This is a genomic window from Geobacillus zalihae (assembly GCF_030414215.1).
In the GTDB taxonomy this organism is placed as follows: Bacteria; Bacillota; Bacilli; order Bacillales; family Anoxybacillaceae; genus Geobacillus; species Geobacillus zalihae.
This window is the reverse complement of record NZ_CP129217.1, coordinates 634,181-691,851: the sequence shown is the minus strand read 5'-3', so window position 1 is coordinate 691,851 and position 57,671 is coordinate 634,181. Positions and strand designations below refer to the sequence as shown.

The following is a 57,671-nucleotide window of genomic DNA, read 5'->3' as shown; positions in this document are numbered from 1 at the left end:
GCGTGCGCTCCTTCGATGTTTTTCGCTGTTTTCGGAATGACCATGTTGTCAAACCATAAGTTGGAGCCTTCTTTCGGCACGACATAGTCGAGCTTGTCGTTTTCGGCAATGATTTCGGCCGCGTCGCCTGACCAGACGACGCCGATGGCCGCTTCCTCGTCGGCGAGAAGCAGCTTGATTTCATCGCCGACAATCGCCTTCACGTTCGGCATAAGCCGGTCGAGCTTCCGCTTCGCTTCTTGCAAATGGGCTTTGTTCGTGTCATTCAGCGAATAGCCGAGGCTGTTCAACGCCATCCCCATCACTTCCCGCGCCCCGTCGACAAGCAAAATTTGATTGCGCAAGCTTGGATCCCATAAGTCGTTCCAGCTCGTCATTCTTTTGCCGCCAAGCATCTCGCGGTTGTAGACGATGCCGACCGTTCCCCAAAAATACGGCACTGAATACCGGTTGTGCGGGTCAAACGGCAAGTTGAGAAACCGCGGTTCGATATATTGCAAATTGGGAAGCTTTCGGTGATCAAGCGGCAGAAGCAGCTTTTCCTCGATCATTTTGCTGATGGCGTAATCGGACGGAACGGCGACATCAAACGTCGCCCCGCCTTGGGCGATTTTCGCCATCATCGCCTCGTTGGAATCGAACGTTTGGTAAATCACTTTCCACCCTGTCTCTTTTTCAAACTCTCGAATGAGCGCAGGGTCGATGTAATCGCCCCAGTTGTAAACGGTCACCGTTTTGCCTCCGCCGTACCCTTCCGCTTCGTTCAACCGGTGGGTGATGAACATGAGGACGAACGCCGCGATAAACACGGCCGCAAACCCTTGGACAAGCCGTTTCACCTACTTTCGCCCCCCTATCCCGTACATTCGGCCGCCTTTTTGGCTGAGCACATAATAACCGATGACAAGCAGCATCGTAAATAAAAATAACAGCGTCGACAGGGCGTTAATGGACAGCGAAATGCCTTGGCGCGCCCGCGAATAAATTTCCACCGACAGCGTCGAGAATCCATTTCCCGTGACAAAAAACGTCACGGCGAAGTCATCGAGCGAATACGTAAGCGCCATGAAAAAGCCCGCCCATATGCTTGGCGCCAAAAACGGCAGCACGACGCTTGACAGCACTTGCCAAGGCCCTGCTCCTAAATCTCTAGCCGCATCAATCAGCGTCGGGCTCATTTCCTCGAGTTTCGGCAGCACCATCAACACGACAATCGGCACGCTAAAAGCGATATGGGACAACAGCACAGATGTAAACCCTAGTTGAATGCCAGCGATCGTAAACAACAGCAAAAACGAAGCGCCGATGATGACGTCTGGGCTGACGATCAGCACGTTGTTGAGAGCGAGAAGAGCGTTTTTCGTTCGCTGCCGCTTGACATAGTAAATGGCGAGCGCCCCGATGACCCCAAGTATGGTCGCGACCGCCGCCGACAGCAGCGCGATGACGATTGTATTCAAAACGATGATGAGCAAGCGGTCGTCGGACAGCACGTCGCGGTACCACTTCAACGTGAACGATTGAAAATCGTGCATCGTCCCGCCGCTGTTGAACGAATAATACATCAAATACACAATCGGCGTATACATCACGGCAAACACGGCTAACAGGTACACACGTCCCCACCAATGCGTCCGTTTCATCGGCTTCCCTCTTTTCTTCCACTTCCTGTCAGGCCGACGATGACCGCCATCGCGATCATTAACACAACAGCGATCGTCGCCCCCATTCCCCAGTTTTGGGTGACAAGAAAATGCTGTTCAATGGCGGTGCCGAGCGTAATGACGCGGTTGCCAGCGACAAGGCGCGTAATCATAAACAACGACAACGACGGGATGAACACCGCTTGGCAGCCGGCCTTCACCCCACTAAGCGTGAGCGGGAAAACGACGCGGCGGAACGTCGTCCACGCTGAAGCGCCTAAATCGCGGGCGGCATCGACAAGCGATGGCGGCAGCTCCTCCAGCGCGTTGAAAATCGGCAGCACCATAAACGGAATAAAAATGTACACCGACACAAACACAAAACTGAAATCGGTAAACAACAGCTGCCGCGCTCCAATGCCAAGCGTCTGCAACAGGGCGTTGGCCAGCCCGTACGTGCCGAGCAGCCCTAAAAACGCATACACCTTCAGCAGCAAATTCACCCACATCGGCAAGATGAGCAACAACAGCCATAACTGCTTGTGCCTCGTCTTTGTCAGCCAATAGGCGGTCGGATAGCCAATCAACAGCGACACAAGAGTAATCAAAAACGCGTACCAAAACGAATACGCCATCATTTTTAAATAAATGGGCGTCAACACGTTTTCATAATTCGCCACCGTCCAATGTCCGTCTATATCCAAAAACGATTCATATAATAAAAAGACGATCGGAGCGATGACAAACAACACCAACCAAATGCCATAAGGGATTAAATACCAGTTTCGCCACGCCCGTTCCGTCATGCGCCCTCATCCTCCCTTTCGACTCGCATGACGTGAATCGCTTCCGGTTCAAAACGGAGGCCGACCGTTTCCCCGACTTCCGCCTTTTTCGTCGAATGGACAAGCCATTCGTTGCCGTTTTCGTCATAGCCGCAAATTTCATAATGGACACCGCGGAATAAGAGCGAATCGACGCGGATGACGATCTGCCCGTCTTCCGGCGCCGCGAGCTCCAAATCTTCCGGGCGGATGACGACATCGACCGGTTCGTTTGGCGCGAAGCCGCGGTCAACACACGCAAACTGTTTGCCGGCAAATTCGACGAGGAAATCGTCGATCATGCGCCCCGACAAAATGTTCGATTCCCCGATGAAATCGGCGACGAATCGGTTGATGGGCTCGTCGTAAATGTCTTTCGGCGTCCCGAACTGCTGAATTTTCCCTTTATTCAGAACAAAAATGTAATCGGACATCGCCAGCGCTTCTTCTTGGTCATGCGTGACAAAAATAAACGTAATGCCCAATCGACGTTGGAGCTCACGCAATTCATACTGCATTTCCGTGCGCAATTTCAAATCCAAGGCTGACAGCGGTTCATCCAAGAGCAACACCTCAGGTTCATTGACAATCGCCCGGGCAATGGCGACGCGCTGGCGTTGGCCGCCGGACATCTCTTGAATGCGGCGGCGCTCATAGCCTTCCAAGTTGACAAACCGGAGCGCTTCGCTCACTTTTTGGCGGATGTCCGCTTCTTTCATCTTTTTCACGCGCAAGCCAAATGCCACGTTTTCAAACACATCGAGGTGAGGAAACAACGCATAGTCTTGAAAGACAGTGTTGACTTGCCGTTTGTTCGGCGGGACGTTTTGAATCGGCTTCCCGTGGAAATAAATCGTTCCTTCCGTCGGTTCGATAAACCCGGCAATCAGCCGCAAAATCGTCGTCTTCCCGCACCCTGACGGGCCAAGCAGCGTATAAAACTTCCCGCGCTCCATCGCAAAACTGACGTCATCCAATACGACCGTTCCGTCGTATTCCTTCGTCACTCGCTCGAAGCGGATGATCTCTTCCCCGTTCACTTCCAGCCCCCCGTCTTCTTGATGTTCACTATTCCTAATTAGAACATAGGAGAGTGGAAAGTGCAACGGAAAAATATGCTTTCCGCCATGTCGGCGACTAAAAAACAAAAAGCGGCTGACTATTCCGCAGAACAGCTTCCAATTTTGCCCGCAATGCGGAAAGCCGCTGTCTCATTGATCGTTTTTTCAAATTTCCTTGCTTCACCGTATTGAATAATTTCGAAAAATACATTAAATTATATAGTAATCATCAAAACGTCACCGCACAATTGCATACCGGCATTCTTATCAAGAGAGGGGGAGGGACTGGCCCGGTGAACCCTCAGCAACCTGGCCCGCGGCCAAGGTGCTAAATCCAGACAGGCGGAAGCCTGGAAGATAAGAAGAAGCGAATGAAAAGTCTTCTTCTTATAGAAGGCTTTTTTCTTTTACTACGGAGAAACGGGGGAATCGAACGTGGGATTGCTGGATGAGTTGAAAGAGCGCATTCTCATCGCCGACGGGGCGATGGGAACGCTTTTATATTCGCACGGCATTGACCGTTGTTTTGAAGAATTGAATCTATCCAATCCAGATGAAATCGTCCATATTCATGAAGCGTATATCGCCGCGGGCGCCGACGTCATTCAGACGAATACATACGGCGCCAACTATGTGAAACTCGCCCGCTACGGCCTTGAAGATGAGGTGCCGGCCATCAACCGCGCGGCGGTGCGGCTCGCCAGGCAAGCGGCGAACGGGCGGGCGTACGTGCTCGGGACGATCGGGGGGCTTCGCACGTTAAACAAAAGCGTCGTCACGCTCGAAGAAGTGAAACGGACGTTTCGCGAGCAGCTGTTTGTCCTGCTGGCTGAAGGGGTTGATGGCGTGCTGCTCGAGACGTATTACGATTTGGAAGAGTTGGAGACGGTGCTTGCCATCGCCCGCAAAGAAACGGATTTGCCGATCATCGCCCATGTGTCGCTCCATGAAGTCGGCGTCTTGCAAGATGGCACGCCGCTCGCGGACGCCCTTGCTCGCCTAGAGGCGCTCGGGGCCGATGTCGTCGGACTGAACTGTCGTCTCGGTCCATATCATATGCTTCGGTCGCTCGAGGAAGTGCCGCTGCCGAAGCAGGCGTTTTTGTCGGCGTATCCGAACGCGAGCCTCCCGGATTACCGCGACGGCCGGCTTGTCTATGAAACGAACGCGGAATATTTTGAAGAGGCGGCCAAAGCGTTCCGCGATCAAGGGGTGCGCTTGATCGGCGGGTGCTGCGGCACGACGCCGAAACATATTGAGGCAATGGCAAAGGCGCTCGCCGACCGGACGCCGGTGACGGAAAAAACGGTGAAGCGGCGCGCGGTGCCCGTATCGGTGCAAGCCGAGCGGTCCGCCCCAACTCCGCTTCCCGAGCTCGCCCGCGCGCGCCGCTCGGTCATCGTTGAACTCGACCCGCCGAAAAAACTCGGCATTGACAAATTTCTCGCCGGAGCGAAAGCGCTCCATGACGCCGGCATCGATGCGCTGACGTTGGCCGACAACTCGCTTGCTACGCCGCGCATCAGCAACGCCGCCGTCGCCACGATCGTGAAAGAGCGGCTCGGCGTCCGCCCGCTCGTGCATATTACGTGCCGCGACCGCAACTTGATCGGCTTGCAGTCGCATTTGATGGGCTTGCATACGCTCGGCATCACTGATGTGCTCGCCATTACCGGCGATCCGTCGAAAATCGGCGATTTCCCGGGAGCGACGTCCGTATATGATGTGTCATCATTCGATCTCATCCGCCTGATCAGCCAATTCAACGAAGGATTATCGTACTCGGGCAAACCGCTCGGGCAAAAAACGAACTTCTCGATCGGTGCGGCCTTTAACCCGAACGTCCGCCATTTGGATAAAGCGGTCGAGCGGATGGAGAAAAAAATTCAATGCGGGGCTCACTATTTCTTAACCCAACCGGTTTACTCGGAAGAAAAAATCGTGCAAATATACGAAGCAACGAAGCATCTCGACACGCCGATCTACATTGGCATTATGCCGCTTGTGAGCGCGCGCAACGCCGAGTTTTTGCATCATGAAGTGCCGGGGATCACCCTGTCGGACGAGATTCGCGCCCGCATGGCCGCTTGCGGCGACGACCCGGTGCAGGCGGCGCGCGAAGGGATCGCCATCGCCAAAACGCTCATTGACGCCGCCTTTGATTTGTTCAACGGCATTTACTTGATCACGCCGTTTTTGCGCTATGACATGACGGTCGAGCTCGTCCGCTACATCCATGAAAAAGAAGCGGCCGCCAAAGAAAGGAAGGTTGTTCATGGCTAACATCACCTTAGAACAGCAGCTGCAGCGAAAAATTCTCGTCATTGACGGCGCGATGGGGACGATGATCCAAAGCGCCAACCTATCAGCCGCCGATTTTGGCGGCGAGGCGTATGAAGGGTGCAACGAATATTTGACCCTCACCGCCCCGCCTGTCATCCGCCGCATTCACGAAGCGTATTTGGAAGCGGGCGCTGACATCATCGAAACGAACACGTTCGGGGCGACGCGCATTGTGCTCGATGAATACAACCTCGGGCATTTGGCGCTCGAGTTGAACATCGAAGCGGCCAAGCTCGCCAAACAAGCGGCGGAGGCGTTCTCAACTCCCGACTGGCCGCGCTTTGTCGCCGGGTCGATGGGGCCGACGACGAAGACGTTGTCGGTGACAGGCGGCGCGACCTTTGAGGAACTCGTCGCCGCCTATGAAGAACAAGCGCGCGGGCTGCTGTTGGGCGGCGTCGATCTTCTGTTGCTGGAGACGTGCCAAGATACGCTGAATGTCAAAGCCGGTTTTCTCGGCATTTCGAAGGCGTTTGAAGCGGTCGGTCGCCGCGTGCCGCTCATGATTTCCGGCACGATCGAGCCGATGGGCACGACGCTCGCCGGCCAGGCGATCGATGCGTTTTTCATCTCGGTGCGCCATATGAAGCCGATCGCCGTCGGCTTAAACTGCGCGACAGGCCCCGAGTTTATGACCGACCATTTGCGCACGCTCGCCTCGCTCGCTGACACGGCGGTCAGCTGCTACCCGAACGCCGGTCTGCCGGATGAGGAAGGCCGCTATCATGAAACGCCGGAGATGTTGGCAGAGAAAATCCGCCGCTTTGCCGAAAAGGGATGGATCAACATCGTCGGCGGGTGTTGCGGCACGACGCCGGACCATATTCGCGCCATCGCCGAAGCGGTGCGCGGCATCCCGCCGCGGGCGATCCCGTCTTCGTTTGACGTCCACGCCGTCTCCGGCATCGAGGCGCTCATTTATGAGGAAACGATGCGCCCGCTCTTTGTCGGCGAGCGGACAAACGTCATCGGCTCGCGCAAATTCAAGCGCCTCATCGCCGAAGGGAAATACGAAGAAGCGGCGGAAATCGCCCGCGCCCAAGTGAAAAACGGCGCCCATGTCATCGACATTTGCCTCGCCGACCCAGACCGCGACGAACTCCATGACATGGAGCAGTTCGTCCGCGAAGTCGTGAAAAAAGTGAAAGTGCCGCTTGTCATCGATTCAACCGACGAGCGCGTCATCGAGCGCGCCCTCACCTACTCGCAAGGGAAAGCGATCATCAATTCGATCAACTTGGAAGACGGCGAGGAGCGGTTTGCGAAAGTCGTTCCTCTCTTGCACAAATACGGCGCCGCTGTCGTCGTCGGCACGATCGATGAACAAGGAATGGCGATTACGGCCGAACGGAAGCTGGAAATTGCCTTGCGTTCGTATGACTTGCTCGTTAACCGCTACGGGGTGCCGGCGCGCGACATCATTTTCGATCCGCTCGTCTTCCCGGTCGGCACCGGTGATGAGCAATACATCGGCGCGGCGAACGAAACGATCAAAGGCATTCGCCTCATTAAAGAGCAACTGCCGGAGTGCTTGACGATGCTCGGCATCAGCAACGTCTCGTTCGGCTTGCCGCCGGCCGGGCGCGAGGTGCTCAACTCCGTCTTTTTGTACCATTGCACGCAAGCTGGGCTCGATTATGCGATCGTCAACACTGAGAAGCTTGAGCGGTTCGCCTCGATTCCGGAAGAGGAAGTGCGGATGGCTGAGGCTCTGCTGTTTGACACAAACGATGAAACATTAAACACCTTTATCGAATTTTACCGAAGCAAAATCACCGCCGCCAAGCCGGCTGAGGAGAACTTGAGCCTTGAAGAGCGGCTCGCCCGCTACGTCATTGAAGGGTCGAAAGACGGGCTCATTCCCGATTTAGAGAAGGCGCTTGAGACCTACTCCGATCCGCTGTCGATCATCAACGGTCCGCTTATGGCCGGCATGGATGAAGTCGGGCGGCTGTTCAACAACAACCAGCTCATCGTCGCCGAAGTATTGCAAAGCGCGGAAGTGATGAAAGCGGCCGTCGCCTTTTTAGAGCCGTATATGGAAAAGAAAGAAGGAAGCACAAAAGGAAAAGTTATTCTCGCCACCGTCAAAGGCGATGTCCATGACATCGGCAAAAACTTGGTCGACATCATTTTAAGCAACAACGGCTACGAGGTGATCGACCTCGGCATTAAAGTCGCTCCGCAGCAACTCATTGAAGCGGTGCGCGAACATCAGCCGGACATCATCGGCTTGTCGGGCTTGCTTGTCAAATCGGCCCAACAGATGGTCGTCACCGCCCAAGATTTGCGGCAAGCCGGCATCTCAACGCCCATTTTAGTCGGCGGCGCCGCCTTGACGCGCAAATTTACCGAAAACAAAATCGCGCCCGAATACGACGGCGTCGTCCTGTACGCAAAAGACGCCATGGACGGGCTCGCGCTCGCCAACCAAATCCAGCAAGGAGAAATCGAATACACGAAAAAAGAAGCAGCCGAAAGCGAGCCGACGCGGCCAACAGCCGTTGCCGCAACGGTCAAATCGAACGTCTCGACCGACGTTCCCGTCTACATCCCGGCCGACCTCGAGCGCCACGTGCTGCGAAACGTGCCGCTTGACCATGTGTTGCCGTACGTCAACTGGCAAATGGTGCTCGGCCACCACCTCGGCTTGAAAGGAAAAGTGAAGCGGCTGCTTGAAGAACGGGACGAAAAAGCGTTGGCGTTAAAAGCGGTCGTCGACGAACTCGTTGCCGAAGCGAAAGAACGCGGCTGGATTCAACCCGCCGGCGTCTACCGCTTCTTCCCGGCGCAAAGCGACGGCAACCGCGTCTACATTTACGACCCCGCTGACGGCCAAACGGTGCTTGAAGTGTTCGACTTTCCGCGTCAGCCGCGGGCGCCGCACCTTTGCCTCGCCGATTACTTGAAACCGAAAGACAGCGGCGAAATGGATTACGTCGGCTTGTTCGCCGTCACGGCCGGATATGGCATTCGCGAACTCGCCCAACGGTGGAAAGACGAAGGCGAATTTTTGAAAAGCCACGCCATCCAGGCGCTGGCGCTCGAGATTGCCGAAGGATTCGCCGAACGAATCCACCAAATTATGCGCGACCGCTGGGGCTTCCCGGACGACCCGGATTTCACGATGGAAGAGCGCTTTGCCGCCAAATACCAAGGCCAGCGCTACTCGTTCGGCTACCCGGCCTGTCCGAACTTGGAAGATCAGGAGAAACTGTTCCGCCTCCTTCATCCGGAAGACATCGGCATCCGCCTCACCGACGGCTACATGATGGAGCCCGAAGCATCGGTTTCGGCGATCGTCTTCGCCCATCCGGAAGCGCGGTATTTCAATGTGTTATAAACAGCAAACGAGCTGGACTATGTGAGCCAGCTCGTTTGCTTTTTTACGCACCTTGGCGTTTCCCGTTTTGCAGCAAAAAAGACGGGGGATTGGCGCTCTGGGAAAATCGCGACGTTTGTTCACGTGCCAACCATCATTGATTCAAATGATGGATTCAGGCATATAGCATTCCCCGCCAAGCCGACGAAAATCTTTTTCGTTCCAGGTGATGATCCCTTGGATGGATGAAGTGTGCTGCGCCAGCGCCGAAAGATACGCATCAGCAAAATCCACGCCGCAGCGGGCGTAATCATCTAATGCCTTTTCAACAACTTCTTTGTCTGTCGTCTTAACACAGGAAGCCTCTATGATTTGCTTCAGCTTGCTTGCGATCTCTCCTTTCGTATACCCGTACCGTTTCGACTCAAGCACCCAGCAGCATTCCGCGACGACAAGAGGATGCAATAGGAACACAAATTCACCGTTGACCGCTTTTTCAAATACCCGATAGGCAACCGAAGATTGTTCCTCATCGTCATTGGCTAAAAAACGAATGATGATGTTCGTGTCTAAAATATACACGTTTCATCCTCTTCTCCCTATCATCTACTCCTCGTTCTTTTCCCTCTTGGACATCCGTTCCTCTTTCGCCTGTTTGCGAATATCCGCCCATGCCATCGGACGGCTGTCTCCCCTAGGCGGCATGGTGCCGAACAAAGATAGCAACGCATCTTTCTTTTTCACCTTTAACGTCACCTCTTGATTTTCCCCATAAACAAATGCGACTTGGTCTCCCGGTTCTGCCCCAAGCACTTCTCTGATCTTCATTGGAATCGTCACTTGATGTTTCGAAGAAAGCGTGGAGTAATACGTGTACGTTTCATGTGAGGATGGCTTCATCACGATTCCTCCTTCCCTCTTTGCTAATCATTTTATCTTTACTCAATCAAAAAGTAAAGATTGTCTAATCACCCAAGACTTCTATGGCAAGAAACGAAAAAACAGAAGAAAAAAACATGTTCCCCAAATTTCCGGAGCTGTTGAACAGCGCGGTCAACCGTCCGAAACAAAGCGCTTTCGGACAGGACGCTTATCCAACTCTTTGGCTGAAAGCGGCAGCATTGTACGCCAGCCTTTGCCAAAACCATCCGTTTCATAACGCCAATAAACGAACAGGATTTGTCGCCATGAAACAGTCCCTTTGGTTAAACGGTTATCGCTTTGCCGCTTCAGAAAAAGAAGCAGACGACTATACCCTGAAAGTCGTGACCGATCAACCATCGATTGAGGAAATCGCGATGTGGATGGAAACGTGGGCGGAAAAAAGATGACCAACCACTCATTCGTTGTTCATGCCCCATCCCCTCTCTGTACATATTTCCCCTCCTCCGTCCCATACTAACAATGACAATATCCGTTAAGGAGGGACCACGATGGTCACAAAGCAACAAACAACGCTGCCCCCGCAGCACCAGACGCGCCAGCCCGGCCTGCAAACGGAGATGAACCCGCAGCCGGTCACGATCAAAGATAGTTATAAAGGAAGCGGCAAGCTCAAAAACAAAACCGCCATCATCAGCGGCGGCGACAGCGGCATCGGCCGCGCGGTCGCGGTTCATTTCGCCAAAGAAGGGGCCGATGTGGCGATTCTCTATCTCAACGAACATGAAGATGCCGACGAAACGAAACGGCTCGTCGAGCAGGAAGGAAGACGGTGTCTGGCCATTGCGGGAGACATTGGCGATGAAGCGTTTTGCAAAGAGGCGGTGAAACAGACGATCGAAGCGTTCGGCAAGCTTGACATCGTCGTCAACAACGCCGCCGAGCAGCACCCGCAGCCGAATTTTCTCAACATCACTGCCGCGCAGCTGGAAAAAACGTTTCGCACGAACGTATTCGGCTGCTTTTTCCTAACGAAAGCGGCGCTCCCACACTTAAAAAGCGGAAGTGCGATTATTAACACCGCTTCGATCACCGCCTACGAAGGAAATGAGCAGCTCATCGACTACTCGGCGACAAAAGGCGCGATCGTCGCCTTCACCCGGTCGCTCGCCAAAGCGCTCGTCGGCCAAGGCATTCGCGTCAACGGCGTCGCCCCAGGCCCGATTTGGACGCCGCTCATCCCGTCGACGTTCAAAAGCGAGCAAGTCGCCACATTCGGCGCCAACACGCCGATGAAACGTCCCGGCCAACCGTGCGAAGTCGCCCCGTGCTACGTCTTTTTGGCGAGCGATGAGTCGTCGTACATGACCGGGCAAATGCTTCATGTAAATGGCGGCAAGTTCATCAGCGATTGACCGCAGCCACCGCTGTTGCCAATCATTTTTAACAAAATCGCGTTACCTTTTCTCACAAAAATATGGCGTGATTGTAAAAAAACGAGTACGATAAAGCTACGATGTTCCTCTACTTCTTTACAAGGTGCCCCTCTTCTCTCACCCCACCCCGGAATGGGGGCGGGGTTTTTTGTCACATAACAAGCAGCCAATCCGGTTCAGACAAGTACGTTTGACATTCATTTAAGGCGTGTTGAGCCATCATCCCATCAATAAGACGGTGATCGTAAGTAAGGGACAGCGGCATCACAGAAGCAATCTCAATCGAATCATCGACGACCACCGGTTTTTTCTCAACTTTCCCGATTCCTAAAAGACAAGACTGTGGATAATGAATAATCGGCGTGAACCACGAACCATTGGCCGAGCCGATGTTCGAAACCGTGCATGTCCCTCCGCTCATCTCCACCGCTTGAATCGTTCCCGCTCTCGCCTTCGCCGTCAATTCTTCAATTTCTTTCGCAATTTGGAACAACGATTTTTGATCCGCATCACGAATTACCGGGACGAGCAATCCACGGTCAGTGTCAACCGCAAACCCAATGTGAATGAATTCGTGAATAACGATTTCTTCTCGTTCCTCATCAAGCGAAGCGTTGAGCATTGGATACTTTTTCAACACCGCTGCCAGCGCTTTTACCACATAGGCTAAATAGGTCAGTTTTACCCCTTGTTGCTCGGCTAGCGGTTGGATCCGTCGGCGATGTTGAACAAGACGGGTCGCATCGGCCTCGCCAAAATGGGTGACTTGCGGAATGGTCCGCGTTGACCGCACCATCGCTTTGGCGATAGCCTTGCGGATGCCTGTCAGCGGCACTCGGCGCACTTTTTCCCGGCTTTCCTGCTTCTCTAAAATCTCAACACTGGCAGCAGCCTCATCTGTTGCTTTTTGCTGCCGAACCGACAATGCTGCTTCAATATCGCTTTTCAATATTCTTCCGTTCTTTCCGCTTGGAGTGATTTCCTCTAAAGACACGTTCTGCTCGCGGGCAAACTTTCGCACTGACGGGGCAGCCACGAATGTTTTTTGAGGAGTCCTTTGTTTTCCCGCGCTCGCCGCACGACGAATATCGTCTTCCGTGATTTTGCCATTCGCCCCCGTCGGTGTGACCGTACTCCAATCGACGCCAAGCTCCTTGGCCAGTTTTTTTACGCGTGGGGTGATCTTGATCTCTGTCTGCGGATCTCCGCCGTCCGGAGCAAACGTTTCGACGGCAATGACGGCCAGTACTTCGCCGACCTTGGCCGTATCCCCTCGTTTCTTTTTGATCTCTTTTACTGTTCCTGACTCGGGAGCGTGAATTTCTGAAACGGCCTTTTCTGTTTGCACTTCCACTAGCGTGGCTCCTTTTTCCACCGCATCTCCTTCGGAAACGTGCCAAAACGTAATGAAACTTTCATCATGGGAATCGGATAATTTGGGCAATGTCACTTCGACAACCATAAGCTGCCTCCCTTGGAACGAACTTTTCCTTATTCATTGACGAGTTGGATCGCCTCACGGAAAATTTTATCGGCATTTGGCAATACAAATTGTTCAAGCGGACGGCTATAAGGAATTGGCACATCCGGAACAGCAATCCGCTTCACCGGCGCCTCCAAATCATACAAACAATGTTCAGCGGCAATCGCGGCAATTTCCGCCGTCATCCCGTACGACAGATAGTCTTCATCAACAACAAGTAAGCGGTGTGTCTTTTTAACCGATTGAATGATCGTCTCTTTGTCCAATGGGACAAGAGAACGCAAATCGATCACTTCCGCTTGAATGCCTTGTTGTTCAAGTCTTTTGGCCGCTTCGAGCGCCTGATGCACTGTCATTTGAATACCGACAATGGTGATATCCGTTCCCTCGCGCACAATATTTGCTTTCCCAAGCGGCACAGTATACGCCTCTTCCGGTACATGCCCGATCGAAGCATCAAGCTGATCCATCCAGCCGAGCCCTTGCAAGGTTTTATGGAACATAAAGACAACAGGGTTATCATCGCGAATAGCGGAAATCATCATCCCTTTTAAATCATATGGCGTCGACGGAGCGACGACTTTCATCCCAGGAAGATGGGCAAAGGTGGCGTACAACGTTTGCGAGTGCTGGGCGGCATCGCTGTAACCGCCTCCCACCGCCGTCATCAATACCATTGGCAGTTTCACCCTGCCGCCGGACATGTACGGAATTTTCGCCATATGGTTGTAAATTTGGTCCATACAAACCCCAAAAAAGTCGACAAACATCAGCTCCACGATCGGCCGCATTCCTTCCGCAGCGGCGCCGATGGCAGCACCGATGAACGCGGTCTCAGAAATCGGCGTATCGATGACCCGTTCCGGTCCAAACTTTTGGAACAATCCCTCTGTCGCTCCAAAAATCCCACCGTATACTCCGACATCTTCTCCCATCACAAAGACGTTCGGATCTCTCTCCATCTCAAGGCGAATCGCTTCAGCCAGCGCCTTATTTCCCGTTAACAGCCGCTGTTTTGTTTGTTGCATATGGCAAAACTCCTTTCTCCTATGAAATTAGACAAACACATCTTCCAATGCCTCTTCCGGCTTGGGATAATCGCTTTCTCTCGCAAACGCGTACGCCTGATCGACCTCAGATGTCGCTTTGTTTTCCAGCTGTGCAATCGTCTCCTCTGTTACCCCACATTCATTCAATAAATAGTTGCGAAGGCGAATAATGGGGTCTTTTTGGCGAAGCAACGTCACTTCATTTTTATCCCGGTATACTTCCGGATCGCCTTGGAAATGTCCTAAATAACGGTATGTTTCAATCTCAATAATCGACGGCCCTTGTCCAGTTCGTGCACGTTCAACCGCTTCTTTCGATACGTTGTACATATCAATCGGGTCGTTGTCTTTGACATAGTATCCTTTAATGCCATAGGCGGCTGCCCGTACATCATTCGAGGGAACCGCTGTAGACGCCGTTTTCGGCACAGAAATTCCATATTGATTGTTTTCAATGACAACAATGAATGGCAGTTTCCATAATGCCGCCATATTTAACGATTCATGAAATGCCCCTTGATTGGCGGCTCCTTCGCCGATAAACGCAACCGCCACCCAATCCGTCCCCCTTTTCTTGGCCGCCAGCGCCGCGCCAAGGGCATGAGGAATCCCAGCCCCAACGATCCCTCCGCAGGAAAATTTGACGTCAGGATCAAACAAATGCATATGGCCGCCCTTTCCTTTTCCTAGTCCAGTGGCTTTTCCGAAAATCTCTGCTGTCATCCGGTTCAAATCCACCCCTTTGGCAATCGCATGGTGATGCGGACGGTGAGGGGCAGTCACCGTATCTTCCTTTTTCAAGTGAACACACATCCCAGCTGCAGCCGGTTCTTGTCCAGTGGCCAAATGCATTTCCCCTGGCACCGGCCCCGCGCCGATATTAAACACAGGAGATTTCCCTTCGGCATACGCCTCCGCCATTTTGTCTTCATAGCAGCGAATTTTGTACATCGTTTCGTACATCCAAAGAAGATGATCCTTGGAAATGGCCAACTTCCTCTCCTCCTTCACTTGATTGGTACCGCTTTCATCATTTCTATAAAGCAAAAATCGTTCCAACGCTTGTTTCCTTTTCTTCGTCCGCCAAATTGTTTATCCAAAGCCGTCTTTTTGATCCAACCTAAACAAAAACAGCGACAAAGTGTTTCATTTTGTTTCACTTTGTCGCTACACTTTGATACAAAATGGGACAGTCAATACCGAATATTCCATTTATCCATTTGCCGGTAAAATGTGCTCCTCGATATGCCTAAATAACGGGCAGCTTTGGAAATGTTGCCGTTGCACTGCTTTAACGCCTCGATGATGGATTGCTTTTTTATCTCATTTCGGGAGATGTCTACGTTCTCCCTGACTTGAGACGAGCAGGACGGCTGAAAAATTTCTTCCGGCAAATCCGCTGCTGTCAACATAGGTTTGGTGCATTGATTCAGCACCCGCTCGATTATATTTTGCAACTCGCGAATATTTCCTGGCCAATCGTATTGCATAAGCGCCTCTAAGAAATCGGACCGTATCTCAGGAAACGGTTTATTTCGTTTGTGAGCCAGTTTTTCAATAAAATGACGGACGAGAAGCGGAATATCTTCTTTTCTTTTCCGAAGCGGCGGGAGAACAATCGGCATAACATTCAACCGGAAAAACAAGTCTTCGCGAAAGCTGCCTTTTTGCACTTCCTGGCGAAGGTCTTTGTTGGTCGCTGCGATGATTCTTACATCAACAGGGATCACTTTGTGCCCGCCAATTCTCATCACTTCCTTTTCTTGAATAACGCGCAAAAGCAACACTTGCATTTCCAAGGACATTTCGCCAATCTCATCCAAAAAAAGCGTTCCCCCATTGGCAAGCTCAAACTTTCCGGCGCTTCCCCCTTTTTTCGCTCCTGTGAATGCCCCGTCCACATATCCGAACAACTCACTGCCAAGGAGATCACGCGGTATGCCTCCACAGTTAATGGCAATAAACGGTTTGTTTCTCCGCTTGCTCTCATTATGAATCGCCTGAGCCACCATCTCTTTTCCTGTTCCGCTTTCCCCTAATATTAACACGTTGGAATCTGTCGCTGCGGCGAGCCTCGCTTCGTTCATTTTCTCAATGAAACACGGGTGTTGCCCGATCATATCCGCAAACGTGATTTTCGCTTGGTTTCCCGATAGGTGGTTGACAAACTGGCGTACCTTTTCAATTTCTTTTACAATGATCATCGATCCGATTCGTTCTTTTTTCTCGTAAATTGGAATCTTGTCAACTAACACATGGTGCACCGCGTTTGAAGGCTTGACGCTTAGATGCAGCTCTTGATTTTGCAAATGAAGCGGGTGGTTCGAACAGATAGAGGGATCATTGAAAAGATCGTCGAGCTTTTTCTCTTCCAGTTGCAGTTGTGGTATATGGAACAGCTTTTTTAACTGGTTGTTCGCCTTTACGATCTTCCCATCGCGATCGATGATTAAAATGCCTTCTTTCATATTGTTCGTTGTCGCTTCCAAAAACCGTTGCATCATCACGTTTTTTTCAGCATTCTCATGTAATTTTAGTTGGTACTCAATCGCCTTTACGGCTGATACAACCATTCCTAGCGTATGAGAGTGCACTTTTTCATAGGGTCCTGACATATTCAATACACCAATGATTCGGCCGTCGGGATCATGGATGGGGGCAGCGGAACACGTCCATGACTGGCATATTTTCGTGTAATGTTCCTCAGCAAACACTTGAATCGGACGATCAATGGCGATCGATGTGCCAATGGCGTTGGTCCCCATCACTTGCTCGCTCCAGTCCGCCCCCGCGATAAATCCGATTTCTTCCGCCCTCGCTAAAGGCTCGCGATCGCCAATCGACAAAAGCAACTGTCCGTTTTCATTGCACAGGATCACCAAAAATCCAGATCCTTTGACAATCGAATACAACCCTTCCATTAACGGCAATGACCAATCGATCAAGGAGCGGTACTTTTCATTGTCGATTTCTTTAATCCACCCGTACGGCCGAAACGGATCAACCATCGCTTTTTTCGACCGAAGCCAAGAGTCTCGAATCATGGGCGGCAAATCGGGATCGAGCTCGTTATGAAATACGAACTTTTCCCACATGATTTTCACTTGCTCGCTGGTCACGGCCATCTTATGTTCACCTCCGTGGTTGCTTTTGTTTTCTGTTTTCTCTTTCTCTCGCAGATTTCCTTTCTTGTATTTCGACGAAAGTGTAAAAAATGATCTTACATTCGTCCATGAGCATTTGTTAAAAATGACCAAAACTTTCGAGACAGGAGATAGGTACTGAACAGAGCTGTTGACCATGCCGCCTCGCACCAATTAGGCAGATATGGAGGCCTTTCTTCGTGCGTGAAACCTTTTATGTGTATATACTGCAATAGAAAAGGTGTCCCGACCTTTTTGGGACACCCTCTTCCTTCATGAACAGACAAGCCTACTTTATCGCATAACATCCTTCATCGATTTAAAGATGCGATTTTATTTCAAACGCGCATCAAGAAAATCTAATACTTTTCTAATATTTTCTTCTGAATGAAATTCCGGCCCACCATGCCCCGCATTTTCAAACAGCTCGAGAATGACGTTTTCTTTTCCGATAACTGACTCCAATTTTTTAGCAAATTCAACAGATTGTAAATACGGAATGATATCATCTTTCATCCCATGCTGAATCAAAAATGGAGGACAATCTGGCGTAATATAGGTTTCTGGATTATGTTTGGCAACTAAATCTGGGATGAGAGTAATTTGTTGCCCCATCAATTTCGATTCAAATGAATCTGAGGAATTATGAATTTGACCTTCGATACCGATTTCAATAAATTGGTCATCCATAGTCAGAAAATTGATAGGCCCATACCAATCAACAACCGCTTGCACTCGGTCAGAGTATTCAACATATCCTATAGTAGGATTTTTAAACTCCGGAACATCCCCTGAAGTTCCAACTAATGCCGCTAAAGCCCCTCCTGCCGATCCGCCCCATACAGCGAATTTTTCTGAACAAAGCGAAAATTCATCAGCATGGGCACGCAAGAATCGAATCGCAGCTTTTACATCTTCAATATCGGCCGGAAACGTAGCTTCACCGCTCAAACGATAATTCACAGAAGCAATAGCATACCCTCGCTCCAATCCATGCAATGCAGCCTCGCAATCTGGGCCCTTTTTATCTCCGAAAGCAAATGCTCCTCCATGGATAGAAATAATGACTGGAAATGGCTTTTCCCCTTTCTCCGGTAAATAGATGTCTAACTTTTGTGATTCAGATAACGAAGCATATGGAATGTCAAAATACGTCTTTGTCATATTCATTCCCTCCCACAAATTGCAATAAGACTAAAAATTCTTTCCTTAGATACACCATTATTGAGCAATTGTCTTCGAAAATTCAAAATTCCTTTTGGCAGGGGCCGTTTCTTTTAACCCTAAAAATAGAATAAATGTAACAATTGTTGCTAACAACACGATCCATATAGGTGCAGCGATACCATAGCGATCAGCAAACATGCCGCCTAACGCTGGTCCTAACGTTCCCCCAATTACCTCTCCAACAAGATTCACAAGAGACATAGCCGTCGCTGCCGAAACAGGGGGAACAGATTCTCCGGGAATGGTAAAAAATGTTAAGGGAGCTAGGCATGATCCACAACTAAATGTAATAACAGCTAACACGATCATTCCGTGTATATTGTGGAAAAGCAAAAATGAGATGGGCAGCAACATTTGCACAAACATCACCGTTAACACAACAGGTTTACGACCAAAGCGATCTGAAAGCCACGGCATTAATGCTGACCAAACAAACTGGGCAATACCATAAATGCTGAAAATGGCTGCAGCTGCTGTTTGTGAAAACCCTCCTTCTTTCATTAAGTATAAAGGTCCAAAACTTGAAAACGTTAAAATTGGCCCCCCCATTTGAAAAATAGCACCTATTACGCATAGCCATACATTTCGACTTTTCAAAACTATCTTTACGTCACTCCACTTCATTTTTGAAACATGACTAACATCCTTCTCTGATTCATTAGAAAGACGCGGCTCTCGCATATAAATCCATAGAAAGATACCTAACAAAATGCCTGGTATAGACATGGAATACAGAGCATATCGCCAACCTAAGTGACCGGCAATCGCTACAATCAATGTGGGAGTTAGCCCACCTATTAAAGAAGACATAGCGATAATAAACCCCGCATTAAAACCTCTTCTAGAAGGAGTGGATTCAGCCATCATCGAAGCTTGAATCAGAGGAATAGAAGGTCCTTCCGCCAAACCAATGATGGCTCGGGCAACAAGTAACGCAATAATTGATTGAGCCAACCCTACTCCAAATGTCGCTATAGAAAACATAAAGACAAAGAAAACAAGAAAGTTTTTTCTCTTTCCAATTGAATCAGAGATAAACGCAAAAATTACACTACTAATCCCCCATGTAAAGGCAACAATGGACATTGTCAAACCCAGCTGCGCATTGGTAAGCTGTAAATCATCAGCTATATTTGGAAAAATATACGTAATACCAAGTCGATCTAAAAAAATCAACCCCCATAACAATCCAAAAGATACCATAATGATATTTTCATATCGCCACCATTTCACTGCTCCGTGATTCATCGCTTTTCTCTCCCCTTTGAAAAATTCGCTTTTTGTGACCATGGCTTCACGCCATCAGTCAACTCTCTTTTATTTTCCTTTGCTTATGATTCTTTCTTCTCTCCCCCTTGAGCATCGTCAGCAATTGATCATAACTTTTAGGCGGCTGGCCGTTCCATTGTTCACGTATTCTTTGATCGGCCAGCCATTGCAACTTTGCCTTCACCGCCTCAGACATCGTCGCATCAATGCCCAGCATGCCGAGCGTGGCCATCACTTCGCTCATTTCTGCCACCCGTCGCTCCGCATGAATAGCGGTGCGCGGCAGCAGCAAATCCGCTGTTTCTTGCAGCGGCCGTGCGGTTATCGATTCATTTAGAGAAGCCAGCACCGTCTCCTCAACCCCATATATTCGGCTTGCATGCAGCGTCTCAAGCAACAATGCCGAAACCCCTTTCATAAAAATGCTGCGAAACATTTTTATGGCTGACGAACTTCCAGGAGTTTCGCCAATGAATGTGACATTCATCCCCCATCCATTGGCTTCTTCTGCAAACCCGAGCGCCTTCGATCCGCTGACATAGATTGGCACTTTATGCTTTTTCAGAGGAACAGTGTCCATCACTGCCGCATCGATAAATGAGGCTCCTGTTTCGGCAATGCGTGCCGCCACTCGCTCCATTGTCATCGGAGAAGCCGCGTTCATATCAATGTAACAATGATCGGTATGCAAAAAGGGCTGAATGTTTTCCGCGATCATTTCCGCGACTTTCGCACTGGCCGTGCAAAAAAGATGTGTTGTGTTTTCGCAAAGTTCCTTCAAGGAAGCCGTGAGTGGGATGCCGAGCGCCGCTGCCCGCTCGCGGATCATAGCTCCATATAAAGGATGGTCGCTGTTTATGTCATAGGCGAAAATAGAGGTGATCTTCTTTTCTTCCAGCAGCCCGCTTGACATGGCAAAAGCCGCTTCTCCAAATCCAATAAATCCAATCGATGGTGCTATCATTTTCCATCTCCCCATCGTTCAAAACGTTTATGTCGCCTTGATTCCAAAAGAATGCCGTTTTTGAAACGCTTCCTCGTTCTCGTAGTACACCACATTTTCTCTTTGCAATGTTGCTCGCAAATGGTAAAAATCTAAGCTCAACTCGCCTTTTTCAATTTTCTGCTTTGTTTCCGCTTCTTTGTCAACGCGTTTTTTTGCCGCCTCCAATGATGAAGCCGCCTCATCTTTGCGAATCACTACCACTCCATCATCGTCCGCCATGATGAGATCCCCTGGGTGGACGAGCACGCCAGCGCATACGGCGGGAGCGTTCACCCAACCGCCCCTCGCTTTTGTAGTGCCTTCCGGATGAACAGCTTTCGACCAAACTGGAAAGCCGAGTTCACGAATTTGTTTTACGTCGCGAATGCCAGCATCGATAATAAGCCCTTGTACGCCCCTCTTCATTAACGCACGCACAATAAGCTCACCAATCATCCCATGAATTCCTTCGCCAATCGTTGCGACGACAAGTACGTCTCCAGGCTGACACACTTCAATGGCGGCATGGATCATTAAATTATCTCCCGCGTAGCAAACGGCGGTCACTGCTGGCCCGCATATCGATATCCCCTGTTGAATCGGCTTCAGTTTAGGAGAAAGCAGCCCTTGCTTTCCTTGCGCTTCATACACGGTTGACACATCGTAATGTTTCAGTTCCTCGATGATTGACAAAGCTGGACGTTGAATGTTGCGAATGATGTATTTTTCCATCAGATAAGCTCACCCCCTACAAGAGGGAAAAAACGGCTAAACGCTTCCGCGTATTGATATTGTTGATTGCCCGAGCACCGGCGTGCATGGTTGCCGCGCAAAGCTGCTTTAGCTGCATAATAGTCAATTAAATGTTTTTGCGCCTTGAAACAATTCATCGCTGCATATTTTTGTTCATACGTATCGGTAATATCAACGATCACTTCCGGCTTGAAATCGCTAATCTCCGATTGGTGCGGTTCAAAGCCAAACAGTTTCGGTTGCTTGATTTTCGGCAAATCGACATCGCGCACCCCAGCCGATGTCGCCAACACGGACGCTTCAAACACAAAACGGGAAACGGTTTCATGGTCGGGATTGAACGCATCACGCGGCCCATGTGTTAAAATCACATTCGGGCGAGCCTCACGAATTTTCCTTACTAATTGCAACGTCCGCTCCGGCGTGATGGTCATATGATAATCTTCGTAATCCCAAATCTCGTAATCCTTCACTCCCAAGCATTCTGCCGCGGCTTCGATTTCACTTCGGCGCACCGCTTTAACGTTTTCAAGAGTCTGTCCTTCCACCTTCCATAAGTCGTTTGATTCACCACGCGCTCCATAGCTCAAAATCACAAGCGACACATTGGCTCCAGCCTTTACATATTTCGCAATCGTCCCGCCGCCTCGCCAGACAAAATCAGCAGCATGGGCGCTGACGACTAATAAGTTTGTGTGTTGATCCATGGCTTCTCCTCCTATCGAACACTTATTCTCTTTCTATAACCGGTTGCTCTTACACTTTCGAAGCGACTTCTTCCACGAGAATTGCTGTATTGATGACAGTCATTCGTCTGACTTCGTCCGGTGTAAAGCCGCCATGCTCAATGAGTTGACGAACAAACTCCAGCAGCCCTTCATCCGGGTAGACGTTGCTCGGCTGGCCTAAGTCGGTGGATAAAATGCAATGTTTGGAACCAACATACCGAATTTCCGCAAATACCGACTCCCACGTCGTCTTTCCTGATGCCGGTGTTGTAAAGCAATGTTCCATGATCGCTCCCATCTCAGCAAGCTCTTTTTGTTCCTCTTTGGACAAAGCGATCGATGGAAAGTTTGGATGAGTGATGACGATTTTCCGCACACCGACCGCACGAGCCTCTTTCACCAGTTCATAAATTTCCTGTTTGCCCACATGTCCCGTCGCCAAAATCAAATCGTATTTTGCCATCACTTCCAAACAGTCGTACACTTCTTTTTTCAAACGATGGTTTTCATCTAAAATTCGAATGGTTGGCAACGCCTTTCCTTGCGCCTCAAATTCTAGCCGCAACTTCGCCCAATGTGGCAATTTCGCAGGAGGGCTGTTGATAAAATGTTCTTGTTCGTTCGCAGCGTCAAACGTCGGCATCCACACGATTTTCGCTCCGTCTCTTGCCGCCATTTCCACCGCAACAGCGTTTAACCCTCCAACTGTATTGTTTAGGCAGATCGCTCCAACCGCTTGAAATCCGGGAAACTGGCGATTGACCAAAGCTGCTCGTTCAGCGGTGCAGAAATAATGGGACTTAATGCCGTATCCCTTCATGCCAAGCCGTTGAAGCCGTGCCGCCATCTCAAAATCATCCAGTTTTCTCGGCAACACGTCAGGTCCGGTATGAACATGAAGATCATAAGCATCCTTCAGCAACTCTTCATACAAACAGCATCCCTCTTTCTTTAAACAATATTGTTAAACAATTTTGTTTATGATTGAATTATAAAATACTATTCTTCATCATGTCAACAAAATCATTCAAAAATTTCGTAAAAAAAGCTGGTTTCAGCTTTGTCGCTGAATAAACCAGCATGTTCCTCCACTCTTACCGGACTTCTTTAACAATCTCTATACATGCTCATTAAAAAATTAACATTTGCCTTCTCCTGCAACAAACTGCCTTCCCCCATGGCTCAGCTCGCAGATTGAGCCTACAGGATCTTTGGAGGAAGTGCTGTAACGCTCAGGGTGTGCAGGATAACGGAGAGGTTAACTCTTCATGTTGCATGTATATCGTTGGAGGCCAGACCATTTCATCGTGGTAAACTACCTACCACTTACACTTCGCTGAGAAGTGGGGCTTCAAGCGACTTGTGCGTGTTCACCGAACAGCAAGCCACGCCCAAGAACCCTTTACGCTTCCCTTCGTTCCGAAGGTGTCCGTTCTAACCATATTCTATCGTATTGGTTGGCTAAGCCAATCGAATTTCTCCTTCTTTCCCTTCGTTTCGAAGTGGGAGACTTCTTTCGGAAAGATGCTAAACTAAAAAGGCAAAGTGCTCTTCGATCGTTTTTCGGATATTGGCAATATGACGGCGAACAGCGTTTTCCGCTTCCTCAGCATTTCGCTCTTTTAACGCGCGATAAATTTGCTGATGTTCTTTCGCTGAATTTTCCTTTCGTCCTGGAATCAAAATCGTCCGCAAATGGTAGCGAAGAAGTTGGCCTTTGATCAAGTTGACCATTTCCACCGCCTGTTGATTGTCGCTCGCGCGATAAATCGTATCATGAAACCGTTTGTTAAGCTGTGAATATTCTTCAAAATCCCCCATATCTAAATATGTCTCCATCTTCTCACAAATTTCTTCCATTTGTCGAAGGTCTTCCTCCGTCAACCGTTCCACCGCACTGCGGATGATCAGTCCTTCCAATGCTTCACGGATCTCAAAATAGTTGGAAACTTCTTTGACAGTAAATGATTTCACCGTTGCCCCTTTGTTTTCTTCCATATCTACTAAATGTTCCTGCTCCAATTTAAATAACGCTTTTTTGACCGTATTTCGGCTGACGCCGATTTGCGCAGACAGCTCGCTTTCATTTAACTTTTGCGAAGGCAAAAACGTGCCGTTCATAATTCGTTCTTTAATATATTCATAAGCTACATCCATCGGTCTTTTGGCCATTGTCATCGCTCCATCTCCATTTTGTTTAACAATATGATTATACATTTATTTTCAATGATGAAATTGAATTCGTCAATGTTTCGCAAAACGTTTTTCTTTGCGCAGCATTTTGAAGCGGATGACAACTGAATATGAAAGCGCTTATTGACATAACTTTTTGCATTTTGTATAGTTAAATTGTTAAACAATAATGTTTAATTAATGCGGAGGGGAGACCATGACAACAACAAAAAAGCTCGACTTCGATATCGCCCATCTTGGTCATGTAGAACTGTTGACGCCAAAATTCGAAGAAAGTGTTCATTTTTTTACTGATATTCTCGGAATGCAAGAAGTGTATCGAAACAGCCAGTCTGCATATTTGCGTTGCTGGGGGGATTACGAAGAGTATTCCTTAAAGTTGACAAAAGCTGAACATGCTGGAATCGGCCATACGGCATTGAGAACGATAAGCCTTGAAGCCTTGGAAAGAAAAGTGCATGCCATTGAAGAAACAGGACAAGGAATCGGATGGATTGACGGCGATGAAGGACACGGCAAAGCATATCGTTTTTACAGCCCGGACGGCCATGTGATGGAATTGTACTATGAGACTAATTTTTATGAGGCGCCCGATCATCTCAAGCCTTATTGGAAAAATCAGCCGCAAAAATTCACTGGACATGGAGCCGCTGTCAAGACATTAGACCATATTAACTTTTTATCTTCCAATCCCGAAAAAGACGGGGAGTTTGCGGAAACGATCCTTGGTCTTCGTCTGACGGAACAAATCGTGATGAATGACGGCCGAAAAACAGGAATTTGGTATCGAGCCACGAACAAGTCGTATGATATTGTTTATACAAAAGATGCGACCGGATCAAGAGGACGGCTTCATCATATCGCTTTTGCTGTGGAAAGCATGGCCGATATCGTGAGAGCGGCCAATGTATTTGTAGATCACGGCGTTTACATCGAGCTTTCCCCAAGCAAGCATGCCATCAATCAAACGTATACGACATATGTGTACGAGCCCGGCGGCAATCGAATTGAAGTATGTTCCGGAGGCTATCTTGTCTTGGCTCCGGATTGGAAACCAATTACATGGACCGAAGAAGAGAGGAAACGAGGGCAGGCTTGGGGAAACAAAACAGTGGAAACATTCCATACGTACGGAACACCCAGCATTCCAAGCAACATAAAACCATAACCGCATTCAGCTCCTCTCAACGCCAATGCCATGAGCGAAAAGAGGAGCTCTTTTTCATTTCCCTTTTTCAATCTTCAGCCGACGCTGACTGTGCCGCCTGTTTCACCGCCTTCACCTCATAATGTCCGACTTCGACATTGAGGATGTACTCCGGCTTCGCTTCATTTCGTCTCTGTTTATGTCCGGCGATATGAGCGTCGCTTTTCTCCCATTTTTTCCAATGCTCCTCCGATTCCCATGTAATCAAAATGACGACTTCCTCATCGCCGCGGCGCGCTTTCTTAACCAAAATTTTCAAATCAACAAACCCCTCTTGCTGTTCGATGATTCCAGGCTTTCGAAACCGCTCAGCCACTTGGTCGGCGAATCCTTCAGCCACTGTGATTTTACGCATTTGCACGAACATAAATCCTCTCCCTTTCTCTGTTGATGATGATGCGATTATTGTTCGCTGCTGTCCTCATCGTTGCGCTGTTCATCGATAGGGGCATCTCCGTCGCGGTTTTGAACTCCCCATATACTGCTCAGCTCTTCGTCATGAATATCAAACGATTGGATGAATTCATTGATCACCATCTCGATTGCTTTCAACTCTCCTGTCAGCACGGGATGAATCGATTGAAGCTCCGGCGATTGCAGTTGCTGTTTCAATGTCTCCCGTTTGACATAAAGCCGTGCTAAAAATTCGAGCGCCCGCCCGCGACGGAACGTTTTGGCGCCGCGATGCGGCCCTTTGTGCATATGCGCGCCTTTCCATGCGGGATGGCCTTCGAATGGATGTCCATGTCCATGAAAAAAATGTCCATGCATGCCGTCATCTTTCCTCCTTCGCCGCTTTCACTCTCGCCACCGTCACACCGTCCCCAATGGGGAGAAACAAGGCATCAAGCGCTGGATGCCGAGCAACGGTCTCATTGAACTGCCTCATGATTTCCCCGCGCCGTCCCAAGGCGCGCGGAGTGCCAATGCCGCTTCCTGCCATGGTGTTGTCCGCTGCGATGATCGCGCCCGGATTGGCGAGGCGGAGGCAATAATCGAGATAATGAACATAGTTTTCTTTGTCCGCATCAATGAAGAAGAAGTCGAAGCGCGAGCCTTGGGCAACAAGCGCTTCAAGGCTTTCCAAGGCTGGTCCAACCATATACACGACTTGGCTGCCGAAACCGGCTTTTTCTAGGTTCTGTTTTGCCAAGCGGGCATAGTCCTCCACAAGCTCAAGCGACGTCAACAACCCGCCCCGCCCAAGCCCGCGCGCGAGACAAACACCGCTGTAGCCTCCAAGCGCTCCGATTTCCAACACGTTTTTGGTGCCGGAGATGGCGACAAGCATCGTCAACAGCTTTCCTGTCGCCGGCGAAACAGAAATCGGCGGAAGGCCGTTTTCCTCCATTGAGCGTCGGATGCTGGCAAGCACTTCATCTTGCGGAGCAAACTGTTCATTCATGTAACGGTTTAATTGCCGAAACAACTCCCATCCTTCATGGCGATCGTGCGGATGCTTCGGTTCCATGCTTTCCCTCCTTCTGATCCTATTCGTATACAATTGTATACAAACATAAACAGAACGTCAATGTTTAATCCCCCGACCGCTTATATTTCCATCTCGCCGCCGGGAACATCACTTGAAACCGCGTTCCTTCGCCGAGTTTGCTTTCCACCTTCACCTTGCCATGGTGTTGATCAATAATCCATTTGGCGATCGCCAATCCAAGACCGGCTCCATCCGATTGCGAGCGCGCCTTGTCGCTTTGGTAAAAGCGGTCGAAAATGCGAGGGAGATCTTCAGTTGGAATGCCGATGCCGTCATCTTCAACTTCCACCACGACCGATGAGGAAAAACGATGGCATGCAAGGCGAATGTGTCCGCCTTCCGTCGTATATTTCAAGGCATTGTCAAGCAAAATGACGATCAATTGATGGATGCGTTCACGGTCGCCCACCCACTCAATAGGGATTTGCGCTTCGACGCTCATCGTTTTCTGTTGGTACGAAGCGATCTCGCTGTACTGTTCGCCAATGTCGCGGACCAATTCATCCAGCCGAAACGCTTCTTTTTGCATTTCCAACTGATTCGAGTCTGAACGCGCCAAGGTGAGCAGTTGGGAAACGAGCCGCGACAAGCGGCGGCATTCTTTGGCGATCACAGAAATATCGACGCTTTTCTCTTCAATGGTTGCTTTCGGAGAACGAAAAAGCGCATCCGTTTTTGCCTGAATGACAGAAAGAGGCGTGCGCAATTCATGGGAGGCGTCGGAGACAAATTGCTGCTGTTTTTTCCACGCCGCTTGAATGGGAACGAGCGCCCGGCCAGCCAGAAAATAGCCTGCCGCGATGGCAAACAGAGCGCTCAGCATGCATCCTACTGCAATCATGAACATCAATTCGCCAAGCAGCTCGCGTTCAGAGTTCGTATTACGCAGCATTTGCACCGTTATCGGGCCAAACGCCGTATTCACTTCAACAGCCAACGTCCGAAAATAGAGATGGCCTACGTTCACCTCATACAGTTCATCAAGCCTTTCTGGGGGAGTGAGCGGCAGCCCGGTGAAAAAAGAAGCGTCGCGGGTCATGCCGACCATTTCTCCTTTCTCGTTCCAGATGACCACCACCAGCCGCGGGTCGCGCAACAGCGGATCATGAAAGAGCGGATCTCCTAACAGCGCATCATCCTTACGCCATGGCCCGCCCTGCCTAATCCGCTCCGCCAATCGTTCAAGCGGAACATCGGCCGCATGGTACAGACGCTCCTGCATATACACGTACAGCACGACGCCAAGCGCGCTAATCACGAAAAACACGACGAGCGAGTTGACGAATGTCAAACGCCAAAGGGTTTTGTGAAACATGGCACATTTTCACTCCTGCTCCCGCACCAGCATGTAGCCGATGCCGCGGACAGTTTGAATATCTGCATGATAGCCAAACGGCTCAAGCTTTTTCCGCAGCTGATGAACGAACACTTCGACAATGGCGATCGTCGTATCAGAGTCAAATCCCCAAATACGGTCAAAAATTTGTTCCTTCGTTAAAATGACGCCTTGGTTATGAACGAGATATTCCAAAAGCTCGTACTGTTTGCTGGTCAATTTCAGCGGTTGACCGTCAACCACGACTCCTTTTTCTTTGCCAAACAATTCGATGCCGCGGTAGCGGATCGTCTGTTTCGTCGTCAGGGCGCCGCTGCGCCGCAAAAGAGCCCGCAGACGCGCCTTCAGTTCCGGAGACTGAAACGGCTTCACCAAGTAATCGTCTCCGCCAAAATCAAGTCCCTTCACCCGATCTTCAAGCGAGTCTCTCGCCGTCAGAAACAACACCGGCGTTTCGATTCCGTCTTCACGAAGACGACGGACGATGGAAAAACCATCGATGCCGGGAAGCATAACGTCCAAGATGATGGCGTCGTAAATGTTTTGCTGCGCTAAAAACAACCCTTCATCGCCGTCACATGCCCCATCAACCTCAAACTCATCCGCCAGCATCTCGATCATAGCCTCCCGCAAGTCGTGGTGATCCTCGACAACAAGCAGCTTCAACTATCTTCCCTCCTCTTTTTTAACCTATGGCTGTAAGGAACTTCCCTTCGCAGTGAAAGGCAACAGCTAAGCACCATACATGCCGTATCGGGAAAGGAAAAACAAAGCGCCGCATGATGCGAACGCTTTGTTTTTCTTTCTTTTATTCGTAGCGCAACGCTTGAATCGGGTCAAGCTTGGCCGCTTTGTTCGCTGGAAATACGCCAAACACCACTCCGACCAACAAAGAGAACAAAAAGGCGAGCAATGACACGGAAGGGGAATAGGAGATTGTCATCCCCATCACCGACTTCAGCACTTGGCCAACACCAAATCCAAGAACGACGCCAATGGCTCCACCGCATGAGCTGAGCACCACCGCCTCAACAAGAAATTGAAGCAAAATGTGGCGGCGTTTGGCGCCGACCGCTTTGCGGATGCCAATTTCTTTCGTCCGCTCGGACACCGAGACGAGCATGATGTTCATAATCCCGATGCCGCCGACAAGCAACGAGATGCCAGCGATGCCGCCAAGCATCAGCGTCATCGTATCGGCTACGGAACTGACCGTTTCCATCAAATCCTGCTGATTAAAGACGCTGTAGCTGTCTTCATTGTTTGGGAACAAATGGGCAAGAAGCCGTTTTGCTTCCACCATCACGAAGTTGACGTCTGAAGCCTTGTCTGCCTGGATATACACGGTTTGGATGTTCATCGTCTTTGTCAGGCGCTGGGCGGTCGACAGCGGCATCAAAATGACATCGTCCCCGCTTTGTCCAAGAGAACCGCCTTTGGACGCCAAAACGCCGACAACTTTAAACGATGTCCCATCGATTTGCACGTACTGGCCAACCGGATCCCCGAATCCAAACAACGTTTGCGCTATCGTCGCGCCGAGCACGACGATTTTTTGCCTGTACTCGATATCGATGTCTGATAAAAATCGGCCGCTGCTCACATTGACATCGCGAACCGCTTCATACGAAGCTGTCGTGCCGATTAACGATACTTGCGCTGAAGCAGTCCCTTGTTTGACATTCACTCTCCCAGACACGATAGGAGCGATGTCCTTTACACCGGAAAGTTCGCGAAACTTGTTCATGTCTTCAACCGTCAGCTTTACTTCATCGCTGTTCATGACGTTGACCGTCAATAAATTCGTTCCGAGCTGATTGATTTGGCTTGTCACTTGCTCACTTGAGCCTCGACCGATGGAGACGAGCACGATGACGGACGATACGCCGATGATCATGCCCAACATCGTCAAAAAGGAGCGCAACTTGTTGCCGCGAATGCTGCGCCACGCCATTTTAATGGATGGAAGAAGCCCCAACGAACTCACCTCTTTCTTCCAACAACTCGCCATCTTGAATGCGGACGATCCGCTTCGCTTCTCTGGCGACTTCCCAATCATGGGTGATGAGTACGATCGTATGCCCTTGCTCATTGAGCTGCTTCATGATGTGCATAATCTCTTTGCTTGTTTTGCTGTCAAGCGCGCCGGTCGGCTCGTCAGCGAGCAAAATCGGCGGATGGCCGACAAGAGCGCGGGCAATGGCGACGCGCTGTTGCTGGCCGCCTGACAGCTGGTTGGGCAAATGGTGGACTCGCTCCTGCAGCCCCACTTTTTCAAGGCATTCATAGGCAATGGCTCGCCTTTCTTTCACCTTCACTCCCCGATAAATGAGGGGAAGCTCAACGTTTTCCAGCGCCGTCAGTTTGGATAGAAGATTGAAATTTTGAAATACAAATCCGATTTTTTGATTGCGAATGACGGCGAGTTCATCCTCTTTCATCGTTCTGACTTCCTTCCCGTCGAGCCGGTAGCTGCCGGAATCCGGGCGATCAAGGCAGCCGATCATATTCATCAACGTCGACTTGCCCGAACCAGAGGGACCGACAATCGCAACAAAATCCCCTCGTTTGACTTGCAATGAAACCCCGCGCAGCGCATGCACCGTTTCTCCTCCTAAACGGTACGCTTTCGTCATCCCTTGAATATCAATCATCAACATACGATTCTCCTCCTTCCTCTCATGGCTGGCCACCTGTCCGACGGTTCATTCCGCCTCCTGGCATGCCGCCCATCCCTGGCATCCCGCCCATCATTCTTTCTTGCCGCCCTGGATTATTCGTACTGGAGGAAGTAGAAACGCTCGGCAGCTGCACGATTTGCCCTTCGCTCAATCCATCGGTAATTTCAATGTTGTCTTCATTGCTAATGCCGGTTTTCACCGTTTGGCGCACAGCCGTGCTGCTCCCGTCCGCCGACTGTTGGACGACAAGCACAAACTTTTCATCATTCATCGTGTGAACCGCTTCGATCGGAACATACAACGCATTATCTTTCTTTTCGACTAAAATGCTTACTTCCGCTGTCATGCCGATTTTCACATTCGTCGGTTTATCGATGTGCACCGTCACATCGAAAGTCGACACACCGTTCGAAACCGTCCCTTCTTTGGCGATGGAGGTGACCTTTCCGGTATATGTCGCCTCAGGAAAAGCGTTGATCTTAATCGCAGCGGTTTGTCCGACCTTCACTTTTGGAATATCGAGCTCATCCACTTGCACTTTTACTTGCAAATCGCTGTAATTGGTGAGATGGGCGACGACTTGTCCGTCATTGACGCGGTCTCCTTCTTCCACGTCGAGCGAGGTGATCGTTCCAGCTGCTGGCGCTTCAATCGGATCGCTGCCATCAGTAAATGTAATGAGGTCTTCCCCCTTCGTCACGGTTTCCCCTTCGGAAACGAGCACTTCATCCACTTCTTTGCTGCCGTCAGCTTGAATGTCCGTGCTCGTTACGGACTCAACCGTTCCCGATCCACTCACTTTCACTTCCAACGTTCCTTTTTGCACTGAAGCGGTCGCCGTCTGAGCCATGGCGGGCTCGCTTTTGGCCTGCGTGAAGTACCATGCACCGCCGGCGCCGGCTGCAGCCACAATCGCGACCAACGCGATGATCCATTTTTTCACTTCGCATTCCCCTTTCTCCATTTCAAATAAGCATCGACACTCCGATTATCCAAAGGGTTGCTTAATTTTCCCTTAATTTTTTCGTTTCTTCCTTCCAAACCTGAACATACGCTGTCCACAATACTTTTGCATGGTGACCAAAATGAAAATATGATCATGCTCGAAAACAAAAAAACGCCCGCCAATACGACGGACGTCTCTTTGCCAACACCGCTTCTTTCTAACGCTGTGCACACGACCCCCGCTCCACGAGCCGGTGCGGGATGATGATGCGTTTGATCGGTTCATTCGGGTTGGTGATTTTCTCAATTAAACTTTTCGCCGCTTCGTAGCCGAGCTGAAAAATGCCGATGTCAACCGACGTGAGCGGCGGACGCGACATTTCGGCGAGCAGCGTGTTGTTGAAGCTGACGATCGAAACATCTTCCGGGACGCCAAGCCCCATTTCATCAAGCGTTTTCAAGATGCCGAGCGCCATGAGATCATCGGCGACGACAAGCCCGGTCGGCGGCTCAGGCAACGAAAGAAGCTCCTTCATCGCCTCTTGGCCGCCTTCTTGCAAAAATTCTGCATGGACGACGTATTCCGGCCGGTACGGAAGCCCCGCCTCCTGCAAGGCCGCGGCGTAGCCGGTTTGGCGGTCGACGGTCACCAAATATTGCGGATTGCCGCCGACAAACGCGATGCGTTCGTGCCCGCGAGCGATCAACCAGTTTGCCGCATCTTTCCCCGCCTGGACGTTGTCGTTGTCGACATGGGTCACTTGTTCCGCTTTTTGGTGCGGTTTGCCGATGACGACGAACGGAAAGCCATGCTTTAACAAGTACTTCATGAGCTTATCGTTTTGCCGTGAGTAAAGCAAAATAACGCCGTCGACGCGCCGTCCTTGCAGCATCTCCACGACCCGTTCGTAAATCTCACCTTCTTTTTCCCCGGTCGACATTTGCAAGGCGTACCGCTTTTCATGGGCGGCTTTGCTGATGCCGCGGATGACTTCCGGGAAAAACGGGTTTTGCAGCGCTTGGTCGGCCGAGCTCGGCATGACGATGCCGATCACTTGCGTCGCCTGGCTCGCGAGGCTGCGAGCAATAAAGTTCGGGTGATAGCCGAGCTCTTTCATCGCTTCGCGCACCCGCTGTTTCGTCTTCTCGCTGATGCGCGGGCTGTCGGCGATGACGCGCGAGACGGTTGACGGCGCAACGTTCGCTCGTTTCGCCACATCTTTAATCGTAACGGTCATAAGCCCCCTCCTTTCCATTTATTCATTGATCCGTTTTGCCCGTTTTTTCACCAAATATAAAAACAAAAGAAACAGCACGTAAACCGATACGATGGCGGCGATAAACGGGATGTTGATCCCCGTTTTTTCCCGCAGCTTGTATACTTCCGCCGTTTCGCGATCGAGCACAAGGTCGTAGCCGTCATCATCGCCGCGGACGAGATCGTCCAATAAAAAGCCGCGCAGCTCTTTGTTTTTTGGCAACTGGTCGTTCGTTAGGTGAACGTGCTGCGTTTCGCCCGTGTTGTTGATGGCGATAACCGTTGTTTCATCTTCATATTGCCGTTTCCACACCGCCATGCCGTCTTTTTCATACAGGAGCGTAAAATCGCCGCGCCGCAAAGACGGCAGCTGTTGGCGGAGCGGGCCGATTTTTTTCAAGTAATCGATGATCTCCGGATCGGCGCGGAAATCCATCAAGCGGCGGTTGTCCGGGTCTTCGCCGCCGTTCATGGCGATTTCCGTTCCGTAATACATGATCGGGATGCCGGGGGCGGTGAACAAATACGTCATCGCCAGCTTGATGCGTGAAATCGGATTGTTGCGGTTGTCAATCGAAAGTTTCGTAAACCGCACGGTATCGTGATTGTCCAAAAACGTCCCGAGCAAGTACGGGCGGTCGTAAAACGTTTTGTTGTATTCCCAGACGTCATACAACGGCCGGAGCGATGCATCGCGCCTAGCAAGCGACTGCTTCACCGCGCCATACAGCGGGTAATCGACAAATCCGTCGATGCCGTATTTGCCGTATTCCGCAATATAGCGCGGATCGTCGCTCCACACTTCGCCAAGAAGGAAAAAGTCTTGTTTCACCGATTTGACTTCTTTCGCAAACTCCTGCCAAAACGATTTCGGCACGTGGCGCACTGTATCGAGCCGGTAGCCGTCAATGTCGGTCTCTTTAATCCACCATTTGGCAGCGTCAATTAAATACGTTTTGACCTCTGGATTTTCCTGCGCCAAATCAGGCAACCCATACACCCAGCCGTTTTCAAGCTGTGTTTGGTCGTTCCAGTCGAAAATCTCTTTTTTCGGATGGAACCAATCTTTTTTCGCCGGGTCGCGAAGCCATGGATGGTCGTAGCCGACATGGTTGGCGACAAAGTCCAAGATGACTTTCATATGGCGCTTGTGCGCTTCTTTGACGAGTGTTTTCAAATCGCCCAGCGTGCCAAAGTGCGGATCGACTTGATAAAAATCTTCAATCCAATAGCCATGATAACCGCCCGGCATGTTTTTAAAAATCGGCGTCAGCCAAATGGCGGTAAATCCCATCTCCTTGATGTAATCGAGTTTCGCCGTCACCCCTTTCAAGTCGCCGCCGAAATACCCTTTCGGATCGTTCACATTCACGTTCTGGTCGTTTGTCGGATCCATATTGTTAAACCGGTCGACCATAATGAAATAAATGGCTTCATCTTGCCACGTCCGTTCTTCTTTCTCCGCCGCCGCAGCCGGCATGGCATAAAAAAGAAGGAACGGAAGGACGAGCAGCATAAAGAGCCGGTTCCCCATTTCCATTCCTCCCTTCCCGATTCATTTGCTCATTCGGAAACGGGTAAGCCCACTATTTATGATAGCGGTTCTTACCCTTTTGTGCCACCGGCCGTTAAGCCGGAAATCAAATACCGCTGCAGGAACAAAAAGACGACGGCGATCGGCGCGGCAATCAAAATCGAGCCGGCGGCAAAGCGGGTGAAGTTGTTCGCAAACCGGTCGCTGATGAAGTTAAACAGCCCGACCGCCAATGTAAATTTATCCGGGTCGCGCAAGACGATCGACGGCAGCAAAAAGTCGGTGAACGGCGCCATAAAGTTGAACAACGCGACAACGGCCAAAATCGGCTTGGCCAAAGGCAGCATAATGCGGAAAAAGACGCCGAAATGCCCGGCGCCGTCGATGCGCGCCGCCTCATCCAGCTCGCGCGGAATCGTATCAAAGTAGCCTTTGACCAGCCAGGCGTTAAACGGAATTTGTCCGCCTACATAAATGAGAATGAGCCCCCACAGCGAATCGAGCAAATGGAGCATATTGAGCAAAATATAGATCGCGACCATCGCCATGAGCGACGGAAACATTTGCAACACTAAAAACAAATACAGCCCCGTTTTCCGCCCGACGAATTTGTAGCGCGAAAACGCATAGGCGATGAGCGCCGTGAAAAAGACGGATAACACCGCATTGGCCGCAGCGACAAACAAGCTGTTTTTATACCAAAGCAAATAATCGCTCTGCGGGCTGGTAAATAACCATTTATAATGCTCGAACGTCCACTTCTCTGGGATGAGAGATGCCGAATACAGGCTTGTTCCTGGATTGAGCGACATGCTGATTGTCCAAAGGAGCGGATAGGCGATGACGACAAACATGAAGGCGATAAACAAATAAATAAGCGCTACTTCCACGCGCGATTTCCATTTGCGGTTCATCAAATGTTCCCCTCCTCTTTAAAGGAACGGGTGCGCCGGAACTGGTAAATGGCAAACCCGCTGACGATCAAGCCGATGATGAGCGAGATCGCCGCCGCCATATTGTAGTTGTTCGTCGTGAACGTCAAATCGTACACCCATGAAATGAGAATGTCCGTCCCCCCGGCGTTTTGTCCGCGCACGGCGGGTCCCCCGTCGTTGAACAAATAGATGATGTTAAAGTTGTTGAAGTTGCCGGCATATTGCATAATCAACAGCGGCGCCGTCGCATACAAGACGTGCGGCAGCGTGATCGATTTGAACTTTTGCCAGCGCGTCGCTCCGTCGATGTCGGCCGCTTCGTACCAGTCGCGGGAAATGCTTTGCAAAACGCCGGTAAACAACGCAAAGACGAACGGGAAGCCAAGCCACGTTTGAATCAAAATAAGCGCCACTTTCGTCCAAAACGGATCGGTCATCCACGGGATCGACACCCCAAACAAACTCAACACTTCGCGGTTGATGGCTCCGAATTTGTCGTTGAACATCGCCGCAAACACCAAAATCGTGACAAACGCTGGCACGGCCCACGGCAAAATCAACACCGTGCGGATGAACCGCTTGAACTTGATGCGCGGGTCGTTGACAAGGAGCGCCAAAAACAGGCCAAGGGCGATTTGCGCCGTTGTCGCCACCACGGTCCAAACGATCGTCCAGGCGAGAACGCTAAAAAACGTGCTTTTCCAAATCGGAATCGACACTAAGTTTTTGAAGTTTTCCAACCCAACCCAATTCAACAAATGGCGCGGCGGCGAGTGGTACAAGTTGTAGTCGGTAAACGCGAGCGACACCATAAACAACAGCGGCAGCACCACGATAAACAACAGCATCACAAGCCCGGGCGTCACAAAGATGTACGGAAACCCCCGATCCCACGCATGACGGCACGATTCGATCAGCGATGGGAACGGCTCGCCGCGTTGCCGGCGGCGGGCATCGTTGCGCGCATCAATGATGTTCGCAATATGCAGGGCGGCGGCAAAAGCGATGATGATGACCGAAACCAATCCTTGAATCAAGAGAAAAATCGAATGATCAAGCATCGGGATTTCGCCAAGCGTGACGAGTCCCCACAGCCCGATGTTCAAAAAGTTATAAAACGTCAGCAAAAACGAAGCCTCAATGATGATGAACAAGATGCCTTTGACATACCGGCGGTTGTACAATTGCCCAAGGCCGGCAAACAACAGCGACAGCGCCATCGCCACCGCCGGCCGATGGCGGACGTTTGCTTCCGGCATTCCAATCCCCCCTATCGTATGGATAAGAATGGTGGATAGGGCTGATCCTATCCACCACGATATCACGCGTTATTTTCCAGCGCCGCTGGCGGCGATTTTATCTTGAATCGTTTTGACCGCCTCACTCAGCACCGCTTTCGGGTTGTCGCCTTTCGCGATAAATTGCAAGGCATTGCCCATCGGCTCCCACACTTGCGACATTTCCGGCACGTTCGGCATCGGCTCGCCGTATTGGATTTGCTCCGCAAAGCCGGCGATCAGCGGGTCGTTCGTAATTTTCTCATTTGTCAACGCTTTTTCATTCGCCGGCATTTCACCTGCCACTTCATAGTAATGGAGCGAATTTTCTTCGTTCGTCACAAATTTCATGAAATCGACCGCCCATTCTTTGTTTTGTGAATAGGCTGATAACATCCATGTTTTCACGCCGACGAACGATTTCGGATGCTCGCCGTTGTCTAAGACCGGCAACGGTGCGGTCGCTAATTTGTCGCCCAACGCTTCTTTATACGACGCGATGTTCCATGGTCCGGTGATGGCAACCGCCACATTTCCTTTCGTAAACAGCCCGTTCATAATATCGCCGGTGATTTCTTTCGGAATGTAGCCGTTTTTAAACCACGATTGGACGAGCTCGGCTCCTTTGACGGCTCCATCATTCGCGAGCCCAATGTCGCTTATGTCGTATTTGCCGTTTTCATTTTTAAACACATAGCCGCCGTATCCGGCGAAGAACGGATAGACAAAATAGAAGTTGGCTGCTTCCATTAAAAAGCCATATTGGTCTTTCGCTGCATTCGTTTTTTCCTTGGCGATCTTCATCAAGTCTTCCATCGTTTTCGGCGCTTCTGAAACTAAGTTTTTATTGTAGAACACGCCGTACGTTTCGACGACCATCGGCACGCCGTACGTTTTCCCGTCATAGGTGACCGCGTTGATGGCTGTCGGACTGTACTCGCCTTTCGCATCGCCAAGGTCGACTGGATCGGCCAATCCTTGCAGCACAATGTCGCCGATGCGGTCATGCGGCTGGTAGAACACATCCGGCCCTTTGCCAGCCGGTCCGTCGAGCGCTAGTTTTTTCGTTTGATCGAGCATGTTGACCCCAACCATCTCGATTTTGATTCCGGTTTTTTCTGTGTACTTTTGAAAAATATCCTTTAACGCTTGTTTTTGTTTTTCATCATCGTTCACCCACACGACGAGTTTCTCTGGCTTTTTGTCCTGTTCTGCCGTCTTTTGGTCGTTTCCTTTCGGCTGCTGGACATCGCGCTTGGGACCGCAGGCACCCAGCACGCCAATCAACAACACGGCCATGAGAAAGAAAGATAACGCTTTTCTCATAATCCCCCTCCTGTCATCATGACGGAATCTTAGCGGTACAATCATAAGGAAAACGTTTGCGCAAATAAGTTTTAATCCTTTCTATGAAAACGATTGCACCACTCATCTCCATTATAACGCTTATTTTTCATTTTACAAGCCTTTTTTCTATAAAATTTGACTTTTCTTTTCTCTTAACGTACTTTTTATTATAGCTGAGCATTAATGCAAACGGTTGCTTCAGATAACAAAGGAGGAAAAAGAAAATGAGGAAAGAAGCCATCCACCACCGCTCAACCGACCATTTCGCTTATGCTTATGACAGCGAGACGCTCCATCTCCGGCTTCAAACAAAGAAACATGATGTCGACCACGTCGAGCTGCTTTTTGGCGACCCGTACGAATGGCACGATGGCGCCTGGCAGTTTCAAACGATGCCGATGCGGAAAACGGGAAGCGACGGGTTGTTTGACTATTGGCTCGCCGAAGTCAAACCGCCATATCGACGGCTGCGCTATGGGTTTGTGCTTCGAGCTGGGGGCGAACAACTGGTCTATACGGAAAAAGGATTTTACCATGAAGCTCCGAGCGACGACACCGCTTACTACTTTTGCTTCCCCTTTCTTCATCGGGTCGACCTATTCCAAGCGCCGGACTGGGTAAAAGACACCGTATGGTATCAAATTTTCCCCGAGCGGTTCGCCAACGGCAACCCGGCCATCAGTCCGAAAGGGGCGCGGCCGTGGGGAAGCGAGGACCCGACGCCGACGAGCTTTTTCGGCGGCGACTTGCAAGGAATCATCGATCACCTTGACTATTTGGCTGATCTCGGCATCACCGGCATTTACTTGACGCCGATTTTCCGCGCGCCGTCGAATCATAAATACGACACCGCTGATTATTTTGAAATCGACCCGCACTTTGGGGACAAAGAGACGTTGAAAACACTTGTCAAGCGTTGCCATGAAAAAGGGATCCGCGTCATGCTCGATGCAGTCTTCAATCATTGCGGCTATGAGTTTGCCCCGTTTCAAGATGTGTTAAAAAACGGTGCAGCGTCTAGGTATAAAGATTGGTTCCATATTCGCGAGTTTCCGCTCCAAACGGAGCCGCGCCCGAATTACGACACATTTGCGTTCGTGCCGCAAATGCCCAAACTCAATACCGCCCATCCGGAAGTGAAGCGCTACTTGCTTGATGTCGCGACGTACTGGATTCGCGAGTTTGATATTGACGGCTGGCGGCTCGATGTGGCAAACGAAATCGATCACCAATTTTGGCGCGAATTCCGTCAGGCGGTGAAGGCGCTAAAGCCCGATGTGTACATTCTCGGCGAGATTTGGCATGACGCCATGCCGTGGCTGCGCGGCGACCAATTTGACGCCGTCATGAACTACCCGTTCACGGACGGAGCGCTTCGCTTTTTCGCGAAAGAGGAAATCAGCGCCCGCCAGTTTGCCGATATCATGGTCCGGTTGCTTCATTCGTATCCGAAACATGTGAACGAAGCGGCGTTTAACTTGCTTGGCAGCCATGATACACCAAGGCTGCTTACGGTTTGCGGCGGCGACGTCCGCAAAGCGAAGTTGTTGTTTTTGTTCCAGCTCACGTTCACTGGTTCGCCGTGTATTTACTATGGCGATGAGATCGGCATGACGGGGGGAAACGATCCGGAATGCCGGAAATGTATGGTGTGGGATCCAGAGAAGCAAAACAAAGAACTGTATGAACATGTCAAGCAACTGATCGCTCTTCGCAAGCAATATCGGGCGCTTCGACGCGGCGATGTCGCTTTTCTCGCCGCCGATGATGAAGCGAACCATCTTGTTTATGAAAAAACGGATGGCAATGAAACGGTCATGATCATCATCAACCGGAGCAACGAAGCAGCAGAAATTCCCATGCCGATCGATGCGCGTGGAAAATGGCTGGTCAACCTTCTGACAGGGGAGCGATTCGCTGCAGAGGCGGAAACACTTTGCGTCTCCTTGCCGCCGTACGGGTTTGTGCTTTACGCGGTCGAAAGCTGGTAAGGCGACTGAGCGGGCGGTTACGGACAAACATATCGGTTGCCGGTGCAGCGGACAAGCTGCACCGGTTTGATCTTTTGCTGACCGTCCCCATCTATACCACCGGCATAGAAGAAGGTCAATTACGCCGCGCCATGCGCCGATATTCGGTCGGCGTGATTCCTTCCACCTTTTTAAACAGGCGCGAAAAGTAGGCGCCATCGTCAATGCCAACCCGCTTGGCGATCGCCTCAATCGTCTCGTTCGTCTCCGCCAACCATTGCTTTGCCTTTGACAACCGATAATGCGCCAAGTAGCGGCTAAATCCCATGCCCATCGTTTTTTGCATGCAGCGGGTGATGTAGTCCGGGTGGAATCGGAGCTCCTGCGCGAGCATGTCCAGTGTAATCGGCTCGCTGAAATGTTTCTCGATATACGCAACCACCGCGGCGCTGATCTGTTCAGACGCACTCGGGACGGAAAGCTCTTGTTTTTGCAAGTGCCAAAGGAATTCGATGAACAACAGCAGCTGCCGGAGTGGCTGATCGATATCCCGCCGAATGTTTTGTTCCACGATTTGACTTAGCAGCTGTTCCACCCGCTCGCGCTGCTTGACTTCGCCATATTGACGGATGGAGAGCCGGTATTGGATCGGCTCGGTGTATGTCGCCTCCTTTTCGATCACGATCTGCCGGCTGACACCGCAATCGGAAACGACCGCAAAGTCTGGCAGCAAAAAATGAAGCCAAACCAGCTCCGTCCGTTCTTCGCATGGGCGGTGTCCGTAATGTTCCCTTCCCGGAATCAACAACAAATAGTGTCCACTGCCAACCGCAAACTCGCGCCCGTTTTCTGTCATATACAAACAGCCTCGTTTCACGTAAAGCAAATCAAAGACGGAAAATGTGCGGCGGAAATGCTTCTTTCCTTCCAGAAATACACTTTCCGCCCCTTTGATGAACACCGGCAGCGGCGGCATGGAAAATGTGACCGTATCCATCGGCCTCTCCCCTCTTTTGTCGGAAATGTGCAAGCAAAATCGCTTCTTTCTCTTTCCATTATGCAACAAACTAGCTAAACTGAATATATCGTTCAAGTCGGAATAAGAAAAAGGAGTTGTCTCAACATGCGCCATGAGGCCAAAACGCGGTCACTGTTTTCCTTGACGTGGCCAATTTTTATTGAAACGCTGCTCTATATGGTGATGGGCAACGCCGATACACTGATGCTCAGCCAGTATTCAGATCACGCGGTTGCTGCCGTCGGGGTGGCGAACCAAATCATCGCTTTAGCGATCGTGCTGTTCAACTTCGTCGCTTTAGCGACAGCAGTGCTTGTTGCTCAATATTTAGGCGCCCGCCGAGAGCAAGAAGCCGTTGACGTATCGCTTGTATCCCTCGTGGCCAATTTGTTGTTCGGATTGTTGTTAAGCGCCATTCTCGCCGCATTCAGCGAGCCGATTTTGCGAATGATGGATTTGCCCGCCGAGCTGCTCGATGAAGGAACCCATTATTTGGCGATTGTCGGTGGATTTTTGTTCATCCAAGCGCTGATGATGACGGTCGGCGCCATTTTGAAAAGCTATGGCTTCACCCGTGACACGATGTATGTGGCGGTTGGCATGAACGTTTTGCACGTCATCAGCAACGCGGTCCTCATTTTTGGCTTGTTTGGCCTGCCCGCCCTCGGCATCCAAGGGGCTGCTATATCGACCGCCGCCAGCCGTGGCATGGCCTTTCTCGCACTTCTTGCTTTGTTGCGCAAACGAACAAACATTCCGCTCGCACCAAGGGCGTTTCGCCGCCTTCCGTTTCACTATTTGCGCTCACTGCTGAAAATCGGTGTTCCGGCAGCCGGGGAACATCTTTCGTACAATACGGCGCAAATGGTCATTACGTATTTCATTACATGGCTTGGCGCTGAGGCATTGACCGTCCGTGTATACACGCAAAACATTATGATGTTTGTGTTTTTATTCGGCATCGCCGTCAGCCAAGGAACGCAAATTCTCGTCGGCCACTTCGTCGGGGCCGGGCGATACGAGGAAGCCTACGCCCGCTGCTTGAAAAGTTTGTACAGCGCCATCGCCATCTCAGTGTTGCTGGCCGCAGCCGCCTATTGGTTTGCCGAGCCGTTGCTGTCGCTCTTTACCGATGACCGCTCAATGATTGTTCTTGGCCGCAAACTGTTGCTGTTAACGATTATCCTTGAACCGGGGCGCTCATTTAATTTAGTGATTATCAGCTCGCTTCGTGCCGCTGGCGATGTGCAATTCCCTGTCTATATGGGCATTTTGTCGATGTGGGGCGTCGGCGTGACCATTGCTTACGTATTTGGCATCGCCCTCGGATTTGGCCTCGTCGGCATTTGGCTGTCGTTCATCGCCGACGAATGGCTGCGCGGACTGTTGATGCTTTGGCGCTGGCGGTCGCGCGTCTGGATGAAAAAAACGATGGTGCCACAAGCAAAAATGGCGTAGCGCCGCCAAATCGAATAAGAGCTGCGCGTAGGCGCAGCTCTTATTCTTTAATGCGAATGCCGTAATGATCAAACCAAACGTGCACTTGGCCAAGGTAAGCGAGCAGCTGCGGACCGGTCATGAGCTGCCCAAACCACGGCACTTGGAACGACTTCCCTTCTGTTTCAATGAGCGCCAACAATTTTTCCCGGTCGAAAAACTCGTGCAAAACCGAAGAGCGGTCATGGAGCAACTGCTCAAGCCATTGCTTGACAAGTTTCGTATATAGAGGATGGTGCGTTTTCGGATAGGGGCTTTTTTTCCGGTAGAGCACCTCTTCGGGAAGCAATCCCTCGAGCGCTTTTCGCAAAAGGCCTTTTTCTCGTCCTCCATACATTTTCATATCCCACGGAATGTTCCAAACGTATTCGACAATGCGATGGTCAGCGAACGGCACACGCACTTCCAAGCTTGCTCCCATGCTCATCCGGTCTTTTCGGTCAAGCAGTGTCGTCATAAACCAAATCATATTTAAGTAAAACAGCTCACGCCGCTTCGCCTCCTCGGCGCTTTCCCCCTCGAGACGCGGCACTTCAGCAAGCGTTTGTTCATAACGCATTTGCACATAGTCGTCAAGGCGAAGCTTTTGCCGCCATTCTTCCTTTAACAACCCGATGCGCGCCTCAATCGAGCGCATCCATGGGAATCCTTTCCGCGCCAAATCGTCCGGCCGATGAAACCATGGATAGCCGCCGAAAATTTCATCGGCGCACTCCCCTGATAAGCTGACGACAAACCGTTCGCGAATTTGTTTGCAAAACCAAAGAAGCGAAGAATCGACATCGGCCATGCCCGGAACGTCGCGGACGATGACGGCTTCATGCAAATGGCGGAACAGTTCCTCTTGCGTGATCACACAGCGATGATGAACCGTTTGAAATTGGTTTGACACCTGTTCGATAAAGGCCGCATCCGTGTTTGGTTGAAAATCGTTGGCTTTGAAATACTGGTCGTTCCCTTCATAATCGATCGAGTAGGTGTGCAGCGGCCCTTTTCCAGCTGCCGCGAAGGCATTGGCAGCAATCGCCGTAATGGCGCTCGAGTCGACCCCACCAGAAAGGAAGGTGCAAACCGGTACATCGGAAACGAGTTGGCGCGTGACCGCATCCGTCAATAGAAAGCGCAGCTTTTCGACCGTTTCCTCGAATGAATCGCGATGGACGTCGCTTTCGACATTCCAATACCGCCAAATGCGAAGCCCGCTGCGAGAGAAAGTCAACGCGTGCGCTGGACGCAGCTCCTGAACACCACAAAACACGCCGTGCCCCGGTGTGCGCGACGGTCCGAGGCCGAACACTTCGGCGAGTCCTTCATAATTGACTTCTGCCTTTACATCGGGATGGGCCAAAATGGCTTTCACTTCCGAGCCGAACAGCAGCCCCTCGCCATCTTCTCGATAAAACAAAGGTTTTACTCCGAGCCGGTCGCGCGCCATAAATAACAGCTCGCGCTCCTCGTCCCAAACGGCGAAGGCAAAAATGCCGTTGAGCCAATCGACGCATTTCTCCTTCCATTCCATATATGCGGCAAGCAACACTTCTGTATCGGAATGACCATCAAATCGATAGCCTTGGCGCAACAGTTCCTTGCGAATGTCTTCCGTATTATACAGCTCGCCGTTATAGACGATCGTATAACGATGTCCGTTTTTTTGCCGGACCATCGGTTGTTTGCCGCCAGCCGGATCCACGACGACAAGCCGTTTATGGCCGAAGGCGACATGAGTGTCCAGCCACGTATTTGTATCATCCGGTCCACGTTTGGCGAGCGTCTCTGTCATGCTGTCAATGACCGTCCGCTCGCGGCGCAAATTGCGCCCGAAATGGACCCAGCCAGTAATGCCACACATACAAACCAATCCTTTCTTTTTATCAAAGATGGCAAGTTCTCACCCGTTTCCATCATTTCGTCCGTTCTTTTTCACGATCGTTTCCAGCGATCGCTCCTTTGATTCACGATGGTTCTCCACGTCGGCATGATTCCATTTTATGCACCCCCCGTCATTTCGATGAATTGTCCGACGTCGGTCGCCGCACGAATAAATCAGCAAAAAAATGGAAAAACAGAGGAGTACAAGGAGGATGAGAGACATTGAACATCGAGGAACGACTGCAATGCATTGTGGAACAGCCGCGGGCTTATGTGTATGGAACAGTGGAGTTCGTCAACGATGAATGGATCTTCTTCGACGAAGAAGAAGAGGAAGCCTCTTTAGTAGAAGAAATTGCCGAGCAAGGCATCGAATGGTTTCACTGCGGGCATTGGCTGTCCGGGCAATGGCAGGATCAGGGCGCGGTCGCCACGGATCTTGGCGTCTTTCCCCTCGAAAACGGAGATCGCATCCGTTTCCGCAAACGGCTGACTTATGCCTATCAACAATGGCTCGCCGCGCTTTCGGATTCAACCTTTTTCCAGTTTGTTCAATGGCTGAACAGCCTCGGATTTTCGCTGTATGACTGCTTATATTGCTACAACGGCCTATTGTTTGCCAAATCGTCTGGCGTGAATTTCATCATTTACGACAACACCGAACAAATTGGCAGCATCCACCATTATTACGAGCGCGGACGGGCGTCAAGCGACCGTTTTGAAATCACATTAAACAGCGGTGAGCGAGCCATTTGCGCCCAAATCGGCTGAATCGCCTGTTGATCCTCACGTCGTCGAAGTCCAACGGTGATCTGTCAATGTTTTTTTACCGGCCATCCTTCCGCCCGAAGCGAAGCCTAGCAGCCGTTTTGCTTCAGGCGGAGTGCCGACGGACGACAGCTGTCAACCGACGCGGGCGGGGGATCACTTTTGCTTTTCCGTCACATACCGCATCACTTCTTCAGCGAGAAGCGGCGGACAAAACACGTATCCTTGCGCATACGTGCATTGCAAATCGCGAAGCCGGTTGAGCTGTTCCGGCGTTTCCACCCCTTCGGCGATCGTCTCAAGCCCCAACCCGTGTCCCATCGTAATCATCGCCTTGACAATGGCCTCATCGGAAGCGTTGGCATGCAATTGTTCAATAAAGGCACGGTCAATTTTCAATATTGTCGCTGGCAACCGCTTTAAATAATGGAACGAGGAATATCCGCTGCCGAAATCATCGACGGCGATGCCGACGCCAAGCTTCCTCAACTCGTCCATTGTCCGCATCGTGCTGGACAGATAACGGAGCATCGAATGTTCGGTCAATTCGAGATGCAAACAGGACGGAGACAAGCGTGACTGCTTAAGCGCTTGTTTTACATTGTCTACAAACCGCTCGTGTTGAAACTGGACAGGGGATACGTTAACAAAAATGGAAAGCCGGTTATTTCCTGTAATTTCCTGCCATTGTTTCGTCTGTCTGCAGGCGGTTTTCAGCACCCAGCGCCCAATCTCATGAATCAACCCGGTCTCTTCCGCCAAAGGGATGAATTCATCCGGCCGCACAAGCCCAAGCTTCGGATGGCGCCAGCGAATCAGCGCCTCCGTCGCCTTCACCGCACCCGTATGTACGTCGACAATTGGTTGGTAGCAAAGAAATAATTCATTCTCTTCGATCGCCCTGCGCAAATGTCCGCCCATTTCCAATCGGTGCATTGCTTCTTCGTTCATTTGCGCGCAGTAGCGCTCCACCCGGTTGCCGCCGCCTTTTTTCGCCATATTGACCGCCATATCGGCGTGCCTAAGGAGCGCATGTTCGTCCTCTCCGTCATCTGGAAACATCGCTAGACCAACGCTTGCTGTAACGAAAAATTCCTTTCCGTCGTACACAATCGGCCGCGCCACTTCGCGCACGATGCGGAGCGCCGCTTCCGTCGCCGCCTGGGCCTCTGTTTTGAGCGGAAAAAGCAAGCAAAACTTGTCGCCATGAAATCGGCCAAGCTCCGCACTAGGCGGCAAGGCGCGGCGAATGCGCTCGACAAGCTGGCGCAAAATGTCATCTCCGGCGTAATGGCCGACGCTGTCGTTAATCCATTTAAACCGGTCCAAATCGATCAAAGCAACCGCCATCTTTCGTCGCTTCTGCTTGGCTTTATCCAGCTGTTCGGAAAACAATTCCATCCACTTTGTCCGGTTGGGCAAGTTCGTATCGATGTCGTAATATGCTAAATAAGAGATTTTCTCTTCCGCCTTTTTTTGCTCGGTAATGTTGCGTCCGATTCCGTAAATGCCGACCTTTTTGCCATCCACAATGATGGGAATGTTTTTCATTTGAAACAAAAGCCGTTCTCCCGATTTCGTCGGAATTTCCAAGTTATACGTTTGGATATTCCCCTGCAGCGCTCGGTAAAAATAGCGAGTGACGCGGGGAATATCATTCGGATGAATATACTTGAGCGAATTCGTATACAAAATCTCTTCTTTCTTGTAACCGAGCACTTGCTCAAAAGCGGGGTTGACGCTTGTCAAACGGCCGTGCAAATCTGTGGAATAGACAATGTCCGTGTTATGCTCAAACAACGATTTGTAGCGTTGCTCCGACATTTGCAGGCGGACGTGCAGCCGCTCCATGTCGCGGGATGATGTTGACATGAGCTGCGCCAATGTCATCATCCCTTCTGGCGGCGATGACCACGGTGACAGTAGGCCGCTCTCCGCCGAGGCCGCTGTTTCCGCCAGCGAAATGGCCGCAAATGCGGCCGGCCGCACCGCCGTATACGCATCTTTCACCAACACCTCGACGGCCGGAAACAGCGCTGCCTGTCCAAACGCCGCAGCCACGCCGTCAAACAGCGGGCGCGTATACCCACCGAGCGCCGCACTGTAGTAAAGCAGCATTCCTTCTGCTGGTTGCTTGGCCGTTTGCATCGCCACATCACGCGCGCTCCAGTAAAGGGACGCGGCATGAATATAAGCAAATCGCACCTTTTCTCCGTTATGGACATGGCTCCTTACTGCAACCGAGCCATCCTGGTTGACAGCGACAATCGGCAGGCAGACATCGCGTCCGTTCCGTTCGATAAGAAACGGAAATTCCATCCCAGAAAACGGAAGGCGTTCGATAAACTCTTTTCCTAAATACCGTTCCAAATAGCTCGACGCTTTTTGCCCGTTTAGCTCGTCAATCTGCTGATCGCGGCTTTTCGTGATGGAAAACGCCAAGCCAATCGGCTCCCATAAAAACGGTGCGGCACAGTGGCCGCGAAGCGCTGTTCCACTGAAAGAGACGGCGATTCCTCCGCGCTCAAGCCGACCGTCGGGCGAAAATAACACGCTGCCCTCGGGAAGCGCGCAGCCGATGATAACCATTCGTTCGTTTGCAAGCGGCAAATGGCGAAGCAAAGGCGGCAAAGCCGAGCGGTGATTCGTAAACAACAAAAGCAACGTCGTATCGTGACGAACGACCGCCTCCGCGATCAACGCCGCCAATCCATCCGGGCGGTCAAACTCATCAGCTGGCAGCGCCAACGACGAAACGGTTGAAGACGTCATCGACGCGACGCCAACAGCGAGATTCGCCTCCCCGGCCATTGGCAGCGGCCCTGCCATCCCAACCATATGGGCGTGCGGCCAACGACGGGCTAACGCGGCGGCCGCATGGTGCACTGCTTCCTCATCATTGCCCGCGATTTGGACAAACAACGGCTCATCCAAGGAAGAACTATGCTCCCTGAGCAAATGATCCAGCTCCTCGACGCGGCGGCAGCAGAACCAATGCATAAACGATCATGCCCCCTCCGCTGACCAATAAGGTCAAAAAATTCAAAAAATGATATTTCTTTTACCATACCATATTTTCATCTTCAACAAAAGCGGCAACCAATAGAAGGCTGCCGCTTCGCTTTAGAATAAGTCAAAACCAAGCGGCAGCAGCAAACCAAGAAACAGCGTCACCGCAAGGGCAATGACCCATTGCGTCCATCTTGCCGCCGCGCTTTTCCCTTTTTTTTCAGCTGCTAAAACCATTTCCATCGCTCCGATCACCCACAGCCCGGCAAGCGCCTTTAGCCAATAAAGCGCAGATATCGAAGCAATGCTATGCAGCAAAAGCAGGCCCGTCACGATCGTGAGAATGTAAAACAGCCGCAACACCATTTGCACGATCTTGGCTTTGCCCGCCCCTTGCCGCTCCATCGACACCGCAAGGAAAAACAAAACAATCGTGATGAGCCAGCTCGTAATATGGGCATGCGTCAACGTCCATCCCTCCAACCATTCCTTGTTCCTTCCCATCATAGCACGGCGGGCTTACGGTTGACAAACTTCACGAAAACGAAAGACGCCCTTTCTTTCAAAAGGACGCCTTTTGAGCATCAATGGGAGCTTCCTCACTTTCGCCGTTTACTCTCCCACTTTGTTGCGCAACGTGCCGATGCCTTCCACCGTCACCTCAATGACATCACCCGTCTGCAAAAAACGCGGCGGGTTCATCCCTTTGCCGACTCCAGCCGGAGTTCCTGTCGCAATGATGTCGCCCGGCTCAAGCGTAATGCCTTTGGAGATCGTCTCGATGATCGATTCAATGGAAAAAATCAATTGTTTCGTGTTCGCTTGCTGGCGCACTTCGCCGTTGACCCGTGTCTCGATGCGCAAATCGTTTGGATTTGGCACAAATTTGCTTGGCACGATCCATGGCCCCATCGGGCAAAATGTATCCAAGCTTTTGCCGAGAAAATATTGTTGGTGCCGCTCCTGCAAATCTCTTGCTGTCACATCGTTGATGATCGTGTATCCAAATACGTAATCAAGCGCGTCTTCGCGGCGGATCGCCCGCCCTTGTTTGCCAATGACCACCGCCAGCTCCCCTTCATAGTCCATTTCATCCGTGACATCGGCATGGCGCAAAATCGTTTCCTCATGACCGATGACCGTTGTCGACGCTTTCGTGAAGACGATCAAATGCTCCGGCACATCGGCGCCGCCGAGCTCCAGCGCGTGATCAACATAGTTTTTTCCAATGCAAAAAATGTTTTTCGCCGGCCGTGGGATCGGGGCCAAAAGACGGACATCGTTGAGGCGATAAACGTACTCCCGCGTCGGATGGCCTAGCGCCCAGTCAATCACTTTTTGCGCCCGTACGAGAAACTCCTCCCCTTGGGCAATCGCTTCAACCATCGTCGTCGGCATCGTCTCCGTTCCATCCATCGCCCGTTCGGCGCGGCGCAAATGAACCGCCCGGTCGTCTCCTTGCGGCACGGCTCCAACAAACGTTTCTCCATCGAAAAGTGCGGTGATCAGTTTCATCGTGCCTCTCTCCCTTTCTTTGTTATGCAGCGGACGCTTCGTGAACTCTTCTCTTCCACCCGTCTTCGCCATTTTGGCGCGTTGAGGATGGTATTCGCCATCGAGGCGAAAAAGTCCTGCTTTTGTAGAATTTTGTCTAAATTAGGAAATTTATCACTTATTTTCCCGAATCGCTTCCTTTTTTCGTCGTGATATGTATAATAATGTTTAGTTTCCACTAGGGCGTCGATTGCGACTTTCGTCATGCAACAAACGTCTTGCATCGACGCGGCATGCCTCAACCAACATTTCAAACGAATTGATGGTGAAGGAAATGGTTCTGTTGCAAATTGAAGAAAAACGACAACAAATGATCGAATTGGCGCTCACGTATGGGTTCACGGCCAAAGAGACGATCGAATGCAGCCAAGAGCTTGACCAATTGATCAATCAATATTTGCAGCAAACAAGGATGTTGGAATCGCCTTCCCCGTCCGTTCAGTAAGCGGGGGTTTTTATTGCCCCGGCCGGCGGCGAAACGGCGGCCGCGTTCCGTATGTTCCCCACCTCCACATCCACTCAATCGGGCCATAATGAAAACGCGCAAACCAAAAGCGGCTTATCCACACTTGAGTTGCATACAAGGCAAACGCAATCAACATCTCCTGCCATGCGCTTGTGCGTCCATACCACCCAAGCCCATAACCATAAAACAGCGACGTGCAAACGAGCGATTGCGCGAGGTAATGGGTGAGCGACATTTTCCCGACGTCTTGCCACCACCGCCAAGCGCGCTGCCAACTTGGTTTCCGGCAGACAAACACGGCAGCCGCCGCGTAAAACACCGCCAAAGCGGCGCCTCCGAAGCTGTCTTGGATGTACATGGTCAAGTCGTTGGCCGCAGCCCAATACGGAATGGTTTTCAGTGCTAAACCAAAACATAGCGCCCACCTCATCAGGCGGCGCAGCTTCGCAGGCGAGTGACGGTCGGCTTCAAGCCAACGTTGGTCGGCGGCATAGCCGCCAAGCAAACAAAACGGCAGCACGGTCAACACCGTAAGCAAAAGCCCTCCATCGCCGTTGATATACATCCAGTCGTTCCACCGTTGCCAAAACACGTCACGAAACGTTCCGTTTCGATAATGGCGAACCGCCGCGGCCGCCGCGGTCTCGTGGCCGCCGGCTGTCTCCATTTCTCCGGTCAACACATTGAGAGTTAACAACAGCGCCATGAGGCCGTGAAAAAGAAAAAAGACGGCAACAGCCGCCGTCCGCCACCAACGAGGCGGGGCGGCGAAAAAGAAAAGCATGATGAACCCGGCGAGGGCGTAGGGGATTAAAATATCGCCAAACCAAAGGCCAAACGCATGAGCAATGCCAATCCCAAGCAAAAGAAAGAAGCGGCGCAACAGAATCGGAATCGGCCGCTCCCCGCGGCTTTGGAGCCGGCGGAACATCATCACGGCGCCAAAGCCGAATAAAAAGGCAAACAGCGGATACGCGCTCGCTTCAAACAACACATCCACGACGGCAACGAAAACTCGGTCAAAATCACTGCCCTTGACGCCGTCGTCGTATAACGCCGGCGAGGAAACATAACGCATGTTGACAAGCAAAATGCCAAGCAAAGCGAATCCACGCAGCACATCGGCCGCGGCGATTCGCTCGGGCGATCTGATCATCGCTTTCTCCCTTCTTTCTGCCGCCTAGCCGTCTGCGCAATCGGCGACGCTTTACCGCCTTGCCGGCACGCCCGCCGCCTTATCCATTTCATTCGACGCGCTCTCCTCTGCCCGTCTGAAGGCGCATGCCTGTATCATCAGTTGACATAGCGGCCCGATTTTCCAATTGCATCCCAATATTGGCGGCGCAAGTGTACTTTCTGAATTTTTCCGGAGGCTGTTTTCGGCAGCTCATCGACAAACGTAACGCCTGTAATGGCTTTGAAATGAGCCAGTTTTTCCCGAGAAAAGGCGATCAGCTCTTCCTCTGTCACATTGTGCCCTGGGCGGACGACGACAAACGCATGCGGCGTTTCTCCCCATTTTTCGTGCGGCGCGGCAATGACGGCTGCCTCAAGCACAGCAGGGTGTTCATAAAGCGCACCTTCGACTTCAATCGACGAAATATTTTCCCCTCCGCTAATAATAATATCCTTTTTCCGGTCAACGATATCAATATGCCCGTATTCATCGACGGTCGCCATATCGCCGGTATACAGCCAGCCGTCGCGGATCGTTGCGGCGGTTGCTTCTTCGTTTTTCCAATATCCTTTCATGACGCCATGGCTGCGGACGATCACCTCGCCGATCGTCCGGCCATTATGAGGCACTTCGTCGCCGTTTTCATCGACCACTTTCACTTCACAGCCGATCATCGGATAGCCGGCTTTTGCCTTGATCCGCTGCTTTTGCTCCACAGGCAGTCCGTCAAGCTGCGGACGAATGAGCGAAATCGTGCTGAGCGGAGATGATTCGGTCATGCCGTACACCTGGATAAACTCCCAGCCGAGCTTTTCCTCAACGCGTGCGACAAATGCCGGCGGCGGCGCAGAACCGGCGATGACGACCCGCACGCCTTCCGGGACATCTGGTTGATATTGCTCATAATATTGCAGCAACATATTGAGCACAGTCGGAGCCATATGCATAACCGTCACCTGATGTTCCTTGACAAGATCAAAAATGACTTTCGGATCGACTTTACGCAAACCGATTTGCGTTGCCCCGTTGGCGGTGTAATAAAACGGAGCCCCCCAGCCGTTGACGTGGAACATCGGCAACACATGCAAATACGTATCGCGGTCGGACACACGCAAATGGTGCATCGTCACAAGCGCATGCAAATAGTTGTTCCGATGCGTCAGCATGACTCCTTTTGGATTTCCTGTCGTCCCGCTCGTATATAGCAAGCTGCATATATCATTCTCATCGATCATCGGGCGCGGAACCGGCGCTGACGACTGGGCGGCGAGCCATTCATCGTAAGCGGTTTCATCAATCACCGCCTCTGTTTTATGGTGGACAATGATCTCCTCGACCGTTTCAAGCTTGTTTTTGACTGGTGCAATCAGCCCATACAGCTCCTGATCCACAAACAACACTTTCGTTTCGCTGTGATTCAAAATAAAAACGTAATCATCCGGTTTCAGCCGCGTATTCAGCGGCACCATCACCCCTCCCACTTCAAACACACCGTAAAACCCTTCGAGCATCTCGAGCGTGTTGGGCGCCAAGTACGCCACACGGTCGCCTTTGCGAACGCCAAGCCCCCGCAGCCCGTTGGCGAGTCTCGACACCCGTTCGCCAAGCTCACGATACGTCACCGTCCGCCCCGAACAAATCATGGCTGTCTTGTCCCCATAGAGAGCCACGGCGCGACCGAAAAAGTGATGGAGCACGAGCGGCGCATTCATTCTCCCATCCCCCTGTTTTATGTTTTAGAAAATTCACAATTGTATTATATAACAAAGATGGCATAAAGAAAAAGAGGGCCATCCCAAAAGTCGTAAAATGACTTTTGAAGCCAGCCCTCTTTCTTGGCTAGTCCGCTCCATTGCGCCAAAAAAGAACCCAGTTTCTTCTTTTTTCCCAAAAACGAATGCTAGGCGAATCGTCTCGACAACCGCTAGTTATTTCCTTTCACCCCGGCGTCGGAGACGTCCGGATCGACCGTATTCGTGACGCTGCAAAACGTATTCGTTTGCAAGAAATCGCCAGTATTGCCGCCGCCGGCACCTGAGTTTGACTTCGTGGTGCTTTTCGGAGCGATTTGCAGCACATCGCCCATGTTGACAGTGCCATTGCCGCTTACGTTCGTCACTTTGAGCCCACCAATGACGATTGCTGGCATCCCCTTTCCCCTTCCTTTCTGCCCGTTCCCTTTCTTTATCATACGCGGGAGCTGCTTTCCTCAATTGGACTCTCGCCCCGCATTGAACCGTTTTTTCTCCGTTTTCATACAATAACGATAGCGACACGACGAAAAAGGAGGGGGCTCTTCATGCCTTCATTTATCAGCGGTCCAATTAAAATCACCCATGTCAGCGGCGACGGCACGGTGAATTTCGGCGACGTCTTGCAAATCACACCAAAGAGCACGTTGAAATCCAATACCGGCTCAGGCGGCGGCAACAACGGGGACTTCCTGCAGACGAATACGTTCGTCAGCTTTACAAACAACGGCGATCCGGATGTGTTCGACTCAAATAATGCCGCCAACAATTAAAGCGAACGTTTCGCAGCTTGCGCCCATACACTAGTATCAACGAAGAAAACATGGAAGGGAGCATGCCCACATGCCGGCTTTTGTCGGAGTCGTCAAACTGAACAGCATCGGAAGCAGCGGCGTGTTCCATATTGGCGATGTGTTTGCGATTTCCCCGCAAAGCGTGACGAAAACGTTCGCTGGCGCCGGTTCGTTTAACACCGGCGACGGGCTTCATATCTATAACTATTACAGCAATACCAATACGAATGACGCCGATGTCGCCGATGAAAATGTCGTCGGAAACGTTTGAAGGAGGAGAAGGAGGGTGCACGTTTACATCAGCCAAAGCATCTGCATCCACCAGTTGCGGATCGGCTCGGTCACCAATTCATCCGTTTTGCAAATCGGCAGCGCCGGAAGCATTCAAGCGCTCTCAACGCTTGCCAACACCGGCGGATTCACCGGTTCGGCCCCACAGGCGACCGTGCCGCCCGGTGCATCCGCTCCTCTCGTTCCTCTCCATTCAGCCACCCGCTAAATTCAGCGAAAAAAAGTGATGAGAGCGAAAGGCCGTCCATATATTGAAGTAAGAGGGCTCTTTGGAGAGGATGATGGTGCACAATGAGCATTTACGAGTATTTCGTCAAGCTGCACCGCTATTTATTATGGCAAACAAAAAAAATACGGGCTCTGGAACGCCGTCTCCACGCACTCGAAGCCCGGCTTCGGGAAATGGAGGCTCAGCCGCGCACATCGATCGAACGAATTGAATATAAATTTGACCAGCTCAAAGTGGAAACGCTCGAAGGAACGCTAAACATCGGGATCGCTCCGTCCGGAGCCGGCGGTACAATTGAAGACTTTGCCGTCGAACCGGTCAAAACCGTAATTCCAAAGCCGGAACCGGTGCTGATGCGCCCGATTCAAGAAAAAGTAGCCGCCTATCTCAACGGGGAAGCGTCGGAAACGTTAAAACGCCTTGAGCAGCAATACGGCCGCCGCCTCGACGATACGTACCGCCAGTTCATTTTGCAAGACATCGCCCGGCAAACAGACGAACGCATCCGCTTCTATTTGCAAGAGAAAGCCAACCATGGCTACGTTCCGTCCGGCGACCGCGATGAAGCAGTCGAAAATGAAATTTTTCAAAAAGTGAAAGCCGATATCGAACAATCGCTCGATGCGTTTTTGAAACATTTGCCTTCAAAGGAGGGATAGACGTGAATTATACAGTGATCAATCGTCATCTGCATGTTGGCGACATCCGCCTCGTGGCCGTCGCCAGTGCCTCGCTGTTTTTAATCGGCGACGCCGATGCGATTCACTTGTCATCAGCGTTTGACACACCACCGGAATCGCTTATCATCGGCCCGTTCGTCCCGCTTGTGCCGGCCCGAGGGGATACGCCGTGAAACGAACGTCAGTTGTGCAAACGTTCCATGCCGAAACGCTCATCATTAGCTCTGTGCTGCAAATCGGCGACTCAGAGCGAATTTCCGCCCGCACGCGCGCCTTTGCCGTTCAGCGGCAATATGAACTGTTTTTTGGCCCAGAAGGAGAACAAATATTCCCTGTTTTTGCGAAGCCGATCCCGCGCTGGACTTCTCCACCGCCGGTAGCCGCACGCCAAACGCTCCATGAGTCCCCGGTCATTTCCGTTCAGTCTGTGCGCGTGCTCGCCATTTCTTCGTCCGCCATCGTCCATATCGGCTCGACCTCGACAGCGGAGGCAGAGGCAAGAATTAAACATATCCGCCAGCTGGTCGGCTCTGAGTCGAGCGCGCCAACAAGAGGGAGGGATTTATAATGCCTTCGTTTGTCGGCCCGATTAAAATCAACAACGTCAGCAGCGGAGCTGTCGTCCAAATGGGCGACTGTCTGTACATCGCGCCGAAAGTCGCCACGAAAACGCAAGCCGGATCCGGCGGGTTCAACACCGGCGATTTTGTGATGACGAACAACGCGATCAGCTTTACAAACGCGTTTGATCCGGATGTATCCGACCAAAACGTGGCCGCCAACAACTGAACGTTGCAGAAAACGAATCCCCTCACCTTTCATTTGCCAACATCAACCTTATCAGCCGAACGCTGCCGAAACCAAAAAGAGAAGGTGTCCCAAAAGGATCCGGACACCTTTGCTTATTTACCTCTATATCTAAAAAACCATACATTGTGCTTGATCGAAAGGAAACCAACCTTTTGCGACCGCATCTCTCCATTATTCCCCTAAAGCCCGTTCAGCTCAACGGGCGAGCCATTCACATCATTTCCAGCCAGACACGCGTGCCGCGTCCGGACGGTTCAGCCGGTTCGACGATGAGCCGTCGCGGCAGACGGTGGCGAATTTCTTGTACATGACTGATGACGCCGACCGCCAGCCGCTCGGTATGCAGCTTTTCCAAGGCGGAAATGACCGTCTCAAGCAGCTCAGCATCGAGGGTGCCAAACCCTTCGTCCAAGAAGAAAAAGCGGAGCGGATACTCGCCGCGCAGCTGAATTTGCGCCGATAACGCCAACGCCAACGACAGTGACGTCAAAAATGTCTCCCCACCCGAGAGCGTCGATACCGGCCGTCTGACGCCGCCATTGGCATCATCACGGATCAGAAACCCGCCTTGCGAATCCAATTCGAGCGAATACCGGTGCCGTGTCAGCCGCTGCAGCCGTTCCGAAGCCATGGCGGTGACTTGCTCGAGCTGCTCTTCAGCCATAAATTCGACAAAGCTGTTGCCGCGAAGCAGCGCCTGCAGCTGTTTATACCGCTCGATGCGCCGGCTGAGCTCCGTCTGCTTCTCCTCCAGTTCAACAAAGCGGCTATGTTTTTTTCTCAACTCTTCCACCTTCGCTTGAGCCGCCCCAAGCTGCTGCGTCATCGCCTCCACTTGCCCCTTCAACTCGGCGTATACACGCTGCATCGTCTCCCATTGTTCAGCGCTCACCGTCGCCCCCCCGATGGCGGCGGCCAGCTGGGCGAGGCGATGTTCGGCTTGCCCGATTTGGCGCCAATAGCGGCGGATTGCCTCATCCCATTCATCTCGCTGCGCTTTTTCCGCCTTTGCTTGCTTGACTTGTTCGGCATCGGCAAACATGGTGTCCAAAAGCGCGCCGCGCCAGCGAGCGAGCGCCTCTTCTTCGCGGCGGACGCCTTCTTCCCACGCCTGCTTGGCTGCTTTTGTTTCGCTTTCAAGCATTTGATATTCCCGCTGGGCTCGCTGCCAGGCCTCATACGCCTGTTGCTCGCCGTTTTGCAGCTGGCGCCATTCGTCCTCCGCCTTCTGAAGCTGCACGGCCGCAGGACCTTCCCCCGCCTTCTCGCCCCGTTGCCGCTCATATTCGTTCCATTGCTGCTGTTTGGCACTAATCAGCGAGTCAAGACGCACCCGCTCCGTCTCAAGCCGGCTCCGCTCTTTGGCCGCTTCCTCTTTCGCCCGCTGTTTTTCCTCTAAAAACAGCACGCTGTCCTCCAGCCGTTTTTGCACGTC

The 57,671-nt window shown here is 51.3% G+C and carries 56 protein-coding genes and 1 riboswitch (2 of these 57 running past the window's edge); of the genes, 17 read left to right on the top strand and 39 right to left on the bottom strand.

Annotation, left to right across the window (positions count from 1 at the left end):
- The 4 genes in view from QWV57_RS03535 to QWV57_RS03520 are tightly spaced (each overlapping or abutting the next) and all read right to left on the bottom strand, a layout consistent with a single transcriptional unit that may run on beyond the window.
- On the bottom strand, window positions 1-839 hold the 5' portion of the coding sequence (locus tag QWV57_RS03535; RefSeq protein ID WP_015374081.1) for an ABC transporter substrate-binding protein. Its footprint begins 235 nt before the window's first position; only the first 839 of its 1,074 coding nucleotides appear in the window; its start codon is at window positions 837-839; its stop codon lies beyond the left edge, outside the window.
- On the bottom strand, window positions 840-1,643 hold the full coding sequence (locus tag QWV57_RS03530; protein WP_015374080.1) for an ABC transporter permease: 804 nt from the start codon (window positions 1,641-1,643) through the stop codon (window positions 840-842).
- Window positions 1,640-2,449, bottom strand: coding sequence for an ABC transporter permease (locus tag QWV57_RS03525; protein WP_011230227.1), 810 nt, complete (start codon window positions 2,447-2,449; stop codon window positions 1,640-1,642). The genes QWV57_RS03530 and QWV57_RS03525 overlap by 4 nt, the downstream gene beginning before the upstream one ends.
- Window positions 2,446-3,507 carry an ABC transporter ATP-binding protein gene (locus tag QWV57_RS03520; protein ID WP_011230226.1) on the bottom strand — a complete coding sequence of 354 codons (1,062 nt, stop codon included), beginning with the start codon at window positions 3,505-3,507 and terminating at the stop codon, window positions 2,446-2,448. Before QWV57_RS03520 ends, QWV57_RS03525 begins: the two co-directional genes overlap by 4 nt.
- Before the next feature lie 60 nt (window positions 3,508-3,567).
- Between QWV57_RS03520 and QWV57_RS03515 the strand changes: the two genes are divergently transcribed.
- From QWV57_RS03515 to metH, 3 genes are all read left to right on the top strand, one after another.
- On the top strand, window positions 3,568-3,720 hold the full coding sequence (locus tag QWV57_RS03515; protein ID WP_157807507.1) for a hypothetical protein: 153 nt from the start codon (window positions 3,568-3,570) through the stop codon (window positions 3,718-3,720).
- Window positions 3,721-3,789: 69 nt separating this feature from the next.
- Window positions 3,790-3,892, top strand: a riboswitch (SAM riboswitch).
- 71 nt (window positions 3,893-3,963) lie between these two features.
- Window positions 3,964-5,811, top strand: coding sequence for a bifunctional homocysteine S-methyltransferase/methylenetetrahydrofolate reductase (locus QWV57_RS03510; protein WP_301100569.1), 1,848 nt, complete (start codon window positions 3,964-3,966; stop codon window positions 5,809-5,811).
- A complete protein-coding gene (gene metH / locus QWV57_RS03505; protein ID WP_301100567.1) occupies window positions 5,804-9,214 on the top strand; it encodes a methionine synthase in 3,411 nt (1,136 codons plus the stop codon). Before QWV57_RS03510 ends, metH begins: the two co-directional genes overlap by 8 nt.
- A 141-nt stretch (window positions 9,215-9,355) precedes the next feature.
- On the opposite strand, the gene QWV57_RS03500 is transcribed toward metH, so the two are convergent.
- Together QWV57_RS03500 and QWV57_RS03495 are read right to left on the bottom strand one after the other, a co-directional pair.
- Window positions 9,356-9,775, bottom strand: coding sequence for a type II toxin-antitoxin system VapC family toxin (locus tag QWV57_RS03500; protein ID WP_301100565.1), 420 nt, complete (start codon window positions 9,773-9,775; stop codon window positions 9,356-9,358).
- A 24-nt stretch (window positions 9,776-9,799) separates the two neighbouring features.
- Window positions 9,800-10,093: an AbrB/MazE/SpoVT family DNA-binding domain-containing protein gene (locus QWV57_RS03495; RefSeq protein ID WP_013146163.1), complete on the bottom strand. Its 294-nt coding sequence runs from the start codon at window positions 10,091-10,093 to the stop codon at window positions 9,800-9,802.
- Between the two features lie 116 nt (window positions 10,094-10,209).
- Here QWV57_RS03495 and QWV57_RS03490 point away from each other — a divergent pair, with 116 nt between their 5' ends.
- Both QWV57_RS03490 and QWV57_RS03485 read left to right on the top strand, forming a co-directional pair.
- Window positions 10,210-10,524, top strand: a complete 315-nt coding sequence (locus tag QWV57_RS03490) for a type II toxin-antitoxin system death-on-curing family toxin (protein ID WP_301100563.1) — start codon at window positions 10,210-10,212, stop codon at window positions 10,522-10,524.
- Window positions 10,525-10,626: 102 nt separating this feature from the next.
- The gene (locus QWV57_RS03485; protein ID WP_081132288.1) at window positions 10,627-11,490 is read left to right on the top strand and encodes an SDR family oxidoreductase; all 864 of its coding nucleotides are present in this window, start codon (window positions 10,627-10,629) and stop codon (window positions 11,488-11,490) included.
- Between the two features lie 172 nt (window positions 11,491-11,662).
- Here the strand turns inward: QWV57_RS03485 and QWV57_RS03480 are convergent, their stop codons facing one another.
- The 11 genes from QWV57_RS03480 to QWV57_RS03430 all read right to left on the bottom strand — a co-directional run bounded on the left by QWV57_RS03480 (window position 11,663) and on the right by QWV57_RS03430 (window position 24,326).
- Window positions 11,663-12,973, bottom strand: a complete 1,311-nt coding sequence (locus QWV57_RS03480; RefSeq protein ID WP_013146165.1) for a dihydrolipoamide acetyltransferase family protein — start codon at window positions 12,971-12,973, stop codon at window positions 11,663-11,665.
- Window positions 12,974-13,002: 29 nt separating this feature from the next.
- Window positions 13,003-14,022, bottom strand: a complete 1,020-nt coding sequence (locus QWV57_RS03475; protein ID WP_011230214.1) for an alpha-ketoacid dehydrogenase subunit beta — start codon at window positions 14,020-14,022, stop codon at window positions 13,003-13,005.
- Between the two features lie 27 nt (window positions 14,023-14,049).
- Window positions 14,050-15,036 carry a thiamine pyrophosphate-dependent dehydrogenase E1 component subunit alpha gene (locus QWV57_RS03470; RefSeq protein ID WP_013523101.1) on the bottom strand — a complete coding sequence of 329 codons (987 nt, stop codon included), beginning with the start codon at window positions 15,034-15,036 and terminating at the stop codon, window positions 14,050-14,052.
- A 200-nt stretch (window positions 15,037-15,236) separates the two neighbouring features.
- Window positions 15,237-17,168, bottom strand: coding sequence for a sigma-54-dependent Fis family transcriptional regulator (locus QWV57_RS03465; RefSeq protein WP_301100558.1), 1,932 nt, complete (start codon window positions 17,166-17,168; stop codon window positions 15,237-15,239).
- A gap of 351 nt (window positions 17,169-17,519) precedes the next feature.
- Window positions 17,520-18,350 carry an alpha/beta hydrolase gene (locus QWV57_RS03460; protein WP_013146168.1) on the bottom strand — a complete coding sequence of 277 codons (831 nt, stop codon included), beginning with the start codon at window positions 18,348-18,350 and terminating at the stop codon, window positions 17,520-17,522.
- A 57-nt stretch (window positions 18,351-18,407) separates the two neighbouring features.
- Window positions 18,408-19,661 carry an MFS transporter gene (locus tag QWV57_RS03455; protein ID WP_165754958.1) on the bottom strand — a complete coding sequence of 418 codons (1,254 nt, stop codon included), beginning with the start codon at window positions 19,659-19,661 and terminating at the stop codon, window positions 18,408-18,410.
- A gap of 58 nt (window positions 19,662-19,719) precedes the next feature.
- Window positions 19,720-20,646 carry an NAD(P)-dependent oxidoreductase gene (locus QWV57_RS03450; protein ID WP_301100554.1) on the bottom strand — a complete coding sequence of 309 codons (927 nt, stop codon included), beginning with the start codon at window positions 20,644-20,646 and terminating at the stop codon, window positions 19,720-19,722.
- Between the two features lie 27 nt (window positions 20,647-20,673).
- Window positions 20,674-21,399 carry a 4-carboxy-4-hydroxy-2-oxoadipate aldolase/oxaloacetate decarboxylase gene (locus tag QWV57_RS03445; protein ID WP_301100552.1) on the bottom strand — a complete coding sequence of 242 codons (726 nt, stop codon included), beginning with the start codon at window positions 21,397-21,399 and terminating at the stop codon, window positions 20,674-20,676.
- Window positions 21,399-22,127 carry a PIG-L deacetylase family protein gene (locus tag QWV57_RS03440; RefSeq protein WP_020754597.1) on the bottom strand — a complete coding sequence of 243 codons (729 nt, stop codon included), beginning with the start codon at window positions 22,125-22,127 and terminating at the stop codon, window positions 21,399-21,401. Before QWV57_RS03440 ends, QWV57_RS03445 begins: the two co-directional genes overlap by 1 nt.
- 49 nt (window positions 22,128-22,176) lie before the next feature.
- A complete protein-coding gene (locus QWV57_RS03435; protein ID WP_301100549.1) occupies window positions 22,177-23,082 on the bottom strand; it encodes a DUF6282 family protein in 906 nt (301 codons plus the stop codon).
- 593 nt (window positions 23,083-23,675) lie between these two features.
- Window positions 23,676-24,326, bottom strand: a complete 651-nt coding sequence (locus QWV57_RS03430) for a GntR family transcriptional regulator (protein WP_047752143.1) — start codon at window positions 24,324-24,326, stop codon at window positions 23,676-23,678.
- A gap of 211 nt (window positions 24,327-24,537) precedes the next feature.
- Here QWV57_RS03430 and QWV57_RS03425 point away from each other — a divergent pair, with 211 nt between their 5' ends.
- Entirely contained in the window at window positions 24,538-25,509 is a 972-nt protein-coding gene (locus tag QWV57_RS03425) for a catechol 2,3-dioxygenase (RefSeq protein WP_020755061.1), read from the top strand.
- A 67-nt stretch (window positions 25,510-25,576) separates the two neighbouring features.
- Here the strand turns inward: QWV57_RS03425 and QWV57_RS03420 are convergent, their stop codons facing one another.
- From QWV57_RS03420 to QWV57_RS03360, 13 genes are all read right to left on the bottom strand, one after another.
- Window positions 25,577-25,915, bottom strand: coding sequence for an antibiotic biosynthesis monooxygenase (locus QWV57_RS03420; RefSeq protein ID WP_013146175.1), 339 nt, complete (start codon window positions 25,913-25,915; stop codon window positions 25,577-25,579).
- A gap of 35 nt (window positions 25,916-25,950) precedes the next feature.
- Entirely contained in the window at window positions 25,951-26,319 is a 369-nt protein-coding gene (locus tag QWV57_RS03415) for a hypothetical protein (RefSeq protein ID WP_013146176.1), read from the bottom strand.
- Window positions 26,320-26,323: 4 nt separating this feature from the next.
- The gene (locus tag QWV57_RS03410) at window positions 26,324-27,019 is read right to left on the bottom strand and encodes an O-methyltransferase (RefSeq protein WP_050572307.1); all 696 of its coding nucleotides are present in this window, start codon (window positions 27,017-27,019) and stop codon (window positions 26,324-26,326) included.
- Between the two features lie 64 nt (window positions 27,020-27,083).
- On the bottom strand, window positions 27,084-28,355 hold the full coding sequence (locus QWV57_RS03405) for a sensor histidine kinase (RefSeq protein WP_129446788.1): 1,272 nt from the start codon (window positions 28,353-28,355) through the stop codon (window positions 27,084-27,086).
- A gap of 9 nt (window positions 28,356-28,364) precedes the next feature.
- The gene (locus QWV57_RS03400) at window positions 28,365-29,042 is read right to left on the bottom strand and encodes a response regulator transcription factor (RefSeq protein WP_020755058.1); all 678 of its coding nucleotides are present in this window, start codon (window positions 29,040-29,042) and stop codon (window positions 28,365-28,367) included.
- Between the two features lie 142 nt (window positions 29,043-29,184).
- A complete protein-coding gene (locus QWV57_RS03395) occupies window positions 29,185-30,354 on the bottom strand; it encodes an ABC transporter permease (RefSeq protein ID WP_013146180.1) in 1,170 nt (389 codons plus the stop codon).
- A complete protein-coding gene (locus QWV57_RS03390; protein ID WP_013146181.1) occupies window positions 30,332-31,036 on the bottom strand; it encodes an ABC transporter ATP-binding protein in 705 nt (234 codons plus the stop codon). Before QWV57_RS03390 ends, QWV57_RS03395 begins: the two co-directional genes overlap by 23 nt.
- A 19-nt stretch (window positions 31,037-31,055) precedes the next feature.
- Window positions 31,056-32,021, bottom strand: coding sequence for an efflux RND transporter periplasmic adaptor subunit (locus QWV57_RS03385; protein ID WP_020755055.1), 966 nt, complete (start codon window positions 32,019-32,021; stop codon window positions 31,056-31,058).
- 199 nt (window positions 32,022-32,220) lie between these two features.
- Window positions 32,221-33,240 (bottom strand): LacI family DNA-binding transcriptional regulator, encoded by a 1,020-nt coding sequence (locus QWV57_RS03380; protein ID WP_301100535.1) that lies wholly within the window; start codon window positions 33,238-33,240, stop codon window positions 32,221-32,223.
- A gap of 18 nt (window positions 33,241-33,258) precedes the next feature.
- Entirely contained in the window at window positions 33,259-34,794 is a 1,536-nt protein-coding gene (locus QWV57_RS03375; protein WP_301100533.1) for an alpha-amylase family glycosyl hydrolase, read from the bottom strand.
- Window positions 34,795-34,865: 71 nt separating this feature from the next.
- Window positions 34,866-35,708: a sugar ABC transporter permease gene (locus QWV57_RS03370; protein ID WP_301100526.1), complete on the bottom strand. Its 843-nt coding sequence runs from the start codon at window positions 35,706-35,708 to the stop codon at window positions 34,866-34,868.
- On the bottom strand, window positions 35,708-36,988 hold the full coding sequence (locus QWV57_RS03365; protein WP_033005602.1) for a carbohydrate ABC transporter permease: 1,281 nt from the start codon (window positions 36,986-36,988) through the stop codon (window positions 35,708-35,710). Before QWV57_RS03365 ends, QWV57_RS03370 begins: the two co-directional genes overlap by 1 nt.
- Before the next feature lie 69 nt (window positions 36,989-37,057).
- Window positions 37,058-38,332 carry a sugar ABC transporter substrate-binding protein gene (locus QWV57_RS03360; protein ID WP_015374068.1) on the bottom strand — a complete coding sequence of 425 codons (1,275 nt, stop codon included), beginning with the start codon at window positions 38,330-38,332 and terminating at the stop codon, window positions 37,058-37,060.
- A gap of 245 nt (window positions 38,333-38,577) precedes the next feature.
- Between QWV57_RS03360 and QWV57_RS03355 the strand changes: the two genes are divergently transcribed.
- Window positions 38,578-40,344, top strand: a complete 1,767-nt coding sequence (locus QWV57_RS03355) for an alpha-glycosidase (RefSeq protein ID WP_015374067.1) — start codon at window positions 38,578-38,580, stop codon at window positions 40,342-40,344.
- A 115-nt stretch (window positions 40,345-40,459) separates the two neighbouring features.
- On the opposite strand, the gene QWV57_RS03350 is transcribed toward QWV57_RS03355, so the two are convergent.
- Window positions 40,460-41,320: a helix-turn-helix transcriptional regulator gene (locus QWV57_RS03350; RefSeq protein WP_015374066.1), complete on the bottom strand. Its 861-nt coding sequence runs from the start codon at window positions 41,318-41,320 to the stop codon at window positions 40,460-40,462.
- Window positions 41,321-41,446: 126 nt separating this feature from the next.
- On the opposite strand from QWV57_RS03350, the gene QWV57_RS03345 reads away from it, so the two are divergent.
- Window positions 41,447-42,799: an MATE family efflux transporter gene (locus tag QWV57_RS03345; RefSeq protein WP_020279337.1), complete on the top strand. Its 1,353-nt coding sequence runs from the start codon at window positions 41,447-41,449 to the stop codon at window positions 42,797-42,799.
- Window positions 42,800-42,839: 40 nt separating this feature from the next.
- Here the strand turns inward: QWV57_RS03345 and asnB are convergent, their stop codons facing one another.
- A complete protein-coding gene (gene asnB / locus QWV57_RS03340) occupies window positions 42,840-44,687 on the bottom strand; it encodes an asparagine synthase (glutamine-hydrolyzing) (protein WP_020279336.1) in 1,848 nt (615 codons plus the stop codon).
- Window positions 44,688-44,929: 242 nt separating this feature from the next.
- Between asnB and QWV57_RS03335 the strand changes: the two genes are divergently transcribed.
- Complete coding sequence (locus QWV57_RS03335) at window positions 44,930-45,478, top strand: DUF2777 domain-containing protein (RefSeq protein WP_013146192.1); 549 nt, start codon at window positions 44,930-44,932, stop codon at window positions 45,476-45,478.
- 153 nt (window positions 45,479-45,631) lie between these two features.
- On the opposite strand, the gene QWV57_RS03330 is transcribed toward QWV57_RS03335, so the two are convergent.
- The 3 genes from QWV57_RS03330 to QWV57_RS03320 all read right to left on the bottom strand — a co-directional run bounded on the left by QWV57_RS03330 (window position 45,632) and on the right by QWV57_RS03320 (window position 49,999).
- Window positions 45,632-48,475, bottom strand: coding sequence for an EAL domain-containing protein (locus QWV57_RS03330; protein ID WP_301100516.1), 2,844 nt, complete (start codon window positions 48,473-48,475; stop codon window positions 45,632-45,634).
- A 123-nt stretch (window positions 48,476-48,598) separates the two neighbouring features.
- The gene (locus QWV57_RS03325; RefSeq protein WP_011230200.1) at window positions 48,599-48,952 is read right to left on the bottom strand and encodes a YisL family protein; all 354 of its coding nucleotides are present in this window, start codon (window positions 48,950-48,952) and stop codon (window positions 48,599-48,601) included.
- A 144-nt stretch (window positions 48,953-49,096) separates the two neighbouring features.
- A complete protein-coding gene (locus tag QWV57_RS03320) occupies window positions 49,097-49,999 on the bottom strand; it encodes a fumarylacetoacetate hydrolase family protein (RefSeq protein ID WP_301100514.1) in 903 nt (300 codons plus the stop codon).
- A gap of 313 nt (window positions 50,000-50,312) precedes the next feature.
- Between QWV57_RS03320 and QWV57_RS03315 the strand changes: the two genes are divergently transcribed.
- On the top strand, window positions 50,313-50,483 hold the full coding sequence (locus QWV57_RS03315) for an aspartyl-phosphate phosphatase Spo0E family protein (RefSeq protein WP_025038859.1): 171 nt from the start codon (window positions 50,313-50,315) through the stop codon (window positions 50,481-50,483).
- Between the two features lie 10 nt (window positions 50,484-50,493).
- On the opposite strand, the gene QWV57_RS03310 is transcribed toward QWV57_RS03315, so the two are convergent.
- From QWV57_RS03310 to QWV57_RS03300, 3 genes are all read right to left on the bottom strand, one after another.
- Window positions 50,494-51,660 carry a DUF418 domain-containing protein gene (locus QWV57_RS03310; protein ID WP_020755039.1) on the bottom strand — a complete coding sequence of 389 codons (1,167 nt, stop codon included), beginning with the start codon at window positions 51,658-51,660 and terminating at the stop codon, window positions 50,494-50,496.
- Between the two features lie 137 nt (window positions 51,661-51,797).
- Window positions 51,798-53,393 (bottom strand): fatty acid--CoA ligase, encoded by a 1,596-nt coding sequence (locus tag QWV57_RS03305; protein ID WP_301100510.1) that lies wholly within the window; start codon window positions 53,391-53,393, stop codon window positions 51,798-51,800.
- A gap of 212 nt (window positions 53,394-53,605) precedes the next feature.
- Window positions 53,606-53,830, bottom strand: a complete 225-nt coding sequence (locus tag QWV57_RS03300; RefSeq protein WP_013146199.1) for a spore germination protein — start codon at window positions 53,828-53,830, stop codon at window positions 53,606-53,608.
- A 150-nt stretch (window positions 53,831-53,980) separates the two neighbouring features.
- On the opposite strand from QWV57_RS03300, the gene QWV57_RS03295 reads away from it, so the two are divergent.
- The 7 genes from QWV57_RS03295 to QWV57_RS03265 all read left to right on the top strand — a co-directional run bounded on the left by QWV57_RS03295 (window position 53,981) and on the right by QWV57_RS03265 (window position 56,215).
- Window positions 53,981-54,205, top strand: a complete 225-nt coding sequence (locus QWV57_RS03295; protein ID WP_013523084.1) for a spore germination protein — start codon at window positions 53,981-53,983, stop codon at window positions 54,203-54,205.
- A 70-nt stretch (window positions 54,206-54,275) separates the two neighbouring features.
- Window positions 54,276-54,497, top strand: coding sequence for a spore germination protein (locus QWV57_RS03290; RefSeq protein ID WP_011230193.1), 222 nt, complete (start codon window positions 54,276-54,278; stop codon window positions 54,495-54,497).
- Between the two features lie 15 nt (window positions 54,498-54,512).
- Entirely contained in the window at window positions 54,513-54,725 is a 213-nt protein-coding gene (locus QWV57_RS03285) for a spore germination protein GerPB (RefSeq protein WP_011230192.1), read from the top strand.
- An 83-nt stretch (window positions 54,726-54,808) separates the two neighbouring features.
- The gene (locus tag QWV57_RS03280; protein ID WP_011230191.1) at window positions 54,809-55,405 is read left to right on the top strand and encodes a spore germination protein GerPC; all 597 of its coding nucleotides are present in this window, start codon (window positions 54,809-54,811) and stop codon (window positions 55,403-55,405) included.
- 2 nt (window positions 55,406-55,407) lie between these two features.
- Entirely contained in the window at window positions 55,408-55,599 is a 192-nt protein-coding gene (locus QWV57_RS03275; RefSeq protein WP_013146202.1) for a spore germination protein GerPD, read from the top strand.
- Window positions 55,596-55,994, top strand: coding sequence for a spore germination protein GerPE (locus QWV57_RS03270; RefSeq protein WP_301100504.1), 399 nt, complete (start codon window positions 55,596-55,598; stop codon window positions 55,992-55,994). The genes QWV57_RS03275 and QWV57_RS03270 overlap by 4 nt, the downstream gene beginning before the upstream one ends.
- Window positions 55,994-56,215 carry a spore germination protein gene (locus tag QWV57_RS03265; protein ID WP_011230188.1) on the top strand — a complete coding sequence of 74 codons (222 nt, stop codon included), beginning with the start codon at window positions 55,994-55,996 and terminating at the stop codon, window positions 56,213-56,215. Before QWV57_RS03270 ends, QWV57_RS03265 begins: the two co-directional genes overlap by 1 nt.
- 232 nt (window positions 56,216-56,447) lie before the next feature.
- On the opposite strand, the gene QWV57_RS03260 is transcribed toward QWV57_RS03265, so the two are convergent.
- On the bottom strand, window positions 56,448-57,671 hold the 3' portion of the coding sequence (locus QWV57_RS03260; RefSeq protein ID WP_129446783.1) for an SbcC/MukB-like Walker B domain-containing protein. Its footprint extends 2,121 nt past the window's final position; 1,224 of the gene's 3,345 nt are visible here — the last part of the coding sequence; its start codon lies beyond the right edge, outside the window; the stop codon is at window positions 56,448-56,450.

Coding starts and splice junctions, on each gene's coding strand:
- QWV57_RS03530 (WP_015374080.1), bottom strand. CDS start 1,643: ATGAAACGGACGCATTGGTGGGGACGTGTGTACCTGTTAGCCGTGTTT.
- QWV57_RS03525 (WP_011230227.1), bottom strand. CDS start 2,449: ATGACGGAACGGGCGTGGCGAAACTGGTATTTAATCCCTTATGGCATT.
- metH (WP_301100567.1), top strand. CDS start 5,804: ATGGCTAACATCACCTTAGAACAGCAGCTGCAGCGAAAAATTCTCGTC.
- QWV57_RS03495 (WP_013146163.1), bottom strand. CDS start 10,093: ATGAAGCCATCCTCACATGAAACGTACACGTATTACTCCACGCTTTCT.
- QWV57_RS03490 (WP_301100563.1), top strand. CDS start 10,210: ATGTTCCCCAAATTTCCGGAGCTGTTGAACAGCGCGGTCAACCGTCCG.
- QWV57_RS03485 (WP_081132288.1), top strand. CDS start 10,627: ATGGTCACAAAGCAACAAACAACGCTGCCCCCGCAGCACCAGACGCGC.
- QWV57_RS03480 (WP_013146165.1), bottom strand. CDS start 12,973: ATGGTTGTCGAAGTGACATTGCCCAAATTATCCGATTCCCATGATGAA.
- QWV57_RS03475 (WP_011230214.1), bottom strand. CDS start 14,022: ATGCAACAAACAAAACAGCGGCTGTTAACGGGAAATAAGGCGCTGGCT.
- QWV57_RS03465 (WP_301100558.1), bottom strand. CDS start 17,168: ATGGCCGTGACCAGCGAGCAAGTGAAAATCATGTGGGAAAAGTTCGTA.
- QWV57_RS03460 (WP_013146168.1), bottom strand. CDS start 18,350: ATGACAAAGACGTATTTTGACATTCCATATGCTTCGTTATCTGAATCA.
- QWV57_RS03455 (WP_165754958.1), bottom strand. CDS start 19,661: ATGAATCACGGAGCAGTGAAATGGTGGCGATATGAAAATATCATTATG.
- QWV57_RS03450 (WP_301100554.1), bottom strand. CDS start 20,646: ATGATAGCACCATCGATTGGATTTATTGGATTTGGAGAAGCGGCTTTT.
- QWV57_RS03445 (WP_301100552.1), bottom strand. CDS start 21,399: ATGGAAAAATACATCATTCGCAACATTCAACGTCCAGCTTTGTCAATC.
- QWV57_RS03440 (WP_020754597.1), bottom strand. CDS start 22,127: ATGGATCAACACACAAACTTATTAGTCGTCAGCGCCCATGCTGCTGAT.
- QWV57_RS03430 (WP_047752143.1), bottom strand. CDS start 24,326: ATGACAATGGCCAAAAGACCGATGGATGTAGCTTATGAATATATTAAA.
- QWV57_RS03425 (WP_020755061.1), top strand. CDS start 24,538: ATGACAACAACAAAAAAGCTCGACTTCGATATCGCCCATCTTGGTCAT.
- QWV57_RS03420 (WP_013146175.1), bottom strand. CDS start 25,915: ATGTTCGTGCAAATGCGTAAAATCACAGTGGCTGAAGGATTCGCCGAC.
- QWV57_RS03415 (WP_013146176.1), bottom strand. CDS start 26,319: ATGCATGGACATTTTTTTCATGGACATGGACATCCATTCGAAGGCCAT.
- QWV57_RS03410 (WP_050572307.1), bottom strand. CDS start 27,019: ATGGAACCGAAGCATCCGCACGATCGCCATGAAGGATGGGAGTTGTTT.
- QWV57_RS03405 (WP_129446788.1), bottom strand. CDS start 28,355: ATGTTTCACAAAACCCTTTGGCGTTTGACATTCGTCAACTCGCTCGTC.
- QWV57_RS03390 (WP_013146181.1), bottom strand. CDS start 31,036: ATGTTGATGATTGATATTCAAGGGATGACGAAAGCGTACCGTTTAGGA.
- QWV57_RS03385 (WP_020755055.1), bottom strand. CDS start 32,021: ATGGAGAAAGGGGAATGCGAAGTGAAAAAATGGATCATCGCGTTGGTC.
- QWV57_RS03380 (WP_301100535.1), bottom strand. CDS start 33,240: ATGACCGTTACGATTAAAGATGTGGCGAAACGAGCGAACGTTGCGCCG.
- QWV57_RS03375 (WP_301100533.1), bottom strand. CDS start 34,794: ATGGGGAACCGGCTCTTTATGCTGCTCGTCCTTCCGTTCCTTCTTTTT.
- QWV57_RS03370 (WP_301100526.1), bottom strand. CDS start 35,708: ATGAACCGCAAATGGAAATCGCGCGTGGAAGTAGCGCTTATTTATTTG.
- QWV57_RS03365 (WP_033005602.1), bottom strand. CDS start 36,988: ATGCCGGAAGCAAACGTCCGCCATCGGCCGGCGGTGGCGATGGCGCTG.
- QWV57_RS03360 (WP_015374068.1), bottom strand. CDS start 38,332: ATGAGAAAAGCGTTATCTTTCTTTCTCATGGCCGTGTTGTTGATTGGC.
- QWV57_RS03355 (WP_015374067.1), top strand. CDS start 38,578: ATGAGGAAAGAAGCCATCCACCACCGCTCAACCGACCATTTCGCTTAT.
- QWV57_RS03350 (WP_015374066.1), bottom strand. CDS start 41,320: ATGGATACGGTCACATTTTCCATGCCGCCGCTGCCGGTGTTCATCAAA.
- QWV57_RS03345 (WP_020279337.1), top strand. CDS start 41,447: ATGCGCCATGAGGCCAAAACGCGGTCACTGTTTTCCTTGACGTGGCCA.
- asnB (WP_020279336.1), bottom strand. CDS start 44,687: ATGTGTGGCATTACTGGCTGGGTCCATTTCGGGCGCAATTTGCGCCGC.
- QWV57_RS03330 (WP_301100516.1), bottom strand. CDS start 48,475: ATGCATTGGTTCTGCTGCCGCCGCGTCGAGGAGCTGGATCATTTGCTC.
- QWV57_RS03320 (WP_301100514.1), bottom strand. CDS start 49,999: ATGAAACTGATCACCGCACTTTTCGATGGAGAAACGTTTGTTGGAGCC.
- QWV57_RS03315 (WP_025038859.1), top strand. CDS start 50,313: ATGGTTCTGTTGCAAATTGAAGAAAAACGACAACAAATGATCGAATTG.
- QWV57_RS03310 (WP_020755039.1), bottom strand. CDS start 51,660: ATGATCAGATCGCCCGAGCGAATCGCCGCGGCCGATGTGCTGCGTGGA.
- QWV57_RS03305 (WP_301100510.1), bottom strand. CDS start 53,393: ATGAATGCGCCGCTCGTGCTCCATCACTTTTTCGGTCGCGCCGTGGCT.
- QWV57_RS03300 (WP_013146199.1), bottom strand. CDS start 53,830: ATGCCAGCAATCGTCATTGGTGGGCTCAAAGTGACGAACGTAAGCGGC.
- QWV57_RS03295 (WP_013523084.1), top strand. CDS start 53,981: ATGCCTTCATTTATCAGCGGTCCAATTAAAATCACCCATGTCAGCGGC.
- QWV57_RS03290 (WP_011230193.1), top strand. CDS start 54,276: ATGCCGGCTTTTGTCGGAGTCGTCAAACTGAACAGCATCGGAAGCAGC.
- QWV57_RS03280 (WP_011230191.1), top strand. CDS start 54,809: ATGAGCATTTACGAGTATTTCGTCAAGCTGCACCGCTATTTATTATGG.
- QWV57_RS03265 (WP_011230188.1), top strand. CDS start 55,994: ATGCCTTCGTTTGTCGGCCCGATTAAAATCAACAACGTCAGCAGCGGA.